This window comes from Yersinia sp. 2540 StPb PI (assembly GCF_052217165.1).
Taxonomy (GTDB): domain Bacteria; phylum Pseudomonadota; class Gammaproteobacteria; order Enterobacterales; family Enterobacteriaceae; genus Yersinia; species Yersinia enterocolitica_E.
Window position 1 is genome coordinate 4958680 of record NZ_JAZGQC010000001.1, and the last position, 57671, is coordinate 5016350.

Consider the following 57671-nt stretch of genomic DNA (forward strand, 5'->3'; position numbering starts at 1 on the left):
ATCAAAGGCTTCACCTGCCGCATCATCGACAGATTCCCCTAATAGCAGATACTCACCAATACCGGTCACGCTGATTAACTGAGTGTGACCGCCAGAGACCAGCAGAGCGACAAACGGGAACTCTGGTGCGTTCTCTTCCAACATCGGTGCCAGTAGGTGGCCTTCCATATGGTGGACCGGCACCGCCGGAACCCCCCACGCAAATGCCAATGCGCGGCCGACTGTCGCCCCGACCAGCAATGCGCCAACCAAACCTGGGCCTGCGGTATACGCCACACCATCGATGTCTTTAGCGCTCAGATTGGCTTCTTTCAATGCTGCCTGAATCAGCGGCACAGTCTTGCGCACATGATCACGGGAAGCCAGCTCAGGCACTACACCGCCATAATCAGCATGCAATTTAACCTGACTGTACAGTTGGTTAGCTAACAGACCGGCTTCATCGTCATACACTGCAATACCGGTTTCATCGCAGGACGTTTCTATACCCAAAACTCGCATTACATTTCCCATCATTCACGTGCGGCCGATAGTTTAGCATAACAGCGCCGCCAGTCATGATCTCTGACGGTAAAGACGGCATTTTCACGCTTTGAGCACCTAAATGTTGTTGATAGTGGTCATATTTGAAAAGAGTGTTGATTAATTCGATCAACAGCCTTGTTTAGTATATAATCAGCGGCCGTCGCACTCTCGGCACCAACTTTCTTGTAAAGAACGAGGGCGACATCACAGGGGCGTGCCTGTTTCAATTTGCTGTGGTGCTTTACAAAGCAGCATCCATTGAAGTAAAATTCCGCACCATTTTGAGAAGGCTGGCGATTGGCCAGCAGCAAACCGATTTCTATTGAGGTGAGAGGCACATGCCGGTAATTAAAGTACGTGAAAACGAGCCATTCGACGTAGCTCTTCGTCGTTTCAAACGCTCTTGTGAAAAAGCGGGTGTTTTAGCTGAAGTTCGTCGTCGTGAGTTCTATGAAAAACCGACTACCGAACGTAAACGCGCTAAAGCTTCTGCTGTAAAACGTCACGCGAAGAAATTGGCTCGCGAAAACGCACGCCGCACTCGTCTGTATTAATTCTTCGGGGGTAACCCCACCGCGTAGTTTTTTATGTTCTAAGAACGCGCAGATCGAGTAGTTGCATACGAAGGCCGTGCTTTCCGAAAGGAATGCGCGGCTTGTTCTCGTTTATGGACTGACCGAATAGGGGCTTATGGCTGGACGAATTCCACGCGTATTTATCAATGACTTGCTAGCGCGCACCGACATCGTTGATCTTATCGACGCACGGGTAAAGCTGAAGAAGCAAGGCAAAAATTACCATGCGTGCTGTCCGTTCCATCATGAGAAAACACCCTCATTCACTGTTAACGGCGAAAAACAGTTTTATCACTGTTTCGGCTGTGGCGCACATGGTAACGCTGTTGATTTCCTGATGAATTACGACAGACTCGAATTTGTCGAAAGTATTGAGGAATTAGCCACCATGCATGGGCTGGAAGTGCCTTACGAGGCAGGAACCGGCACCACCCAGATCGAACGTCATCAACGACAAAGTCTCTATCAACTGATGGAAAGCCTTAGCGGATTCTATCAACAGTCACTCAAAGGCTCGAATGCCAATCAGGCACGCGAATATCTTAAGCATCGCGGTTTGAGTGAAGAAATCATCCAACATTTTGCTATTGGTTTTGCCCCCCCAGGTTGGGACAATGCCTTAAAACGTTTTGGCCGTGATGGTGAGAGCCGTACTGCGCTGAACGATGCCGGAATGCTGGTGACTAATGATACAGGACGGACTTACGATCGTTTTCGTGAGCGCGTCATGTTCCCTATCCGCGATAAACGTGGGCGGGTTATCGCTTTTGGCGGGCGAATTCTGGGTGATGGAGTGCCAAAGTATCTAAACTCCCCAGAAACAGAAATTTTTCATAAGGGCCGCCAGCTTTACGGCTTGTATGAAGCGCAAGTGAATCATCCCAATCCAACGCGTTTACTCGTGGTGGAAGGTTATATGGATGTGGTAGCACTCGCGCAATTTGGTATTGACTATGCCGTTGCCTCGCTGGGGACCGCGACCACTGCGGAGCATATTCAATTATTATTCCGTGCCACCGATAACGTAATTTGTTGTTACGACGGTGATCGGGCGGGCAGAGATGCGGCATGGCGAGCATTAGAAACGGCGCTGCCCTATCTAAATGATGGCCGTCAGCTACGCTTTATGTTTTTGCCCGATGGCGAAGACCCAGACACTCTGGTACGTAAAGAAGGGAAAGACGCATTTGAACAGCGGATGGAAGGGGCACAGCCACTCTCAACCTTTTTGTTTGAAACGTTGATGCCACAGGTGGATTTGAGCAGCCCCGACGGGCGCGCCAAGTTAAGCACTCTGGCACTACCTTTAATCAGTCAGGTACCCGGTGAGACATTACGTCTTTATCTGCGCCAGCAGCTCGGTAATAAATTGGGCCTGCTCGATGATAGCCAGCTCGATAAGCTGATGCCAAAACAGGCTGAAAACACGAATACCTACCAACCGCCCCAGCTAAAACGCACAACCATGCGTATACTTATAGGGCTACTGGTACAAAACCCACAACTAGCTACACTTATTCCCTCACTACAGGGCGTCGAGCAAGCCAAGTTAGCCGGTTTACCGTTATTTATTGAGTTGGTTGAGACTTGTCTGGCTCAGCCAGGGCTGACAACCGGGCAGTTATTGGAACTGTATCGGGATAATAAATTCAGCCAACAGCTTGAAACTCTCGCAACATGGAACCACATGATTGTTGAGGACATGGTCGAACCGACTTTTGTCGACACGCTAACGAGCCTGTATGACTCCATCTTGGAGCAACGTCAGGAAACCCTGATAGCGCGTGACCGGACACATGGATTAAACGCCGAAGAACGTAAAGAGCTTTGGTCTTTGAATCTGGCATTAGCCAGAAAAAAATGAAACACCCAACGGCTTAATTGCCGATAAATGTGGGGGCGACTCCCCACAATATGCCGCCATAGCGGGCAGCGGCGACAAAAAAAGGCCCCAAATGCTATTGTTGGCGGTTTCGCCGACCGACACCAACCCAAATACTCTGAAGTGTGGATACCGTCTTATGGAGCAAAACCCGCAGTCACAGCTGAAGCTACTTGTCACCCGTGGTAAGGAGCAAGGCTATCTGACCTATGCTGAGGTCAATGACCATCTGCCGGAAGATATCGTCGATTCCGATCAGATCGAAGACATCATCCAGATGATTAATGACATGGGCATACAGGTGCTGGAAGAAGCTCCTGATGCCGATGATTTGATGCTGGCCGAGAACACCACTGATACCGACGATGACGCGGCTGAAGCTGCTGCACAGGTATTATCCAGTGTTGAATCCGAAATCGGGCGTACTACCGACCCGGTGCGTATGTACATGCGCGAAATGGGTACCGTTGAGCTGTTGACACGTGAAGGTGAGATTGATATCGCCAAACGTATTGAAGACGGTATCAATCAGGTTCAGTGTTCAGTTGCTGAATACCCTGAAGCGATTACTTATCTGTTGGAACAATATGATCGCGTTGAAGCGGGTGAAGCCCGTTTATCTGACCTGATCACCGGCTTTGTTGATCCAAACGCCGAAGAAGATATTGCGCCGACGGCGACTCACGTTGGTTCTGAATTATCCACCGCAGAAATGGATGATGACGACGACGAAGATGAAGACGAAGACGAAGAAGAAGACGACAACAGCATCGATCCAGAGCTGGCACGCCAGAAATTCAGCGATTTGCGTGAGCAGTATGAAAACGCACGCATGGAAATCAAGAAAAATGGTCGTAGCCACGCCAATGCTGCTGCTGAAATTCTGAAGTTGTCTGATGTATTCAAGCAGTTCCGCCTGGTACCGAAGCAGTTCGACTATCTGGTCAACAACATGCGTACCATGATGGATCGCGTTCGTACTCAAGAACGTATCATCATGAAACTGTGTGTTGAGCAGTGCAAAATGCCGAAGAAAAACTTCGTTACTCTGTTTGCCAGCAATGAAACCAGTGATACCTGGTTTGCCGCAGCAATTGCGATGGGTAAACCCTGGTCTGAAAAACTGAAAGATGTCTCGGACGATGTTCAACGTAGCTTGCAGAAACTGCGCCAGATCGAAGAAGAAACCGGTCTGACAATTGAGCAAGTGAAAGACATCAACCGCCGTATGTCTATCGGTGAAGCGAAAGCACGTCGTGCCAAGAAAGAAATGGTTGAGGCTAACCTGCGTTTGGTTATCTCTATTGCGAAAAAATACACCAACCGTGGTCTGCAATTCCTTGATTTGATTCAGGAAGGCAATATCGGTCTGATGAAAGCAGTAGATAAGTTCGAATACCGCCGTGGTTATAAGTTCTCAACTTACGCCACGTGGTGGATTCGTCAGGCCATTACCCGCTCTATCGCGGATCAGGCGCGTACCATCCGTATCCCGGTACATATGATTGAGACCATTAACAAACTCAACCGTATCTCACGCCAGATGCTGCAAGAGATGGGCCGTGAGCCAACACCGGAAGAACTGGCTGAACGCATGCTGATGCCGGAAGACAAGATCCGTAAAGTGCTGAAGATTGCCAAAGAGCCAATCTCAATGGAAACCCCGATCGGTGATGATGAAGATTCACATCTGGGCGATTTCATTGAAGATACCACTCTGGAACTGCCGCTGGACTCTGCAACATCAGAGAGCCTGCGCTCTGCCACCCACGATGTGTTAGCTGGCCTGACCGCTCGTGAAGCGAAAGTTCTGCGTATGCGTTTCGGTATCGATATGAACACTGACCACACCCTGGAAGAAGTGGGCAAACAGTTCGACGTAACCCGTGAACGTATTCGTCAGATTGAAGCCAAGGCATTGCGTAAATTGCGTCATCCAAGCCGCTCTGAAGTGTTGCGCAGCTTCCTGGACGATTAATCGTTAGCGACAGCAGCAAACACACAAAAAACCCCGGCGTGCCGGGGTTTTTCTTTTTGGCCCCAAACCACCGATTCTCAAGCCTGCATCCGCACGTAATTACCTGCTATGTGCGTAAAAAACCTTAATTTTGTGCATAAAACAGCCATATGATTTATCAGCTCTAGACCGCAGGATAAAAACTACCGTATAATCAGCGCCCAAGTCTGGCCCCTTAGCTCAGTTGGTTAGAGCACGCGACTCATAATCGCTTGGTCACTGGTTCAAGTCCAGTAGGGGCCACCAAATTTTAGCTTTAAAATCAGTATATTAAGCCAACTTTCGAGTTGGCTTTTTTGTATCTGGTAACCTGTGTCGCAAAAGTGTCGCTGCGCTATATTTGCTCAACTCAATGAAGCCATAACTGCACAATCTTGAATAGAGACTGTTGAATGGAATCTCACGGATATAATTACACTTTATCTGATTTTTTCTGTCTCAGTGGTTAGCCAATTTGAACGAAAATTGTTCAATGCGGATTGGCTGGATATTCTAGTAGAAGAATAGAAAAGCACCTTGAGATGGCGATAACGTCATCGATTCAGGTTATAACAATTTACTCATCCCCAAGCCTCTCGCTTTGCCTAATTATCTCAAGATATATAGGTCATTGCTATTTGCTTGCCGAATATTCAATAGACAGTCCCTTCGTTGATGAAATGTTTTAGTCGGCTAAAATTCAACGCTACTTAACGACCTACAATAATTCTCGTACTATAAAATAGCCATCTAACTCTCCGCTGAGATCTGAAAATGTCTGTGCTTACTCACTTTGATATGCTTTTTCAATACAAGGCCTGGGCTGATAAAGAGATCCTCTCCGCTATCGCCAATGTTGATACCGCGGCTTATAAAGATAAACGTCATCTTATGATTCGCCTGATGAATCATATTTATGTGGTTGATCAAATATTTATCGCCAATATTCAGGGAGTTCCCCACCGTTATACTGCGCTGAATACGGTTGAAACACCGCCTCTAGAGGTGCTGAATGACGCCTTTGCTATCAGTGATAATCGCTATCTCGAGTACCTTCACTCTCTGGTTGAACAACAATTGGATGAAATAATTAACTTCAAATTTGTCGATGGGGGAAAAGGGGCAATGAGTAGAAAAGAGATGTTTTCCCATGTTGAGCATCATGGTGCTTATCACCGAGGCGCTGTGGGGTGGCTGCTGTCTGAGTGTGAGGTGACACCGCCAAAAGATGTGCTAACCCTTTTCTTACGCGACACTTATCAGGCAGAGCAATAATAAATCCCAGAGGCGATTAAATACGTTATCAGTTGATAACGTATTCAGTATAAGAATGCTATGAATTGACCGATTAGGTTCTTAAAGCATCAATGGCGGCAGTTGGCATCGATATTACGGATTTGAGACTATTTTCAATACGTTCAACAATTGCCACCCGCGGGCCAGCAAGCCAGCCGTCACTGCTGTAAAAACGTGCCTCAGCATTCACTAATGCCTCTTGACTGTCAAAGGCACGCATCAGGTAATAAGCGTCTGGGTCGTGCAGCGATTGACCATAAGCGACGACGTCCATCCCCTCCCTGGCGTGCAAGGGAATGCTGATCTCTTGCATAATTCGGTGGAATTCCACACCACTACCCGGTTTCAATGTGTATTGCAGTATTTCCAGTATCCGAGAATCCATTTTGCATATCCTGTCATTAATATCCATTGAGATTTTATTTCCCGCCGCAGATACCTTCCTTACCGCTTAATCACTTTTTTCCGATGGCATTCGCTGGCATCCAATACCTTACCTTGCTGTGAAGATACTGTCAGCTTACTGATCGGATGCCCACTCTGATTATCAACTAAAATAGAGTGCTTTTCGCCAACAGCAAACAAGTGATCTTCGCCCCATTGGCGTAGGCTGACCACAATAGGGAATAATTGGCGGCCTTTATCCGTCAACACATATTCATGGTAAGCACTGCCATCAGAGGCCGGGACTATCATCAGAATGCCGTGTTCAACCAACTCACGCAGGCGACCCGCCAAGATATTTTTCGCCAAGCCAAGGTTATTCCGAAATTCGCCAAAACGGCTGATCCCATCAAAAGCATCACGAATTATCATGAGTGACCAGCGATCCCCCAAGACCTCGAGCGTTCTGGCAACCGGGCATTCTTCTGCCCCTATCTGGCCTTCACTCGTTTTAGTCATTCTTTTACTCCGATCATTTGCTGGATAAACTGGTTGCATATTAAAACCACCTTGGTTAAAAATCAATTACGTGGTTTCAAATAAAAACCAGAAAGGTATCAGGTATTTTTATGTCCATCAGAAAAGAATCAGCAAAGAGTCGCACTCGGCGATTACCACAAACTGCTCTGGCACCACACCTCACATCAATAGTGGTGCCACTCTTGGCGATGGTATCCGCCATGGCGGTCGCCAATGTCTATTTTGCTCAGCCCCTACTCGATACGATGGCAACGGATGTTAACGTTAGTCCGTCGGCGATCGGTCTGGTGGCTGGTTATCGGTGTCGTGATATTAGATTTTGCCGTTCAGACGGTGCATGTAACTAATCAGACCATCATATTGGCGCTACACCCTGATGCCCAAAGCCGCCTGGTTGCTGGCTATATGTTGTTCTATTCCATCGGTAGCGCCCTCGGAGCTATCAGTGCAACGATCGTATATGCGAATGCGGGATGGTCAGGTGTTTGTATTCTTGGGGGGATGATAAGTGCCACTGCAATGCTATTTGCACATCTGGCGTACAGGAAATATTCCACAGTATAATTAGTTGAATATCATTAATTTTATTTATACATCTATTGTTCGACCTATACTCATGATAGTTATCGATAACCTAGTTCAGACTATACAGGAGTCATCGTCATGCTGAATATAGATCGGAAATACCTTATGAGCCTTGATGAAAGTACCTTAAAAAAACAACGGATTATCATGCGGGTCATCGCAATCCTGCTATTACTGGGCGGGATCTTTTGCCTTATTAACCCACTGGCCTCCAGCGTTGTTCTCAGCAAAATTATTGGTGTCCTACTGCTACTCAGTGGGATTGCAATGATCGTGGGTATGGTAACCAACCGTTCCCATAATCTTTGGCCAATGGTGACCGGTATTTTACTCGGCATCGCATATATTGTGATGGGTTATGTATTTATTACCAATCCAGCAATAGGGATGATAAGTCTGGCTGTGGTGCTGGCGGTGCTGTTTGCCTTTGGTGGGGTGATGCGGTTGATAACCGGTGTTAGAACATGGGGAATGCCGGGGGCATGGCTACAAATCTTGCTCGGCGTCTTGGATCTGATTATTACCTATCTATTGGTGAGTGCTGGCCCACTGATGTCGATCACCATGGTTACGACTCTGGTCGGGATTGAGATGCTATTTAGTTCATTTAGCTGCTTTATGGTCGCTGGTTTATATAAACAGAATTAATAACACATTATTCGCAGCGGTATCCTGAATTGCGATACCGCTGTCCTGGAAATATTCTCATGTTCGCTACTGATTATCACTACTCAGTTTGTGAACTGCCACTGTGAAATAACAATAACCGATTAATTCACTCACCCTAGGTAGGCTGCGTGAAACTAACTGATCTTTTAATTGCTCTATGCATTACCGCAATTTTGGGGGCTAATTTTTCGGTAATAAAACTTGGCCTGATTGCCGCAGACCCGCTTATTTTAGCCGGGATTCGCTTTACACTCGGCGCCCTGCCCGCAGTCCTTTTATCAAAAAACCTGACACTTCATGGCGATACATAATAGGTTACGGCCTACTGTTTGGTATCGGTTTATGGGGTATCGTCAATCTGGGTATTAAAGCGGGTGTCTCAGCAGGAATCGCTTCGTTAGTGCTGCAATTCGGCGCGTTCTTCACCATGATCCTTGGCGCGTTGCTGTTGCGCGAAAAGCTCTCAAGATATCAATGTATCGGGATTGGCATCGCGCTCAGTATTATTTTCATCAGTGATGGTTCTGTCACGCCTACTGGCCTGATATTGGTATTGTGTGGTGCAGTGGTATGGGGGCTGATTATCGGTCTCTACGGTAGGCGGCTTATCGGCTTGCTACAGAGGAAATTCTCAATGGTTCCCTAGTTTTGCTGCCACCAAGTAAAATGGCCTGACTGAAGGTGCTATAGTCAGCTTTTATACTCCGACGAGAGCTATTATGTCCCGCAGCCAGCGTCTGCTTGACCTGATTCAAGTGCTACGCCGCCATCGCTATCCCGTAACAGGGGCTGCGCTGGCGGAGGAACTGGCTATCAGTGTGCGAACACTTTATCGCGATATTGCCACCCTACAACAGCAAGGCGCTGATATTGCAGGCGAACCCGGTCTGGGCTATGTGCTGCGCCCGGGTTTTATGCTGCCGCCCTTGATGTTCTCCGAAGAAGAGATAGAAGCGCTGGTATTAGGATCACGCTGGGTCAGCCATCGTGGAGATGCCCATCTGAGTGCCGCTGCCCGTAATGCTTTGGCGAAAATCGCGGCGGTTTTACCTGCAGATTTACGTGACGAATTAGATGCCTCGACACTGCTCATCGGCCCTGTCGGCCATATGCCTGACTGTGAACTGGCGCTACCGGTCTTGCGCCGCGCAATCCGTGCCGAGCGCAAAGTGGATATTACCTATCAAGACCTGAAAGGGGCTAACTCATGTCGCCGCATCTGGCCTTTTGCTATCGGTTTTTTTGAACAGGTGCGCGTGGTGGTTGCCTGGTGTGAACTGCGCCAAACCATCCGTAACTTTCGCGCGGATCGAATAAGCGCAATTTCTCTTACGGATCAACGCTATCCTCAGCGCCGACAGCTATTGCTAAAACAGTGGCGGGAAGCGGAAGGCATCGATGATCAGTCGCTGCTGTCGACACCACCAAAACCGTAGTTTTTTATTGTCGCTACAAATCAATAATCACTACTGACAGAAACTGTCAGTATGCCCCGCTAGGATAGAACCCAGTTAAGCGACATTCGGTTAACAAAAAAACTATCCATTTGATTAGATACCTAAAGTATTTGGAATTTCAGGTAGACGGTCGAGCACCAACTTGAGCGCTACAATTTCAAGTACCAAAGGGATAAGGGGAAAACCATGGCAGATCCGAATTTCATTATTCTTTATGTTGATAGCCCGGCCACCAGCGCTACGTTTTATGGTGACTTGCTGGCAAAGGCACCGGTAGAACTTCACCCAACCTTTGCCATGTTTGCACTGGATTCAGGGGTGATGCTGGGCTTATGGTCAAAACATACGGTTGAACCGGCGGCGACAGCCACGGGTGGCGGTGGTGAAGTGGCTTTTGCTCTGGCCGATAAAGCTGAGGTGCAATCGTTATATAATGACTGGCAACAGCGCGGCTTACCTATTTTGCAACAACCATTACAGATGGATTTCGGCTATACCTTTGTGGCTTTAGATCCTGATGGTCACCGCTTGCGGGTCTTTGGTGGCTGATTAATAGCCGAGTTATAAATAGCCATCGCGAGAAACGAAGGGAATATACTTTATAGGTATAATTCCTTCGTTTAATACTTCATGTTACTGCCCCTTCCCTGATGTCATATTCATGACGGCTATCACAATCAGCACACTGCGATTTCCCAAGTTGCACAGCACCGTCTAAATTTGAATAAAAAATCTCATCCGACCACTTGCTGCATTCGGCCAGAGCGGCAGAGACATAACAATAACGGTTTGGTGATATTGCGCAGCTTTACGTTGCTGCAATATAGCCAGAGTGCACCCGATGGAGACTGCAATGTTAGCTTACCCTCACCTGCTCGCGCCCCTTGATCTTGGCTTTACTACCCTGAAAAATCGCGTATTAATGGGTTCGATGCATACCGGGCTAGAGGAATTACCCGATGGACCTCAACGTTTGGCCGCATTCTATGCTGAACGGGCCGCCGGTGGTGTCGCCCTGATTGTCACCGGGGGTATCGCTCCCAATAAGCAAGGCGTGGTGTATCAGGGGGCCTCAGTATTAAATGATGCGGCGCAAGTCCCCCATCATCAAATCGTGACGGATGCAGTACATCAGGCGGGCGGTAAGATCGCGCTGCAAATCCTACATGCCGGCCGTTACAGCTATCAGAAACACCCCGTGGCTCCCTCCGCATTGCAAGCGCCGATTAACCCCTATACCCCACAGGCATTGAGTAGTGATGAAGTACGGCAAACTATTGCCGACTTTGCCAACTGTGCACAGCTTGCCAAACAAGCGGGTTACGATGGTGTCGAGGTGATGGGATCTGAGGGCTATTTGATTAACCAGTTCCTCGCCGCCAGAACTAATCAGCGCGATGATGACTGGGGCGGGGACTTTACCCGCAGAATGCGCTTTGCCGTAGAAATTGTGCGGGCAGTCCGTGAGGCGACTGGAACTGATTTTATACTGATTTACCGCCTTTCGATGCTTGACCTGGTGGAAGAAGGTTCCAGTTGGCAAGAGATTGAACAATTGGCGCAGGCGGTTGAACAGGCCGGTGCCACCCTGATTAATACTGGCATTGGTTGGCATGAAGCACGTATTCCCACTATCGCTACCATGGTGCCACGGGCCGGATTCAGTTGGGTGACGCGCAAATTGATGGGGGCGGTGGCTATTCCGCTGATCACCACTAACCGCATTAATGACCCTGCGGTTGCTGAGCAGGTACTGGTTGATGGTTGCGCGGATATGGTGTCAATGGCGCGCCCGTTCCTCGCTGATGCGGCGTTTGTCCAAAAAGCAGCACAACATCGGGCCGACGAAATTAACACCTGTATCGGCTGCAATCAGGCCTGTCTGGACCAGATTTTCGAAGGCAAACTCACTTCATGCTTAGTCAACCCTCGCGCGTGCCGTGAAAGCGAAATGCCCATACTCCCCACAGAAACACCAAAACGCTTAGCCGTCGTCGGTTCCGGGCCGGCCGGACTGGCTTTCGCCGTTACCGCCGCCAGTCGTGGTCATCAAGTGACGCTATTTGATGCGGCAACAGATATCGGTGGCCAATTCAACATTGCCAAGCAGATCCCAGGTAAGGAAGAATTTTATGAAACGCTGCGCTATTTCCACCGTCAGTTGGTGCTCCATGGTGTTATTCAGCAGCTAAATACCTCGGTACAGCCACAGCAGTTGGCTGATTTTGATGAAATTATCCTCGCCTGTGGTATCCAGCCACGCCTGCCAGCTATCAAGGGGATTGAGCATCCGAAAGTCCTTACTTATCTGGATGTATTGCGCGATAAAAAACCGGTCGGTGAGCGCGTGGCCATTATTGGTGCGGGGGGAATTGGTTTTGATACCGCCGAATACCTCAGCCAATCCGGTGATTCCAGCAGTCTGGACAGCGCTGCATTCAGTCGTGAATGGGGCATCGATCAACATTTGGCATATCGTGGCGGATTATCCCCGGCGGGGGCCAAAGTGCATCCGTCACCAAGGCAGATTTTCTTGTTACAACGGAAAACCAGTAAAGTGGGTGAAGGCTTGGGTAAAACCACCGGTTGGATCCACCGTACCAGTCTGGCGATGCGTGGGGTGAAAATGCTTAACAGTGTGAGTTACGACAGCATTGATGATGAAGGTTTGCATATCACCCGTGCAGAACAGGCGAGCTGTTTACCCGTCGATACCATCATTATCTGTGCGGGCCAGGAACCGCGTAGGGAATTACATCAACCCTTACTGGATATGGGGAAAACCGTGCATTTGATTGGTGGCGCGGATATCGCCGCTGAGCTGGATGCACGCCGGGCAATTGATCAAGGGACGCGTCTGGCGCTGGCTATATAAGCAATAATAAGCAAAACAGGGGGTGGCATGCCCCCCTGCGGCTTCAAGCAGGGAATACCCAAAGTAATTGGAGTCGCAGGTAGGCAGCAAGTGAACAAATCCCGATGAGCTTACATAAGTAAGTGATTCGGGTGAGTGAACATAGCTAACACCCCTGCGGCTTCAAGTACGAAGGGTATTTAGAAATCGCTATACGACATATCAAGACTACCGCTACCCCCCCCCTCGGAACGGGATGATGCCGTTTTCACTGCTTTCAGCACCATAAATTTCTGGTTTGAATCCAATGTTTCGCAGTTACCGAACAAACGTTTAAGTTTGTGGAAATAGTCCAGATGGCGATTACCCACAATCATCAGTTCCCCCCCCACCTTCAGACAACGTTTAGCATCACAGAACATCTGCCAGGCCACATGGTCACTGACCGCATGCTGTTGGTGGAACGGAGGGTTACATAGCACCAGTTGCAGGCTCTCACGCTCAACACCGGCCAAACCATGGCTTACCATGAATTCACAGCGTGGTAAGTCTTGTGGGCGGTTATAGGTGATATTCAGCTCACTGGATGCAACGGCCATATAGGACTCATCGACAAACAGCATTTCTGCCAATGGATTTTGTTCCAATGCAATTAAACCGACGACACCATTACCACAACCCAGATCCGCGATTTTGCCCGCCACATCATACGGCAGAATCTCCATAAAGAAGCGCGCACCGATATCCAAATTATTGCGAGAGAAAACGTTAGCATGGTTATGGATGACATATTCGGTATTCGCCAGCGGCCAATCGGTAGTTTCCGGCGCATCTGCCAGTGGCATATCTGCCACTTCGCAGTGAATCAGGCGGGATTTCTTCCACGCCAGTGTGGTTTTGGTCGGACCAAGAATTTTTTCGAACAATTGCAAAGTTGAATTATGCACATCGCGGGATTTCGCCCCGGCAATAATCACCGTATCTGGGGCTACGACCAGGCGCAATGCGCGTAATTGCTGCTCCAACAGCGCCAAAGCTTTAGGGATCTTAATCACCACCAGCTTAGGAGCGGCGGGTAGCGCATCAATACTGCTTAATAGGGTAACGGCATTTTCATCTAACTGATTTAACTGCACGTTATGCGTCGTCGCCAACTGGCTCATATAAGAGTCACTGACACTGAATGGACGATAAGCATGTAAAGCACAGGCCAGCGTTCCAAACTGATCATTAAATACCAGCACCGGGCGGCCATCAATTTGGCTTAAGTCAATGTTTTGTAGCAGATATTCATCTGCTGCTTCCCACGCCTGTAGGGTATTGGAATTTTCTTGTGGTGGAAAACGCTCAAGCTCAAGGCTTTGCGTTCCCAGTAAGAGTTGGCTCATCACCGCTCCTGAATAATAAATTTGGGCTGTTTATCCCCTAAAACGGGCGATCAGTAAAATGTTTTTTTGCTTAAATGACGTTTTATCGAGACTAAGGCTAGCAAAGCCAGAAAATCCCCTAGGGTATAACAGAGACATCAGCATAACGAACGGCTTAAGATAGCGTAATGAAACACCGCTCCCACCGCGTCAAACCCTTATTAAATATTATTTTCATGTTAAGTCATTACCAATGCACTCAATTCCTCTTCACTCAACATAAAATACCAGCGCCCCTATAAAGCCACAGATTTAATTAGCATTTTATTATCACGTATTCATCGAGGTAATTAAATAAGAAATTATTTATTATTTAAGAATTTAAACTTTATTAGTTTTATTTTAAAGGGTTATAGCGCCTAAGCCTATATTTTCATATCAAAAATAATTTTATGAATGGAAATCATACCATCCGTAATAACAGGGCTTGAATATCAATTACCAGGAAGGTAAACCAATAATGTCTTCATCAAATTTTATTAATCTGGATCATAATAATAGTACGCAGCTAACTATTACGCCCCACCTATCATCACAGCACGAATCATATCGCGTATCCAACTGTGCCAAAGCTATCAGTGCTCTGTTGTTGGCATTGAGTGGCACTGCCGCTTGGGCAGATGACGATAGAAGAAAACATTCTATACAGCAAGGGGCTGAACATAACATAAACACCAACTCTGCCCAGTTGCAGAATATGTTCCAAAACCTTAAGTATTTGGCACAAAACATGGAAGAAGTTGGCCAGCAAAAGTTGGCACAGCATATGAAGCAAGAAGAGCAGCGTATACAAATTAGCCATCTGCCGATGGATCAGCAGATGGATAGGCGCATCGCGCTGAAGCTCAATTCGCCCGACTCAGAGCTAAAGAGGTTGGAGGATGACAGTGAGCGTCTGCAGTCGCAATTCAACCAGTTGGAGAAACAGTTGCAGAATAGGTACCCGCTGGAGTACCTGCAACTGCAATTACAGGAGTACCAGCAACTACCAGAGGAAGAGCAGCAGCATCACCCATTGGTAGCGCACCAGGAACACCAGCAAAGCAAGGTGAAAGATCATATTGGCAATAATGATACGTTGCCGGCAGCAACAACGATAACAACCAAGCCTAAAAAAGCAACACCACCCGCCCCAAAACCCAAAAGGCTACCGGTACCTGAACCAATTCTTAAATCCCCCCCTATCATTAACCATAACCCGCAAGCCGGTAGCTATCTTGCCAACCAAATGGCCGCACAACAGATGTTTATTACTGACGACCTACAGCATCGCCAAGGAGAAACTCCCTACACTGACCCAATGACGGGCGAGCAAAAAGTTACCGGCATGTGGTTAAACACCAATGGGGCGATAACCCGTTTTAGCTCCGGTCAGGACCAACTCCACACCAAAGGCACCCGCTATTCAACTCAGTTAGGGGGCAAAATAAGCCAATGGAGCAGCGGTGAACATGATCTAGGAATTCTGGGAATAACTGCCGGTATCGGTAAAGCCAGCAGTCGTAGCAATTCCGCCACATCTCAGCATCAAGCTAATGGGTCTGTAGTTGGCTATAACTTAGGGTTATATAGCGTCTGGAATGCCGACAACATCAGTCAGCTTGGGCCTTATATTGGCTTACTTGCGCAATACGGAATGTTTAATAATCAGGTTAAGGCACCAGAAGTCGTCACCGGTGCGAATTATAAGTCTTATATATTCACCACAGCGTTAGAAACAGGTTACAAAATTCAATTGATCGAAAAAGAGAAGGCTAAGTTATTTGTACAACCGAAGGCGAAAGTATTGTGGCAACGTAGCAGTGGGCTGCAACATAAAGAACTCACCGGGCCACAGATAAAGATGGAAGAGAACAATACGGTTACGACCAAATTAGGATTACTTACAACACTAGAATTTGGCGCTGATACTTTATCTACTACTAACACCTTAAAAATCAACCCGTTCATTGAAGCTAATTGGATAAATAGCAACGGGAATAAAGGGCTATTACTGGATGATGCCCATATTACACCGCAAGGAATGAACAACATTGCTGAGTTGAAACTAGGTGTTGAGGGCAAGTTCAATAACAACTTTAAGCTATGGAGCCATCTTGGTCAGCAGTTAGGTAAGCACAATTACTCAGATACCCAAGCGACTTTGGGTATCAATTACCAATTTTAAATTAGTTAGATACTAATTTCTTAACTAAAAACCAGTACCAGCAAAGTGTAACGTGATGCTGGTATTGGTACTTTTTATTTAAGTCATTAGATTTGGCCCAACTGCACAATAGGATTTTGTCTAAACGATGGGAAAACGTTATTATCGGCCCATATCCGCTATCAATTGATTGACTAACTTAGCCAGAGCAAATACATATGCAGGAACTAACTTATCTGCAAGGTTATCCCGAAAACTTACAGTCTCAGGTACGCCAACTCATCACCGAACAGCGTCTGGGGAATGTATTACGTCAGCGCTATCCACAATCCCATGATTACAATACGGATAAGATGTTGTATCAATACACGGTTGATTTAAAAAACCAGTATCTACGCAACGCTCAGCCGTTAAGTAAAGTGGCCTACGACAGTAAAATTCAGGTGATGAAGCATGCTCTCGGCCTGCATACCGCAATTTCCAGGGTGCAAGGTGGCAAATTGAAAGCAAAAGCAGAGATTCGGGTCGCCACTGTGTTTAAAAACGCGCCAGAAGCCTTCCTAAAAATGATAGTGGTTCATGAATTGGCGCATTTGAAAGAGAAAGATCACAACAAAGCATTCTATAGTTTGTGCTGCCATATGGAGCCGCAATATCATCAGTTAGAGTTTGACACTCGCCTCTATCTGACTCATTTGGATCTGTTTGGTGCGATTTATTAGTATTTGATTTACAAAGCCATACCGAATAGATTTCAAGGGGCAGACAGGCGGCAAGCAAGTGAACATAGCGCCCCCTGTAACGTCAAGTACGAAGGGAATTCGCCAAGAAAATCCCCTGTGGGTGTAACCATCTGGCGGTTCAACGTGTTTTTCTTCTGTAGTAACGGAGTTCACTATGATTCGCTTCGCTGTTATTGGCACTAATTGGATCACCGCACGCTTTGTTGATGCCGCCCACGAAAGTGGCAAGATGAAACTGGTTGCCGTTTACTCCCGTAAGCTGGAACAGGCCCAAGAGTTTGGCGATGATTACAACGTTACTGACTGCTTTGATAATCTGGAAGCCTTGGCGACGAGTGACCAGATTGATGCGGTGTATATTGCCAGCCCGAACTCCCTACATTATCCCCAGGCAAGATTGTTCCTCAGCCATAAAAAACACGTTATTTGCGAGAAATCGCTGGCATCAAATCTGGCTGAAGTCGAAGCGCTGGTTGCCTGTGCCCGCGAACATCAGGTCGTGCTATTTGAAGCTTTTAAAACTGCCTATCTGCCTAACTTTATTCAGTTAAAGCAGGCACTGCCCAAGGTGGGAAAATTACGTAAAGTCACCATTAACTTCTGCCAATATTCATCACGTTACCAGCGCTATCTGAACGGCGAAAATCCCAACACCTTTAACCCAGCCTTTTCTAATGGCTCGATCATGGATATTGGTTACTACTGTTTGGCTAGCGCACTGGCATTATGGGGCGAGCCGAAGTCAGTACTGGCCAGCGCCAGTTTGCTCCCCAGTGGGGTCGATGCCCACGGCACCGTCTGTATGAATTATGGCGATTTTGATGTGGTTCTCATCCATTCAAAAGTCAGCCAATCGGATATCCCCAGTGAAATTCAGGGGGAGGATGGTTCGCTGATTATTGAAAGTATCTCTGAATGTCTGTCTATCGCCTTTACCCCAAGAGGGGGCCATTCGGTGGATCTGACGCTGCCACAGCATATTAATACTATGCTGTATGAAGCTGAGGTTTTTGCCAATTTGGTGGAAAATGCACAGGTGGAACACGCTGGTTTGCAGTTGTCGTTGCTCACCTCGCGTATTCAAACAGATATTCGCCGCCAGACTGGGGTTATTTCCCCAGCAGATACCCAGCCACCGGCTGTAAGTTAATTTACTTTCAATGATTGACCAGCAGCCCGTTTTCCATTATTTTTGCGCGGCAAAGGGGAGTAACTTCATTGCCGGTCAGCCGTCATTACGGTGCGAAAGCACCCGGTTACCGGGCAACCTCATTATGTACTAGCACCTATGGGTGTTGTTACATTATCGGTGTTGTAAGTGAGACCTTGCCGGAAGGCGAGGTTTGCTTGCAGCTCAGACATAGCGGCTAGCGTCTTCCGACGTTGGCCGTTTTTGTTTTTAAGAGGTTTATGAATGATGAATACCGTGGGTACTCCCTTATTGTGGGGTGGTTTTGCTGTTATCGTGACGATTATGCTTGCCATCGATTTACTCCTACAGGGGCGTCGTGGCGCGCAAACCATGACACTGCGTCAGGCTGCCTGCTGGTCGCTGGTGTGGATTAGTTTGTCTTTACTGTTTAATGCTGGTTTTTGGTGGTATCTGGCCGAAACAGTGGGGCGTGATATCGCCGACAAGCAAGCACTTGCCTTCCTGACCGGCTATCTGATCGAGAAAGCACTCGCCGTAGATAACGTCTTCGTTTGGTTAATGCTGTTTAGCTATTTTGCTGTTCCTGCCAATTTGCAGCGCCGGGTACTGATTTACGGTGTGCTGGGTGCGATTGTACTGCGCACTATTATGATCTTCGCCGGCAGTTGGCTGGTGTCACAATTCAGTTGGATCCTGTATCTGTTTGGTGCCTTCCTGCTGTTTACCGGTATCAAAATGGCATTGGCAAAAGAAGACGATACTCCCATCGGTGAGAAACCACTGGTTCGCTGGATTCGTAATCACTTACGCATGACGGATGAGTTACATGGCGACCGCTTCACTGTGCGTAAAAATGGCCTGCTCTATGCAACGCCACTGGTGCTGGTATTAATTCTGGTTGAGCTAAGTGATGTGATTTTTGCCGTTGACAGCATCCCAGCTATCTTCGCGGTGACCACCGATCCCTTTATTGTGTTGACCTCTAACCTGTTCGCTATTTTAGGTCTGCGTGCCATGTATTTCTTACTCGCAAATGTGGCCGAACGCTTCTCAATGTTGAAGTATGGTTTATCCGTCATTCTGGTGTTTATCGGTATCAAAATGATGATTATTGACCTGTTCCATATCCCTATTGGCATTTCATTAGGTGTGGTAGCCGGTATTCTGGCACTGACATTGTTAATTAATGTCTGGGTAAATCATCGCGCAGACCGCCGTTTAGCAGCAGATAAAACCCTCCACAAGTAAGCTGCCTGACGCTACAATCTATTATGCGGGGGAGTAATAACCCCGCATTTATCCCGTATATTTCGCCACTCACCAAATGTTATTGCGATCACATAAATGTAAACAAAATGTTATGCAATATTGATCCGTATTGGATTTTGCTGATTGTCTTTTTCCTCGCCAATAGATTCCCTTATACTGTCAAAGCAAACACACCCAGTTACAAATAATATTAAGTTACAGGTGTGAACATAAGTGCTCAGCCCCGTTCCGGTTCGAGTGCTAAATGGGTAAAAAAATAAGACAAGTTTAACTTGGGAAGAGGCATCACTGGAAACTATGGAAAAGACACCATCTGGATTTATCGGGTTTATCGCCCGTGGCAGTTTAGTTAAACAGATATTGGTCGGTTTAGTGGCGGGTATCATTTTGGCCGTGGTCTCTACCCCTGCCGCTACAGCCGTTGGTCTGCTCGGTACATTATTCGTTGGCGCATTGAAAGCTGTTGCACCGATATTGGTTTTGATGCTGGTCATGGCCTCCATTGCCAACCATAAACAGGGGCAAAAAACCAGTATCCGCCCTATTCTGTTTTTGTATCTATTGGGTACCTTTTCAGCCGCATTGATTGCTGTGGTGGTTAGCTTTATGTTCCCATCCACCCTGATTCTGGCGACCAATACTGCTGAAATCACCCCTCCCGGTGGGATTGTCGAAGTACTGAAAGGCTTGCTGAGCAGCATAATTGCTAACCCGATTCATGCGCTGCTCAATGCCAACTATATCGGCATTCTGGCCTGGGCCGTGGGCTTGGGTATTGCCTTGCGTCATGCTGCGGATACCACTAAAGCCTTAATTAATGATATGTCTGATGCTGTGACCAAAGTGGTACGAGTGGTTATCCGTTTTGCGCCGCTGGGTATTTTTGGCTTGGTTGCCTCCACCATGGCAGAAACGGGTTTTGGCGTGTTACTGGGTTACGCACAGCTACTCATCGTATTAATTGGCTGTATGTTACTGGTGGCATTAGTAATAAACCCACTGATTGTGTATTGGAAAATTCGCCGTAACCCATATCCACTGGTCTTTGCCTGCTTGCGTGAAAGTGGTGTAACCGCCTTCTTTACCCGCAGTTCAGCGGCTAACATTCCAGTAAATATGGAAATGTGTAAGAAGATGAACCTGAATGAAGACACTTACTCAGTCTCCATTCCATTGGGTGCCACCATTAACATGGCCGGCGCGGCAATTACTATCACCGTGCTGACACTGGCGGCGGTACATACGCTGGGTATTCCGGTTGATTTGCCCACTGCCCTGCTGTTGAGTGTGGTGGCGGCAATTTGTGCCTGTGGCGCATCCGGGGTTGCCGGTGGCTCACTGTTGCTGATCCCATTGGCTTGCAGCATGTTTGGCATTCCGAATGAGATAGCAATGCAAGTGGTCGCGGTTGGTTTCATTATCGGTGTGTTACAGGATTCAGCCGAAACCGCCCTGAACTCCTCCACCGATGTGCTGTTCACTGCCGCGGCCTGCCAGGCAGACGATGCCAGACTGGCTAATCCAGATCCACTGGCGAACCGTAAAAGCATCTGAATCAGGATAGTGTCATAACCCGTGGGGGCGATTACAGCCCCCAGTTTTATTAAGCGGCGTCTTCTTTTACCGCTTTCTTCTCAACCCGGAAAGGGTCTATTCCTTTAAGTTGCAGGCGGCGGAAACGGATAATATTAAAACCGTTTAGCAGTAAGAAACTGCCTTCAATTAATGAGCCACCAATAGAACCCAACCATACGTTATGGATAACCCAGCAGACGGTGGAGACCCACATCACACAACGGGTGGTCAGCCCATGGGTGCGAAACAGTGCCCAAGTGCTGATTACCGTGCCAAAAATGGGCAATATTTCCACCGCATGTTGCATACGCCAAATACCAAAAGTCAGCGTCAGGATGATAAAAACCATCATCGCAATATTACTGCGCGTTTTAGCGGCTACCAGATTACGTAATGCGTTAAGCATGGCACTACTGCCGGCAGCACTGGCTCCCATCAGGAAGAAGTGACAACCAATAATGGCACTGTATGCGGAAAGTTGAAGTTTGAAACGCCGCTCATCACGGTTGAAAAACATGGTGATACCGACAAAAAATGCCAGTACACCAATGGATTGAGCAAACCAATAGAAGGTCATGGTGGGGAGTCCTGAAGTGCAGTTACCCGCACTGAGTCTGACTGTTAATAATGAACCCCCTTCGTGCTTGAAGCCACAGGATTGTTAGCTGCCCTTTACTCAGCAGATTTGTCACCCGAATCACTTACCTGAGTAAGCTCATCGGGGTTTATTCGCGGGCGGCCTACCTGTAACTCCAATTACTTTGGGTATCGGAGCTTATTTATAAAAAATAAAACACCGTTTCATATTATTCGAAAGACATACTATTTACAAGGTTACACCACTTTTAAAGATCGCCAGTTCGCGGAAATCATTCACTTCATTGCGCGCCGGTTTACCATTGGCAATGTCGACAATCAACTCGACAAACTCAGTCAACAAGGTGTCCATTGAGGTGCCGTGAATCAACTTACCAGCATCAAAATCAATCCAATGTGGCTTTTTCGCTGCCAATTCACTGTTGGTTGCCAGTTTCACCGTCGGTACAAAACCACCGTAAGGTGTGCCACGACCGGTACTGAACAGCACCATATGGCAGCCAGCACCCGCCAACGCACTGGTTGCCACCGCATCATTGCCCGGTGCGCTGAGCAGGTTCAAGCCAGGACGTTGCAAGCGCTCGCCATATTTCAGTACATCGACCACTTTGCTCTGACCCGCTTTCTGGGTGCAACCAAGGGATTTCTCTTCCAATGTGGTGATACCGCCCGCTTTATTACCCGGTGATGGGTTTTCATAAATCGGTTGGTTGTGAGCGATAAAGTACTGTTTGAAATCATTGACCATACTGACCGTCTTTTCAAAAGTTGCTTCATCGCGGCAACGGCTCATCAGAATACGTTCCGCACCGAACATCTCCGGTACTTCGGTCAGTACAGAGGTTCCGCCATTCGCAATGACATAGTCAGAGAAGCGCCCTAGCAGAGGGTTAGCCGTAATACCGGACAAACCATCAGAGCCGCCACATTCCAGACCAAATTTCAGTTCACTCAGTTTGCCCGGCACCCGTTGGTCATTACGCATCACCTGATAGAGCGCATGTAAATGCTCTAAACCAGCTTCAACTTCATCATCCTGCTGTTGGCAGACCATAAAGTGCACGCGATCTTCATCAACCTTGCCCAGCGTAGTTTGGAAAACATCTACCTGATTGTTTTCACAACCCAGGCCAATCACCAGCACCGCACCCGCGTTAGGGTGACGTACCATGTTTTGCAGCATGGTACGGGTATTTTCATGATCCTGACCCAGTTGTGAACAACCGAATGGGTGGCTGAACAGATAAACACCATCAATACCTTCTGCATCCTGAGTCTCTTTCAGGAAACGCTGCTGGATTTGGCGGGCGATGCCATTCACGCAACCAACAGTCGGCACTATCCACAATTCGTTGCGAATCCCCACATTACCGTTAGCACGACGGTAGATTTGCACCTCACGATCCGCCATTTGTGGTGGCAGGTCACTGAATTCCGGCTGATATTGATACTCATCCAGATCACTGAGGTTAGTCTTGGCATTTTGCGAATGAATATGTTCGCCCGGTTGGATGAGAATTAATGCATGGCCAATCGGCAAACCATACTTAACGATCATCTGACCCGGTTCGATCGCTGTTAAAGCAAACTTATGGCCACGGGCCACCGGCTGAGCCAGCTTAACGCTGAGCTCACCGGTTTCAATGACTTCATCTGCGGCCAGGTCTTGCAGTGCGACAGCAACATTATCCAGCGGGTGAATTTTTATAATACTTTGCATAGTTAAACCTTTAGCTATAGGCCGCTACCGCAGCTCTCATGCCACGATCAATGATTGTTTGCAGTTGCTCTGTCACCTGGTTGGCCAGTTGTGGAACGGCGGTCAAATCCTGCCCCCAATGGGTCGCATCAGACAGTACGCTGTTAACTAACTCAGCCAGAGTGATATCACTGTGTTTTACACCACTCCACAAGGTTGAATAGCGTTCCAACCAGTGAGCATCATCCTGCAACGGGTAAGTTTGACCCTCACGCTCACCACGGTAAAAGGCGATAAGGGCTGCCAGAGCAAAGGTCAGACGCGGTGGTAACTTGCCTTGCTGCTGCTGGTAGGTTAGCAACTGTGGCAAAATACGCGTACGGAATTTAGTCATACCATTCAAGGCGATAGACAGCAGCTGATGCTGAATGAACGGATTGCGGAACCGGCTTAATACCGCTTGCGAGAACGACAATAATTCGTCTTCTGGTAAATCCAATACCGGTACAATCTCTTCGGTAATGGTTTTCTCTACAAAGCTGCTGATTTGTGCGTCATCCATCGTCTGGCCGACGGTGTCCAGCCCAGAGAGGTATGCCACGGGTACCAGCGCGGTGTGTGCGCCGTTCAGAATGGCAACTTTGCGTTCTTTATAGGGTTTGATGTCATCAACGATACGCACGTTCAGCTCAAGCTGGTCGAGGCGCAGTTCCTGAGCCAGTTCTTTTGGCCCTTGAATAACAAACAGATAGAAGTATTCTGCGGTATCCAGGAAGCTGTCCTGATAACCCAGTTCGGTCTGTAAGGCAGCCACTTCATCACGCGGATAGCCTGTAACGATGCGGTCAACCAGCGTTGAACAGAAAGTATTGTTTTCAGTTAACCACTGGGTGAAAGCGGCAGGTAACTGCCAGTGACTGGCATAACGCAACACCAGTTCGCGCAGTGCTTCACCATTGTAATCAATCAGTTCACAAGGCAGTAACACCCAACCTTTATCTGCGGCACCGGCAAAATGCTCGAAACGTTCAAACAGTAAACGGGTCAATTTAGCCGGGAAAGAGCTTGGTGGTGCGTCACTGAATTGGTCGGCTTCATTCCAGGCAATACCCGCTTCGGTGGTATTTGAGAACATAAAGCGGATATTGGCATCGCGGGCCAGCGCCAAATATTCATCGAACTGACGATAAATATTGATCTCACGGTTAACCGAGCGGATCAGGCGGGATTCACGCACCGCTTCGCCCTGCTCATTCAAACCACGGATCACCGCAGTGTACAGACCATCCTGAGTACTGAGTGACGGTGGAAAATCAGTATCGATCGGGCGGATCACCACGATCCCGGCATTCAGATCGGTGTGTTCATTGAGTAAATCAATCTGCCAGTCAACAAAAGCACGCAGGAAGTTACCTTCGCCAAATTGAATAATCTTGTCAGGGTGGCTACGGCCGGGAAAGTCACGACGGTTTAGAGTTTGCATCAGGGTTCACCTCATAACGCATACAGCCATGGACCGGCATTACTGACAGTCCGTGCTTTGCAGGCAATCCTTTCTTTGTAGAGAAGGTCTTTACCGCAGTGCAGCCGGGCGTTAAATAAATAATGAGTTAGAGTTATACAGAGCCGCTAACCGGCCCTGTTATTTGTTATTCAAAGCGATTACAGCTCGATGGCAAAATATTGCTTCGCGTTATCGAAACAGATGTTTTTCACCATTGAACCCAGCAGTTCAATATCTGCCGGAGCTTCGCCATCTTCCACCCAACGACCAATCATCTGGCACAGGATGCGACGGAAGTATTCATGGCGCGTATAAGACAAGAAGCTGCGGCTATCCGTCAGCATGCCAACGAAGCGGCTTAGCAAACCAAGTTGTGCCAGTTGGGTCATTTGGCGTTGCATGCCATCTTTCTGGTCGTTAAACCACCAGCCGGAACCGAACTGCATTTTCCCCGCAGCACCTTCGCCCTGGAAGTTGCCAACCATCGTGCCGATAACTTCGTTATCACGTGGGTTCAGGCAGTAAAGGATGGTTTTTGGTAATGCATTACGCAGGCCCTGAGCATCCAACAGACGGGACAGTGGCTGCGCCAGTGGTTGGTCATTGATGGAGTCAAAACCGATATCCGGCCCCACCAGGTTAAACATGCGGCTGTTATTGTTACGCAGAGCGCCGATGTGGTACTGCTGCACCCATTCACGGCGGTGATATTCGCCAGACAGGAATAGCAACACTGCGGTTTTAAACTGGGCGATCTCTTCAGTAGTGGGCTGATTACCGGCCAGACGGCGCGCCAGAATCGCATCCAACGTGGCTTCATCTGCTTCACCGTAGACCACGACGTCCAAGGCATGATCCGATACTTTACAGCCGTGCGCGGCAAAGTGGTCCATCCGTTTGTTCAGTGCCGTGCACAGATCGGCAAAGCGGCTGATAGAGGTATCAGCGGCAGCTTCCAAGCGCTGCATGTAGTCGTTAAAACCAGCGGCTTCAATGTTGAAGGCTTTATCTGGACGCCAGCTTGGCAACACTTTGATGTTGAAACTGCCATCAGCAGCAATAGCTTTATGGTGGCGCAGGTCATCAATCGGGTCATCAGTGGTACCGACCATTTTTACATTCATCTGCTGCATAATGCCGCGCGCAGAGAAACTGTCCTGAGCCAGTAATTCGTTACCGCGTTGCCAGATCTCTTCTGACGTCGCAGGAGATAATAACTTACCTGTAATACCAAATGGACGGCGCAATTCAAGATGAGTCCAGTGATACAGTGGGTTACCAATAGTATGCGGAACCGTTGCAGCCCAAGCTTCGAACTTCTCACGATCACTGGCATCGCCGGTACACAAACGTTCTGCTACACCATTTGTCCGCATAGCACGCCATTTATAGTGGTCACCTTTCAACCAGATGTCATACAGATTCTTAAAGCGGTAGTTTTCTGCGATCTGTTCAGGGGGTAAATGGCAATGATAATCAAAGATCGGCTGATCTTTTGCGTAGTCATGATACAGACGACGGGCGAATTCGGTGTCCAGCAAAAAGTCTTCGGTCAAAAACTGCGACATATTAGGTTCCTCACTTGAGTACATCTTAGAGCACTGCTCTCTGTTATCGCGAAGTTATCACACCAATTTCATCTATCGTCCAGCATTTTTTTATCGATAGAGATCGCAAAAACCTAACAAAAAGAACAAATACTCAACATTTATAATCTATTTAGCCCCTTGCGGCACTAAGTCTGTCGGGTTCTATTATTCCCTAATTGAAAAGTGGTTTTTGTGATATCACTCAACTTTTAAATCTGTATGACAAGTTATTGTTGCGTCGCCCTCAGTCATCTCATCCGCATTGCTCTATCAAATGCGCTGATTTGACCCAAGCGGGAAGACACAAGCAAGAATGAGAGCAGCTACAGCACAGTTGCTCTCAATAGGAAGGGATACCCAAAGCAGTTGAAGCTCGTGACAGCACGTAGCCTCAACGCCAATAAGAAGGTATGACCCAACGTAATTGGTGTTACAGGTCGGCGGCAAACGAGTGAATCCGGCAAAACTGATTCCAGTCAGTGATGCGGGGGAATGAGAGCAGCTAACACCGCTGTAACGTCAATTAAGCAGGGTCGGGTACCACCACATGCACAGCGATGTAGGTTGGACCAAATTGCGCCATGAAACGCCGCTACAGGTCGCGCTTCATAGCAGTAATCTTAGACTGGGAGAAAGTTATAAATGATGCGTAAAATTAAAGGCTTACGCTGGTACATGATCGCTTTGGTCACCGTCGGCACCATATTGGGTTACTTAACACGTAATGCTATTGCGGTTGCCGCACCGACGTTGCAAGAGCAGTTACATATCACGACACAGCAATACTCTTACATCATTGCCGCTTATTCTGCTGCTTACACCCTGATGCAACCGGTAGCCGGTTATGTTCTGGATGTGATGGGCACCAAAGTGGGCTATGCCATGTTTGCCATTATGTGGGCCATCTTCTGTATGAGTACCGCGTTGGCCAGCAGTTGGGGCGGTTTAGCTATCGCTCGTGGTGCGGTAGGTATGGCAGAGGCTGCTATGATCCCAGCTGGCCTGAAGGCCAGTAGCGAATGGTTCCCGGCAAAAGAACGCTCCATTGCTGTAGGTTATTTTAACGTCGGTTCCTCTATCGGCGGCATGATTGCACCACCACTAGTGGTGTGGGCTATCGTGATGCACAGTTGGCAGATGGCATTTATCATCACCGGTGTGCTCAGTCTGATTTGGGCTATTGCCTGGCTAATCCTCTACAAACACCCGAAAGACCAGAAAAAACTGACTGATGAAGAACGTGAATACATCCTCAGTGGTCAGGAAGCACAGCACTCCACTGCTAACGCTAAAAAAATGTCTGCATTGCAGATTATCCGTAACCGTCAGTTCTGGGGCATTGCGATCCCGCGTTTCTTGGCAGAACCAGCCTGGGGGACATTTAACGCTTGGATCCCGCTATTTATGTTTAAAGCCTATGGCTTTAACCTGAAAGAAATCGCCATGTTCGCCTGGATGCCAATGCTGTTTGCCGACCTGGGCTGTATTTTGGGTGGCTACCTGCCGCCGTTGTTCCAGAAACACTTCAAAGTTAACCTGATTGTTTCCCGTAAGTTGGTGGTAACAATGGGTGGCCTGTTAATGATTGCACCGGGGACTATCGGCCTGTTCACTAGCCCTTATGCTGCTATCGCACTGCTGTGTGTTGGGGGCTTTGCTCACCAATCCCTGTCCGGCGCACTGATTACGCTATCTTCCGACGTATTTGGTCGTAACGAAGTGGCCACAGCCAACGGGTTAACCGGTATGGCGGCCTGGACTGCCAGTACCATGTTCGCTCTGGTGGTGGGTGCGTTGGCAGACACCATGGGCTTCAGCCCTCTGTTTGCTGCACTGGCGGTATTTGATGTGTTAGCAGTAGTGGTTATCTGGACGGTACTGCAAAACCGCCCGGCGGTTGAACCTGCAATCGATCCGATACAACAGGCACCTGCCGGACAGAACTAATCTGACTAGTCATTATTAGCCATTGGTTCGACTCCAGCCCGGTAATCATTTACCGGGCTTTTTACTTCTTCTTTGCCCTGGGTTTAGGGCGTATTTTCCATCACAACTGTGATAGCAATGACTAGAACCCAATAGGGATAAGTGGTATAACAAGTCCAATTGTATCTCCTTCGGGATATCATGCCTTCCAGACAAAATGAGCCGCAAAATTTGCTGCCTCAATTGATCCCAAGAGCCTTAATCATGGAATTCACAGAAACCAGACGGTTGTACCAGCAGTTAGCCGCAGAGTTAAAGCAGCGCATCGAAGCGGGTGTTTATCCGGTGGGGGATAAATTGCCGGCAGAACGCTACATTTCAGAAGAGATGAATGTCAGCCGCACCGTGGTCCGTGAAGCGATTATCATGCTGGAAGTAGAGGGTTACGTCGAAGTGCGTAAAGGCTCCGGCATCCACGTGATGTCGAATCAGCAAAAGCACCTCGTGATGCCCAACCACAGCATTGAATTCGCCACCGCAGGCCCCTTTGAGCTATTACAGGCCCGCCAGTTGATCGAAAGTAATATTGCTGAATTTGCCGCCACTCAGGTTACGCGGCAAGATATCGTGCAATTAATCGAGATCCAAAAGCATGCGCGCCAGGAAGACCGCTTCCGTGATTCACAATGGGATCTGAAATTCCACGTGCAGGTTGCTCTGGCCACCCAAAATACCGCCATGGCAACGATTGTCGAAAAAATGTGGAGCCAGCGGGTACATAACCCTTACTGGATCAAATTGCATGAGCATATCGATGATAAATCGATCGAGAGCTGGTGCGAAGATCACGACAGGATCCTTGAGGCACTGATGCGTAAAGATCCTTACGCCAGTAAACTTGCTATGTGGCAACATCTGGAAAATACCAAGCAGATGCTGTTTCGTGCTACTACCGATGATTTTGAATTTAATGTGGATCGTTATTTATTCACAGAAAACCCCGTTGTTCATCTCGATAATCTGATGATGAATAACAATATGGTCGCGAATAGTAAAAGCTGACCCTTGCCCGGATTGTTGCAGGCCATGGGAAGAGAAACTGATTCTATTCTTTCTCTTCCCGGTCTGATTATGCTGCTTTGTAGTCAGTAAATGTCGACTTCTGTCAACAAACGTCAGTATCAAGCCTATTTTTAAACCATTGCTTAATAAACACCCAGTAGGTCTCTATATTTCCCTGTTTCATATCCCGCTATTTTGCTAAAGTGGCAGCACTTTTTTACTTGGGTGCTTTGGGAGCGAAACGCAAATACATGCGCTGGTTGTTTGCTCTATTTATTGCAGTGTCTGGCTGGGCCGGTTCGGTCTCCGGCAACCTGCTATCGCCCACTCATTTTATCCCATCCGGCATGGCGCTCTCAGCGCTGAGTTCTGTTTATCATGACCGCCACGATGTTAGCGACACGCCATCATCTGTAAGTGCATTTTCACCTTACCTGCACTTGCAAAATAAGGTCATCTCCTCCCAATTGCGTCTGATGGGTTTGCCGGTCAAAAAAACGGCCATAAAGAATCGGCTGGGTGCCACCAAGTTTACTGGCTCAGCCAATCCGTCGTTGGCCAATAATTCATGGTCTGGGGCATATCTGCCGATGTCTCGCAGCAGTCGGGCGGATGAAATATACAAACAGCCGAGGCAATCACTGCCACTGCTTAACTACTCCAATTGGATGTTCCATGTATCGACACAGCAAAATCGTGTGGGTGGCTGGAAAGAGAGTAATATTCAATATAGCGGGATGCTTACCTACCACCATGATGCTCAGTTGTCGTAGCTGTCCAGGCAGTGACAGCGAGAAGTATATTTACCTATTGATATCAGCGAATTGGTTTGTTTTTAACACATTTATCAAAACCATCGCTTAAACACGAAAAGCCATCCGCTATTTTTGCGAGTCGTGTTTATAAACTAACGAATATACCCAAAGTAATTGGTATTGCAGTCAGGCAAAACGAACGAATCCCGCCCATTGATTAGCATCTCAGTGATTCGGGTAAGAAAGCGCCGCTGCAACGTCAGGTAAGAAGGGTATACAACAATGACGTTTTAGGAATACCAGATGGATATCATTAAAGAACTCTTACATGCTCTATGGGCACAAGACTATGAGACACTCGCGAACCCGTCTCTGGTATGGGCCATTTATATCCTGCTGTTTGTCATACTTTTCCTGGAGAATGGCTTGCTGCCAGCAGCCTTTTTACCGGGCGATAGTCTGCTGATTCTGGTTGGTGTACTGATTGCAAAAGGTGCAATGAGTTTCCCTGTGACCCTCGTGGTATTGACTACTGCCGCCAGCCTTGGATGCTGGGTCAGTTATATTCAGGGTCGATGGCTGGGGAATACGAAAGTAGTACAGGGTTGGTTGTCTCATCTACCCGCTCATTACCACCAGCGCGCCCATAATTTGTTCCATCGCCATGGTTTATCAGCCCTACTGGTAGGCCGTTTCTTGGCATTTGTGCGTACCTTGTTGCCAACTATTGCCGGGCTTTCAGGCCTGAACAACGCCCGTTTTCAGTTCTTCAACTGGATGAGCGGTTTCCTGTGGGTATTGATCCTGACAACCATGGGCTTTGCCTTTGGTAAAACCCCCGTATTCCTAAAATATGAAGACGAAGTGATGTTCGTCCTGATGTTATTGCCACTGGCACTATTGGTGATTGGCTTGTTTGGTTCTTTATATGTGCTTTGGCGCAAAAAAAATACGCCGCCAGTTGCAGATAGCAATGACAATAATAAAGGTAAGCCAGAGTGATCAACCTCAGGGGCCGTTTCGGCCGCCCGGTCTGGCACTATCTTATCCTGCCAGTTACAGCGTTGTTGCTGGCAGCCCTGTTGTTTACGCCGATCATTTTGCGCACAGAAAGTGCGTTGAAAATTCGACCTAACCAACAGGGGTTATCCTTGCCTGATGGGTTTTATCTGTATCAACATCTCGATCAACGTGGGATTCGGATAAAAAGCATCACTCCAGAGGATGATAGCCTAGTGGTGAGCCTGGAATCCCCAGAACAGCAGAAAGAAGCCATTGCCGTTTTACAGGATATCTTGCCGAGTGGTTATGTGATTGTCTCGAGCGAGTCCAAGAAACGTCAGCGTCTGTTGCCTGCATTCAGAAATACCCCACAGAAAGTGGGATAATTATTGCTGCGGGGAGCGAAATCCCCGTAGTCATCTCTTGTTTTTCGTCCATTTATTCCGCTGATATCTGATTAATCTATAAAAAATCCCGTGGTAAACTTGGGTATCACATAATTCAGCGCTATGCTTAGACATTCACGGCAACCTGTTTCGTCCCTGACTCTTGCTGTAAAAGGAAGCAATACTATGTTGTTACGTCACTCTCTCCTGTTGGTTTTACCCATTGTCGTGTTTTGTAATGTTGCTCAGGCAGCGGTAGACAATGAATGCGATATAAAAGCCAAAGAAATCCAACAACAGATAGATTATGCCAAACAACATGGCAATACCCGCCGCGCTGCTGGTCTGGAAACAGCCTTAAAAGAAGTAAAGAGCAATTGCACGGCGGAGAGCCTAAAGGCCGAACGACAACAAAAAATCAGACAAAAGCAGCACAAAGTCACTGAGCGTCAGCAAGAGTTAAAAGAGGCTCAGCAAAAAGGTGATGCTAGCAAAATTACCAAGCAGCAGAAGAAGTTAGTGGAAGCACAAGCTGAGTTAAAGCAAGCTCAGGCACAAAAGTAGCAACTCCGGTTTTAAATACGAGAATGGCGACTCATCAGGGTTATTTAAGATTATTAACCTTTTAACCTTGTAAAATATTCGCTACGTTATGTATTCACCTCAGTTATGTTAAGGAGCTATTACATGTCACAAGATAAAACCTCTGAACATTTACGCGCTGAACTTAAGTCACTGGCAGATACTTTGGAAGAAGTGCTGCAAACTTCGACCGATAAGCCGAAAGCTGAGTTAGAAAAGCTGCGAGCCAAAGCGGAAAACGCGTTGAAAGATACTCGCGAGCGTCTGAGCGAAACCGGCGATAAAATCGCAGCCCAAACTAAAGAAATTGCTGATAAAGCAGATACCTATGTTCACGACAATCCTTGGACTGGCGTAGGCATCGGTGCTGCTGTCGGCGTGGTGTTAGGCGTTCTGTTGTCTCGCCGCTGATTATGGCTGAGCTTCCTCACACTCAGGGCCCCGGTAAAGGGGTCCTCGATACTGTTCATCGTATCGCCACCATTGTGGTAGGCATGGTTGAAACCCGTGTACGGCTGGCTGCTATTGAGCTGGAAGAGGAAAAAGCAACACTGGTTCAGTTGCTGATGATGGCAGGGATTACCTTGCTGTTTACCGCTTTCGGGTTGATGAGTCTGCTGGTATTAGTCATATGGGGTATTGATCCTGCCTATCGTTTAATGGCGCTTGGCACTACCACTGCCGTGCTATTAGCACTAGCGATAATCGGTATTATCTGGACTCTCACCAAGGCGCGCCGCTCCACACTGCTGGGTTCTACCCGTAAGCAACTGGAAACGGATCGCGAGTTATTGGAGAAAGAGCGTTGAGCCGCCGTAAATTAGCACAGGAAAAGGCCGCATTGTTACATGAGATCCAGCAACAACGTCTGGATCTCGCCAACAGCGCCGCACATTGGCTTGAGGTCACTGCACCTTATGATCGCGGTTGGGCACAAATCGTCGGTATGCGAAAATATTTGATGATTGGCTCCAGTCTGGTCGCGCTATACGGTATCCGCCACCCGAGTAAATTTATCCGCTGGTCGCGTCGAGCGGTTGGGTTATGGGGAACCATCCGATTGTTTCGTAACACTTTTCTCTTACGTTAACCTGCCGTTACTTCACTTGGTGGCATATCGATATCTCATGCGGGCTACTGACAGCCCTTCCCCCTTTCTTATGCCTAAACAGACCGTTTTTCGGCTTTAATCTGCTTACACTTCAGTTTTTTTGATAAAAACAGACAGTTTTACTTGCTAACAACTTCTCTACTTCTCAACTAACATTCTCTCATCAACTCAGGGAGTTTGCGGGATAACACCGGCAAGCGACCACACACAAGCACCTTTGATTAACCATTAACGCCCGCAGATGCCAGGCATTAATAGAACAACTTTTTGGAGAAGTCGTCGATGAACAAATTACAAGATACTGGCCTGTTGGTAGCACGCATTCTGATGCCGATTCTGTTTATTGTAGCCGGTTACGGCAAAATGGGTGATGCCTATGCTGGCACACAACAATATATGCAAGCGATGGGTGTCCCAGGCTTCTTCCTGCCATTGACCATTTTGTTGGAATTTGGTGGCGGTCTGGCAATTCTGTTTGGTTTCCTGACCCGTACCACTGCACTGTTCACTGCGGGTTTCACTATTCTGACGGCACTTATCTTCCACACTAACTTTGCGGAAGGCGTTAACCAGTTGATGTTCATGAAAAACCTAACCATCGCTGGCGGTTTCATTGTGTTGGCGGTTGCCGGCCCGGGTGGTTTCAGTATTGACCGTCTGCTGGGTAAGAAATGGTAAGGCTATACTATAAAATGCAATCCCCAAAGTAATTGGAGTTGCAGCCTGGCTGCAAGCGAATGACAAATTGGGAACCAATTTGAACAGCATTTATGCTAGCCCGTAGGGTGAGCCTCAAGGATGAGGCTCATTAACCCCGATGAACTTACTCAAGTAAGTGATTCGGATGAATAAGAGCAGCTAACAACGCTACAATTTCAAGAACGCGGGGGGATTGGATGGGACAGCTCGTAGACGGCATGTGGAAAGGCATCTGGTACGACACAAAATCTACCGGTGGTCATTTCAAACGCAGTACCTCACAGTTCCGCAATTGGGTGACTGCTGACGGGCAAGCTGGCCCACAAGGTAAAGCTGGCTTTAAAGCCGAAGCACACCGTTACCATCTGTATGTTTCTCTTGCCTGCCCATGGGCACACCGCACTTTACTCATGCGCACATTGAAAGGCTTAGAGTCACTGATTTCAGTTTCTGTGGTACATCCACTGATGCTGGAGAATGGCTGGACCTTCGCTAATGATTTTCCTGCCGCCACCGGCGACGAACTCTATCATCTTGACTATCTCTATCAGCTTTATCTGCGCGCCGATGCAAATTATAGCGGGCGGGTGACCGTTCCGGTGTTATGGGATAAGCAGCAACAGACCGTCGTTAGCAATGAATCTGCCGATATCATTCGTATGTTCAATACTGCTTTTGATGGAGTCGGCGCCAAAGCGGGGGATTATTACCCTACAGCGTTACGCAGTAATATTGATGATATTAACGGGTGGGTTTACGATCAGGTCAATAATGGGGTGTATAAGGCGGGATTCGCCACTACACAGGAAGCCTATGACGAGGCAGTTAATACCTTATTTGATGCATTGGCCAAGCTGGAACAGATTCTGGCGAAACAGCGATATCTGACTGGCGGCCAACTGACGGAAGCGGATTTGCGTTTATGGACCACATTGGTGCGTTTTGATCCGGTATATGTCACTCATTTCAAATGTGATAAGCGCCGTATCAGCGATTATCTCAGCTTATATGGCTTTTTACGCGATATTTATCAAATTCAAGGCGTCGCTGAAACAGTAGATTTTGCCCATATCCGCAATCACTACTATCGCAGCCACGGCACTATAAACCCTTACGGGATTATCTCCATCGGCCCACAGCAAGACCTGCTGGAGCCACATGGACGAGATACACGTTTCACTTTATTAACAGATTAACGCGCAGTAGCCGTTTACTTATTAGCGAATAATCTAGGGATTTCTCGCAGGAACCACGACTTAGCTTCCCCCATGCTGTCACGCCGCCATGCCATAATAATATCGGCCTCACGGCTGAACTCTGGCCCGACGACCCGTAAACGGCCCGCTTCAATGTCTTTTTCTACCATTTCATAAGGCATGGTCGCCACACCCAAACCGGCTAATAATGCCCGCCGCTTATCTTCGATAGTGCTGACCGTCAAACGTTGCTGTTTATCCAGCAATTGCACCGTGATAACTGGCCGCTCACGAGCGGTATCCGCGACGGCGACACCACGGTATTTCACTCGGGTCAGTTCTGACAGAGGCTCTGGTTCCAAATGAATGGGGTGGTCTGGGCTGGCAACATAGACACTGGTCACTTTGTACAGTTTACGGCTGTTAATCTCTGAAGATGCACGGAAATGCATATCGGGCGCAATGACGATATCAGCCCGCCCTTGCTCCAACCGTTCCCATGCCCCGGCCAATACTTCGGTAAAAATGGAGACCTGAGTATTAGCTTTGAGCGCCAGTTTGTCGATCAACGGGAACAGTTTCCATGCCGGAGACAATGCCTCACTGACAATCGTGATATGTGTTTCCCAGCCGCGCGCCAATGCCTCAGCATCGGTGGTCAGTTTGTCTGCGGCCTCCAGTAACACCCGCCCGCGATCCAGTAGCATCCGCCCAACATTGGTAAATTTGGTGCGATGCCCGGAGCGGTCGAACAACACCACATCAAGCTCATCTTCAAGTTTCTGCATGGTATAGCTCAGCGCAGAAGGTACCCGCCCCAATTCATCAGCCGCCGCGGCAAAACTACCACGGCGGTCAATAGCATCCATTACTCTCAATGCTTCTAACGTTAGCGCCCGATCTTTGGCCATCATTTTCTCAATCAGGAAATTTGAATATAGCGACCAGATTAACTGGCTAACAATCCGTCGTCCAGACGCTTACCATCTCTTTATCAATTAATATCAGGATAGGGCAATCATTGTCATGATCACATGCAGAACAGCAAAACAGTGCGGGCAAGCTGACTATGGTTGGCTCCAAGCCCGTTATACTTTCTCATTCGGCCACTATTTTGACCCGAAGCTATTGGGCTATGCCTCACTGCGCGTTTTGAATCAGGAAGTGTTAGCACCGGGATCCTCATTTCAACCACGAACTTATCCGCAGGTTGATATTTTAAACCTGATTTTACAAGGTGAGGCTGAGTATCGAAATAGTCTGGGTAACTATGTGCGCGGTAAAACTGGCGATGTGTTGCTCTTTTCTGCTCAATCAGGTGTCAGCTATAGCGAGCATAATTTGAGTACTGATAAGCCATTAACTCGCATTCAGTTATGGCTCAATGCCTGCCCTGAGCAGGAAAGCAATCCCGCCCAGCACCTGTCATTATGCACGCAGCCACTAAGGCTACTAGCGTCTCCTGACGGTGAGCAGGGCAGCCTGAAACTGCGTCAGCAAGTATGGATTCATCATCTGGATTTAGCCGCGGGCGAACAGTACACCATTGACCTACACGGCCCCAGGGCTTATCTGCAATCCATTCACGGAACAGTAACGGTGGATGGGCCGCAAGCCAGTGAAACTCAGCGCCTGACCTGCGGTGATGGTGCTTTTGTACAAGAAGAACGGCATCTGGTGATTAAAGCTGAAACGCCGCTGCGTGCCCTGCTCATCGATTTGCCTGCGTGAATATGGACGAGCACGCCAGCTAAAATTTAATGGGAAAAATGCGAGGTTCCCCCCGCGTGACTCCCAGTATAATTACGGTTTTAACGACGCCATATCGATCACGAAACGGTATTTCACATCGCTTTTCAGCATCCGCTCATAGGCGTCGTTGATATCCTGAATCTTGATCATCTCTATATCTGAAGCAATGCCGTGTTCAGCACAGAAATCGAGCATTTCCTGTGTTTCAGCAATGCCGCCAATACATGAACCGGCCACCGAACGCCGTGCCAGAATCAATGGCATGGTGTTTATCATTGGGCTAAGATCACCAAGAAAACCAACAAATACCAGGGTGCCATCCACATTCAGTGTCGGCATGTACGGGTTGATATCATGGACATAAGGCACGGTATCGATAATCAGATCGAATTGCCCTTTGGTCGCGTCCATTTGTGCATCATCGGTGGATAACACAATATGATGTGCACCTAAACGACGAGCATCAGCCTCTTTACTCGGTGAACGGGTAAAGAGCGTCACTTCAGCCCCTAATGCATTCGCCAGCTTTAATGCCATATGACCCAAGCCACCCAAGCCAACTACCGCGACTTTACTGCCTTTACCCACTTTCCAATGGCGCAGCGGCGACCAGGTGGTAATACCGGCGCACAGTAGTGGCGCGGCAGCTTGCAAATCCAAACCAGCAGGCATTTTCAGCACAAAATCTTCAGAAGCTACAATGGATTGTGAGTAGCCACCATAGGTTGGTGTATGGTCGTGGCGATCAACACCATTGTAAGTTTGCACATTGCCCTCTGCACAATACTGCTCCAGGCCCTGTTGACAGGGTTGGCACACTCGGCAAGAGTCCACCATGCAGCCAATTCCGGCAAAATCACCCACCTTGAATTTCGTGACACTGTTACCCACGGCGGTGACTTGCCCCACCACTTCATGCCCGGGTACCAGCGGATAGCTGCTGAACCCCCAGTCGTTACGCGCCTGATGCAGGTCTGAGTGACAGACACCGCAATAGAGCACATCCATCACCACATCATCAGGACGCGGATCGCGACGGGTAAACTCGAGTGGGGCAAGGGGAACTTGTGCGGATTTGGCTGCATAACCGAGAACTTTTATCGTCATGATGTATCTCCGGTATCATAAACACTGTGATTTGAAGCTAGATAAACCGTAAAGAACGTCGAGAGTAAACAGTTTGAGTATAGAAAAAGTTGGTTTCAAGGAAATTGCTACCTAGAGAGTATAGGCCTGTAAAGTAGCAATCCCGCCTCTATTTCTGCTCTGATATTAAGCGAACAAATTACAATCCAGTAAGCTTCTCCAATGTTTCGGGGTAGCGATCACCCATTATCGTTACTTGTGCAGCCGCGTTATTAATCTGTTGCAGATCAGCAGTGGTCAACTCTACATTCACCGTACCAATATTCTCTTCTAACCGATTCAGTCTGCGCGTACCGGGGATCGGTACAATCCAGGGTTTCTGCGCCAGCAACCAGGCAAGAGCGATTTGCGCGGGCGAGCTACCCTTTTGGTCAGCGACCTGCTGAATCAAGGTGATTAACGCCTGATTAGCGGCCAAGGCTTCGGGAGTAAATCGTGGTAACGTGCTACGAAAATCATCACTGGCAAACTGGGTTGATTGATTCATGTTACCCGTCAGATAACCTTTACCCAGTGGGCTATAAGGCACCAAACCAATGCCAAGTTCTTCCAGCGTTGGTATGATTTCTTGCTCCGGCTTACGCCACCATAATGAGTATTCACTTTGCAGGGCGGTTACCGGCTGAACAGCGTGAGCTCGGCGAATGGTCGCCGCCCCAGCTTCAGATAAACCAAAGTGTTTTACTTTACCCTCTTTGATTAAATCCTGTACTGCACCGGCCACATCTTCAATGGGTACATTGGGATCGACGCGATGTTGATAAAACAGGTCAATAACATCCGTTTTCAGCCGTTTGAGTGAGGCTTCCGCCACTTTTTTAATATGCTCTGGTCGACTGTTTAAACCGATCCATTTTGGCCCGCCGTTCGGATCAGCCTGAAAACCAAATTTGGTCGCAATCACCACTTTATCGCGCAGAGGTGCCAGCGCCTCACCCAATAATGCTTCATTGGTGTAAGGCCCATAGACCTCTGCGGTATCGAAGAATGTCACGCCAAGGTCCACCGCTTTGTGCAACAAAGAGATCATCTCCTGTTTATCGGCAGCCGGACCATAACTGAAACTCATCCCCATACAGCCTAAGCCCATGGCGGACACGTCGAGATTACTGCGACCCAATGTGCGCTTTTGCATTTCTTTTACTCCTACCTGTAATTTATTTGTCATTACGAGGCATTCATTAAATGAATGTCGGTAGCAAAAAAGGTAGCAAATGTCCGAGCAGAGGATTAGATGGATAAATGTGCATGGGTATATGAATTTAACTCATAAATTTAACTATACTGGAACACACAGGCAGCTAAACAGGTATAGAGACTGATGTTAAAAGAGAATTTTAACGATTTAATTTCCTTTCTTATGGTTGCCAGGGAGCGAAGCTTCACCAAAGCGGCGGCAAAACTGGGGGTTTCACAATCGGCCTTAAGTCATTCCATTCGTGGGTTGGAAGAACGACTTGAGCTTCGCTTATTGACCCGCACCACCCGCAGCGTTGCCCCGACAGAAGCGGGCGAAAGACTGGCAAACAGTCTGGGACCACGTTTTGCAGAAATTGAGAGTGAACTGGATGCCTTAAGCGAAATGCGCGAGCGGCCTGCGGGGAATATTCGTGTCACTGCTGGCGAACACGCCGTGGACTCGACTCTCTGGCCGGTATTGAAATCATTTCTCGCCGATTACCCGGACATTAATGTGGAAATCACGGTCGATAACACCTTAACCGACATTGTCAGTGGACGATTTGATGCCGGCATCCGCCTTGGAGAACAGGTAGCAAAAGATATGATTGCGGTACGGATTGGGCCGGATATGAGTATGGCTGTCGTTGGCTCACCTTCATATTTGGCTAAATATGGCATACCCACCACTCCGGCAGATCTGCAAAATCATCGTTGCATCAATATGCGCCTGCCGACAATGGGTGGCCTTTATGCGTGGGAATTCGAAAAAGAGGGGCATGAATTAAGAGTTCGTGTTGATGGGCAACTGACCTTTAACAGTTTGCGACAACGCATTGATGCCGCCGCCATGGGTTTTGGTCTGGCATTCGTACCAGAAGATGCGGTAAAAGCTGAAATTACCAGTGGCAATCTAATCAGGGTGCTGAAAGAGTGGTGTGAGCCTTTCCCCGGTTATTACCTCTACTATCCGAGCCGCAGGCAGCATACCACCGCATTTTCGTTGTTCGTGGATGCCTTACGCTATCAACGTTAAGACCAAACAAAAACCCCGCCGAAGCGGGGTCTTATGGAATGAGTGGAGTTGACCGGTAAGCCGGGTTCTGTCGTGGACAGTCATTCCTCTAGGCCAGCAATCGCTCACTGGCTCAAGCAGCCTACCCGGGTTCAGTACGGGCCGTACCATGTGAACCCCTATTTGGCCTTGCTCCGGGTGGAGTTTACCCTGCCACGAACTGTTGCCAGCCGTGCGGTGCGCTCTTACCGCACCCTTTCACCCTTACCTGATCCCACTTACGCGGGCCATCGGCGGTTTGCTCTCTGTTGCACTTGTCGTAGGCTTGCGCCTCCCAGGCGTTACCTGGCACCCTGCCCTATGGAGCCCGGACTTTCCTCCCCTTCACCTGTCTCCCCCGAAAGGGACGGCAGCGAAGCGGCGACTGTCTGGTCAACTCCGCGGCGGATTATAATCACATTACTGTTGAATGTCATCTTCCGCTTGCTCTTGAGCACCATCTTGCAGCTCAAGTGCGTACTTATAGAGCGCATTCTTTTTCACGCCATGAATCTCTGCCGCCAACGCTGCGGCTTTTTTCAGCGGCAACTCTTTTTGCAATAATGCCAGAGTACGTAATGCAACGGCCGGTAAAGCATCATCGGCTTGTACTTTATGTCCTTCGACAATCAAGACCATTTCGCCTTTGCGGCGGTTTTCATCTTCCTGAACCCAAGCCAACAACTCGCCAACCGGTGCGCCGTGGATAGACTCCCAAGTTTTGGTTAATTCTCTGGCGAGTACCACATAGCGTTGTGGGCCAAGTACGGTTACCATGTCCTGTAAACTTTCCAACAAGCGATGCGTTGATTCGTAGAAGATCAGTGTTCGAGGTTCCTCAATCAGCGCTTGCAGAGTATCCTTACGTCCTTTGGTTTTCGCAGGCAGGAAGCCTTCGTAGCAAAAACGATCCGAGGCAATACCGGCGGCAGAAAGTGCTGTAATCGCCGCACAAGCGCCCGGGAGTGGCACCACCCTGATGCCCGCTTCACGACAACGGCGCACTAAGTGGTAGCCCGGATCGTTGATAAGTGGCGTACCTGCATCTGAAACCAGTGCAATACTCTGGCCTGCTTGCAGTTTCGCCAGCAAATGATCGGCTTTTTGTTGTTCGTTATGGTCATGAAGTGCAAACAGGCGGGCGTTGATCGCAAAATGCTGTAATAACAACCCTGTATGGCGTGTATCTTCTGCCGCAATCAAATCAACGCCTTTCAGTACCTCTAACGCCCGGTGGGTAATATCCCCTAAATTACCAATTGGGGTGGGTACCACATAAAGCGTAGATGCAGAAATCACTGCTCGATCGTGTTGATTCATTGTTTCATCCGAATTACCGATTTAATATTGAGCATCTTGAAAAAAACATCACTGGATACAGTATGCTTTCCTCAACATTCGTTCGTTCCAAAGCAGGGCTGGTCCCTGTAGTTCTGGCCGCACTGATTCTGGCAGCCTGTTCAGGCAGAGCGCCACAGACGCCGCCACCCGCAAATATACAGGACGAAGCAAGCGCGAACTCTGATTATTATCTGCAACAGTTGCAACAGAGTGGTGATGATAACAAGGCTGACTGGCAATTACTCGCCATTCGTGCCCTGTTACGTGAAGGGAAAATCCCTCCGGCGGCAGAACAGCTCGGTACGCTACCGGCTAATCTGAGCGATACGCAACGTCAGGAACAGCAATTACTGACCGCAGAACTGCTGATTGCGCAGAAAAATAACCCTGCTGCTGCTGATATTCTTGGTAAGTTGGATGCGACCCAACTCTCAGCTAACCAGCAAGTTCGTTTCTATCAGGCGCAAATTGCCGCCAATCAAGGTAAAGCCACTCTGCCACTGATTCGTGCGTTTATCGCTCAGGAACCCTTACTGAAAGATAAAGCCCATCAGGATAATATTGATGGCACCTGGCAATCGCTGGCACAACTGACACCACAAGAATTGAACAATATTGTGATTAATGCAGATGAAAACGTGCTGCAAGGTTGGCTGGATTTACTGCGTGTGTATCAGGATAACAAACAAGATCCCGAGCTACTGAAAGCCGCTATTAAAGACTGGCAGAACCGTTATCCTCAAAACCCGGCAGCGAAAACCCTGCCAACGGGATTAACGCAGATCAGTAACTTCAGCCAGGCCTCAACGGCGAAAATTGCACTGTTGCTGCCACTCAGTGGCCCGGCACAGGTATTTGCCGATGCTATCCAGCAAGGTTTCACTGCCGCTCAAAATGGGTTACCGGTAGCCGCGCCTGCTGCTGCGACACCCGATACAGCAGCAACCACGCCAACCGATACCGCCGCTGCAACACCTACTGAAGTAGCACCGATTACCACACCGGCACCGGTAGCTGCTCCTGTTGCTGCCAACAATGCACAAGTAAAGGTCTACGACACAACAACGCAGCCTATTGCGGCATTACTGGCTCAGGCCCAGCAGGATGGCGCGACTTTGGTTGTCGGCCCACTGCTTAAACCTGAAGTTGAACAACTGAAGGCCACAACAAGTACATTGAATATCTTGGCGTTAAATCAGCCGGAAGCCAGTACTAACAGTCCCAACATCTGTTACTTCGCCTTATCGCCAGAAGATGAAGCTCGCGATGCCGCGCATCATTTATGGGGGCAGGAAAAGAGAATGCCATTGTTGCTAACCCCGCGCGGTGCCTTTGGTGATCGCATCGCCAAAGCCTTCGCTGAAGAGTGGCAAAAACAGGGCGGTCAAACAGTATTGCAGCAAAACTTCGGTTCAACTGCTGAACTGAAACAAGCTATCAACAGTGGTGCAGGTATCCGGCTAACTGGCCAGCCAGTTGCCGTTTCAGGCACGCCTGCTGCGGCACCGGCATCTGTCACCATTGCAGGCCTGACTATCCCGGCCCCACCAGTAGATGCGCCCGTAGTTTCCACCTCCACTGGTGGTAACATTGATGCAGTTTATATCATTGCGACTCCGGCTGAACTGACACTGATTAAACCGATGATTGATATGGCCACCAGCTCACGTAGCAAACCGGCGCTGTTTGCCAGTTCACGTAGCTATCAGGCAGGTGCTGGCCCGGATTACCGTTTGGAGATGGAAGGTATTCAATTTAGTGATATTCCATTGATGGCCGGCGCTAATCCAGCACTAATGCAGCAGGCGTCGGCTAAATATGCCAACGACTATTCGCTGGTGCGTCTGTACGCCATGGGGATCGATGCGTGGACATTATCGAATCATTTTGCGCAAATGCGCCAAATTCCTGGTTTCCAGGTCAGCGGTACAACCGGTGATTTAACAGCATCAGCCGATTGTGTTATCACCCGTAAATTACCTTGGCTGCAATACCGTCAAGGCATGGTAGTACCGGCGGCGTAAAGTGATTCGGGTGACAAATCTGTCTGAAACAGATTTGAACGCTGCTTGCAGCGGCCTCGCAGAGGCGAGGCCCATGGACGGGCCAAGTAACGAATGTAGCTAACACCCCTGCAACTTCAAGGACGAAGGGAATATGAGCCAACGGAACACTGGTACCCATTACGAAAATCAGGCCCGCAGCTATCTGGAGCGGGTTGGTTTAATTTTTCAGGCGGCTAATGTCACCTACCAATGTGGTGAGATTGACCTTATTATGCGCGACGGGGAAACCTGGGTGTTTGTTGAGGTTCGCTTTAGGCGTAATGCCCTATTTGGTGGTGCTGCTGCCAGCGTCACTCACAGCAAACAACAGCGGTTACTCCGTGCTGCCACCATTTGGCTGGCACAGCGAGGTGCCAGTTTTGCCACAACATCGTGCCGTTTTGATGTTTTTGCCATCACGGGTAGCCAAGTAGAGTGGTTGCCTAACGCTTTCAATACGGATTAACAATTTTTCCGGTTTACTACCGGGCTATGCCCTAAGACGTTGGAGTTGCTGGTTGCCGGCAAGAAAATGACAAATTGGTTGTAAACCATTTTTAACGGCATTTGCACTGCCCCACTGGCTGAGTCGAGTAACGAACGTAGCCAACACCCCTGCGGCTTCAAGTACCAAGGGCATATTAATTTTACTGAGTGGATTAAATCAACGTGCTGGATAGAATCAAAGGCTGCTTTACAGAAAGTATTCAAACCCAGATTGCCGCGGCTGAGGCTTTGCCTGATGCCATATCCCGTGCAGCAATGACGTTGGTTCAGTCACTGCTCAACGGCAATAAAATTCTCTGCTGCGGCAATGGGACTTCTGCGGCTAACGCGCAGCACTTTGCCGCCAGCATGATAAACCGTTTTGAAACAGAACGACCAAGTCTGCCTGCAATTGCGTTAAATGCTGATAATGTTGTTCTGACCGCTATTGCCAACGACCGTTTACATGATGAGGTCTATGCCAAGCAGGTACGAGCACTCGGCCATGCTGGTGATGTTTTGCTCGCTATTTCCACTCGTGGCAATAGCCGTGATATTGTGAAAGCGGTCGAAGCAGCTGTAACCCGTGATATGACCATCGTTGCCCTTACCGGTTACGATGGCGGTGAGCTGGCTGGCCTGTTGGGTCAGCAGGATGTTGAAATCCGTATACCTTCGCACCGCAGTGCACGCGTTCAAGAATTACACATGCTCACAGTGAATTGCTTGTGTGACTTAATTGATAACACTCTATTTCCTCATCAGGACGATTAAAGGAGCACGAATGAAGGTTGGTTATATTTTTGCCATGCTATTCAGCGCCCTGCTATTGCAAGGCTGTGTCGGTGCCGTGGTTGTCGGCAGCGCAGCCGTTGCGACTAAATCTGCCACAGACCCACGCTCTGTCGGCACTCAGGTAGACGATGGCACACTTGAGGCCAGAGTCGTCAATGCGCTGAGCAAAGATCAGCAGATAAAAAGCCAAACACGCTTTGTGGTGACCGCTTATCAAGGGAAAGTTTTGCTGACCGGGCAGTCGCCAACCGCAGAGCTGTCTAACCGCGCCAAACAAATTGCCGCAGGTGTCGATGGCGCAACGGAAGTGTATAACGAGATGCGCTTAGGCAAGCCGGTTGATCTGACTACCGCCTCAATGGATACCTGGATCACCACCAAAGTTCGTTCACAGTTACTGACAGCAGATTCAGTTAAATCTTCAAATGTGAAAGTCACCACCGAGAACGGCGAAGTGTTCTTGTTGGGTCTGGTGACTCAGCAGGAAGGGCAATCAGCGGCACAGATTGCCAGCCAGGTTAGTGGCGTTAAGCACGTCACCACTGCGTTTACCATCGTGAAATAACTCGATTTATTTGCATATAATCAAATATCTACGGGCTTAGCGCAATCTAAGCCCGTTGTCTTTACTGTAATTGCAGTACCGATAGCCAAAGTCATTGGAGTTGCAAGTAGGCAGCCAGCGAATGACAAATCGGTCGGGAACTGATTTGAACAGCATTTATGCTAGCCCGTAGGGTGAGCCTCAAGGATGAGGCTCATTAATCCCGATGAGCTTACGCAGTCAAGTGATTCGGGTTAGTGAGCACAGCTAACACCCCTGCGGCTTCAAGGACGAAGGCTATTATAGGGAATTTTCCTGCAAAAATTCCTTCCCACCCAACTGCCGCATCTGGCGTAAAATCCACTGCTGGCGGGAAATAACATACCCTGATGGCGCATTAACCTTAAAACGCAGCGGATTAGGCAGGACCGCTGCCAGCAGGGCGGCTTCTGAAGCACTCAATTTACTGGCGGGTTTATTAAAGAAATGGCGGGCAGCGGCTTCCACACCAAAAATGCCCTCACCAAACTCGGCAATATTGAGATACACCGTCAGAATACGGCGCTTGGTCCATATCAGTTCGATACCGGCGGTCAATCCCACTTCCAACCCTTTTCGCACCCAGCTACGCCCGTCCCAAAGAAACAGATTTTTCGCTGTTTGCTGTGACAAAGTCGACGCACCTCGGATACGATTTTGATTGCGCTGATTATGGGAGAGTGCCGATTCGATAGCACCCACATCAAATCCCCAATGCTCGGGGAATTTTTGATCCTCAGCCGCCATCACGGCTAGCGCCATGTAAGGCGAAATTTCATCCATCGGCACCCAGTCAGAGTGCGCTACATAGGAAAAATCACCGGTCAACCAGGCGCCCAGTTGCCTTTCGATCATCACCATGGAAAAAGGGACCGGCAAAAAAGCAAAAATCAAAATGCCCGCCAACCACAGTGCGACGATGCCGATCACGCCCCGTTTTCCCCAATACCATAGCTGGTTTAATCTGCGTCTGGCTAACGTCATTCGGTTAAATCCAGCACCTTAGTTACCAACTTATCAATCCCTTTAGCCGCTTCAGAAATTGATGCTGCCAACATATAGGCAGGTGTGGTGACCACTTTATTCTCAGCATCGACCACCACGTCATCGGCAGGGCAAATAACATGCTCTCCACCCATAACTTCAATTGCATCAATAGTATCGGGATCGTTACCAATTGTCAGACGGATCGGTTTACCCAATAGTTTTGGCAACATCACTGGCGCAATACACATAAAACCAATTGGTTTACCTGACTTATGCATTGATTGAATAAGTTTATATAAATCGGAGTCAATAACACATTCAGAACCTTGAGTTGCAAAATCGCAGAGGTTCTTTGCGGCACCAAAACCACCAGGCACAATCAGGGCATCCAATTGCTCTGAATTGGCTAAAGAAAGAGGCTTAATCTGGCCGCGAGTAATGCGCGCCGACTCCACTAACACATTCCGTTTCTCGACCATTTCTTCGCCGGTAACATGATTAATAACATGCAGTTGTGGTTTATCGGGGGCGAAGAACAAAACACTTGCGCCTGCACGATCTAATGCCAGGATTGTTAAGACAGACTCATGTATCTCAGCACCGTCAAATACCCCACATCCACTAAGCACTACACCGACCGTTTTCATCACACCTCTCCTTTTCTTACTCTGTCAATCGCTTAACCCGTTCTAGTGACAAAGACGAATCTCTATCACAAATTTTAATGAATCTTGTAACAAGAGCGCTTACATTTGCTATGTTGTTGCTTGTATGATGTATGGAAGAATCCTTACAACCTGCGAATCCACTCGAAATCGAAATAATATACCCTAAATATTTCGAATTACTGGCAGGCGGTAACTGAGCGAATCCCCAGCGGCTTACATAAGTAAGTGACTGGGGTGAATGAAATCAGCCAACGCACATGTAACTTGAAGTATGACGAGTATCGCAGGTTGACGATTTCCCTGGTGTTGGCGCAGTATTCGCGCACCCCGGCCTCGGTCGGGGTTATTTTTTTTCAGCAACCGCCACCCACTCACGTAACACCTGCACATCATTGCGCCATTCTAATTTTAATTCATCGACCCAATCTTGCACGTTATCCCACCATGCTGGCAGTGTCGGGGTTTGGATCTGCTGTGCAAGCTGCTGGATATGACGCAAACCGACAGAACCGGCAGCGCCTTTAATCTTATGCGCCTCTTCGGTAATGCCCTTTTGGTCCCGTGCCGTCATGTTTGAGTCCAACACCGACAAATAGCTGGGCATCATCTGTTCAAACATTTCCAGGCTTTGATGAATTAATTGTGGGCCAACCAAATCGATGTATTGCTCCAGCATTGCAGTATCAAGTAACGATTCATGGGTTTGCATCACTTTATGTTCCTGTTTTTTCGCCGAGGTTGAGGGCTTATGATCCCAAAATTGCTTAATCATCGCCGTGAGCGCCGGAACTGACAACGGCTTGCTCAGCACGTCATCCATCCCAGCATCTAAATACTCTTTTTTGTCTTTAAGTACGTTGGCGGTCAATGCCACCAGTGGCGGTAATGACTCTGCCCCATATTCCGCCCGAATTTGGCGCGCAATGTCCAACCCGCTCATATCCGGCAACTGGATATCTAACAGCACTAAATCAAAATCATCAGGTTTAAACATCGCCAGTGCATCATGGCCATTCATTGCCACCTCAACGCTGTTGCCTAATTTCTCCAATACCGAGCGCGCGACAATGACGTTCAGCTCGATATCTTCCACCAGCAATACATGCAACGCAGGCAGAGGTATGTCATCACCTGATGGCACACTCGCGGCTTGCTGCACCGCAGGTGCTTTAATGGTCAAGGTAAAGCATGAACCGGCCCCTTGGGTGCTTTTCACCGTAATATCGCCCCCCATGCTTTGTGCCAAGCGTTTAGATACCGCCAGACCAATGCCAGTACCGGTTGCCGGGCGGCCACCATTGCGATCTTTCACCTGATAATACATGGCGAAAATCTTATCCTGTTCATCTTCGGGGATGCCCATACCTGAATCTTCCACTTCAAAGATCAAACGGTCACTCCCCTCACGCCGTACCCGCACCACAATTTTACCTTGCTGAGTAAATTTCACGGCATTGCCGATTAAGTTCCACAGAATCTGGCGCAAGCGGGTGCCATCGGTAATCACTTTCTCCGGCAGCGGCAATTGCGGATCCATAATGAACTTCAGCCCTTTTGGCTGAACCAACAGGCCCGAAAGGTTCTCAAGATCTGCCATAAAACCTGTAAAATCAATTGGCTGATTATCAAGCTGGACTTTACGCCTTTCCAATTTATCCATCTCAATAATATCGTTGAAGATATTCCCAAGAGTGATAGCACTGACATGAATGGTTTTCAGATACTTTAGCTGTTCGCTGTCTAATTCGGTATCAAGCAGGATGCGGCTTAGGCCAACAATGCCATTAAGCGGCGTACGCAGCTCGTGGCTGATTGTTGAGATGAAGGTAGTCTTATCCCTACTGGCGTTCTCCAGCGCATCCTGATAGCGCTTACGCTCGGTTATATCGCGCCCAAACCCCATCAATCCGTGCCGTTTACCCACACGATCATAAAATGGCACTTTACGCAGTTCAAAGCAGGCTTTGCGGCCATCGGGATAAACCAGCCACTGCTCATAGGTAAGAGAGACGTTATGGCGGAAGACTTTCTCGTCGGTTTCCATCACTTTTTCGGCGATATCCGGCGCATAGACATCTTTGGGCGTCAGCCCAACCAGCTGTTTCTCACTCTTGCCCGTCAACAGCTCCATCGCCCGGTTGCAGCCAGAGAACTCATTATCTTCATTGCGGTAATAAACCAGATCTGGCGACGCATCCAAAAAGGATCGCAATAGCGCTGACTGCTGCCCCAACTCAACCTGCGCCTGCTCACGGTGCCCCATCTCTTCTTTTAGTTTATCAACCACTTGTAGGTGCGCTTTTTCCGCTTTTTCACGCTCAACAATTTCCTGATTGAGTTGAGCAATATTTTCGGTCAGTTGTTTATTCAGCTCTAAATCGCGATAACGCATCACTTCAAGCTTTTCAACCAGACGCGACAAGCGCTGGCGCGACTCTTCCAATTGCTCAACCACTACCGACAAGAAATAGACTGCCCAAGGCGTAATCAACAAACCAAAGAAAATGGAACGTACCAGATCGAGGGTTTCAACAGAGCCACTCAGCACCAACGTCACCGCCATCTGCACCACCATGGCCAGTAACACCAACACAGAGGCCAGTAGCAGTGAGAAGCGAACCAGTCCTAACTTAACCATTAAATCAACGTAGTACTGGGCTAATACCCTGATTTGCTTCATAGCAACCCCTGTCAGTGTTTCTGAATATGCCTCGGAATCTATACCCAAAGTCATTGGAGTTGCAGGTGGACAGCCAACAAGCGAATCCCGATGAGCTTACTCAAGTAAGTGATTCGGGTAAGCGAGCGCAGCTAACAACGCTGTAGCTTCAAGGACGAAGGGTATAAATCATACCGTAAAACCGCCAAGAGATAAGATGGCTTGCTTAGAAGTGTGGAAAAGATTGCAAATCACGGTGAGAGATAGGGAAATAAGCCGATTATCTGCCAATAAACGGTAGGCATAGCCAAAATAAGGTGGGGGTCAAAACTTACGGCGTAGCGAGCTAAGCAGACTGAGTGCGTACAGCGCGGAAAAACCGGAGCGTACACGCAGCACGTGAGGATTTTATTCGCTACGCTCCCCTGCGGGCCGCCCTAAAGGGCGTTCAAAATACCTGCATTTTGTGAGCACTACACAATCTCAGTATGGCGACGCGCAGTAGCCGGTCATAAAGCAGAGGCCTGCCCGCCATGGGCCAGCATATAATTATTCAGCTCATTCATACCGGTCCAGCGATTCTCGCACCACAACGGGGCCAACAACGTGGGTCTGCGCGCACTGGCAGAGATCCGATGATAGACAATCTGCACTGGAGTATGGCGGATCATTTCACCCGCAGTCACAACATATTGTTCCAACGCCAGTTCCGCCAACCGCCCTGCCCGCCATGCTTTTCCCATCGTGCTACCTTCCACGATATGGAGTGGATGCAGTTTTAACCCATCAACACCGGTTGCCACCACTTGTTCTAGCGTTGCCATATTCTGTGGCTTATCTTCGCCGGGTAAGCCGACAATCAAATGACAGCATACTTTCAGCCCACGGGCACGGGCGCGGCGGGCTGTTTGCTGATAACAGGCGAAATCATGCCCACGGTTAATACGTTTGAGCGTTTTATCATTAGCGGTCTGTAGCCCCAACTCAAGCCAGACTTCATAACCTTGCTGGTGATAACCACTCAATAAATCCAATACCGCATCCGGGACACAATCGGGCCGGGTTCCCACACACAAACCGACAATGTCAGCTTCGGCTAAAGCCTGTTCATACATCACAGCTAAAGCATTAACCTCTGCATAAGTACTGGTATAGGCCTGAAAGTAAGCCAGGTAACGTTTTGCCCGATTAGTTTTTTTTGCCTGCGCCGCTAGCTGCTGCGCAATACTCTGTTGCTGCATGTTCTCATCGGCAAATGAAGCCACCTGACAAAAGGTACAGCCCCCCCGACCGAGTGTTCCATCACGATTAGGGCAGCTAAACCCGCCGTGCAGCGTGAGTTTATGCACTTTTTCACCGTAACGGCGCTGTAAATCCGCACCAAACATATTGACTAATTTCTGCAACTGCATAATCTTGGCACTGCCTGTCAAAAAAGAGCTTAAGGCTACCCGCTAGCGATGCAATTCGCGATGACAGAGATCAACTCCCACGCCCTTGGGTGCAACCTCGCATAACCATTCATTATAAATGCAAATAAAATCACTTGACCAATGATTAAATTTTCTTATTTCCACCAACCTGTTAGCGCTTCTATTACAATTCAGTGAAAAATAGTTTTATAAACCAATAAATATTTAAATTGCAGAATTTAATTCTGACATCCCCGCCAGCACTAGCATGGTGCAGAGATTTGTCGATTGCACTATAGTGAGACAGCTCACAATTTCACGCCTATCTTATTGAGTATAAGATGGGTTAAAAGTACCAATAAATATATATTTTTCATTGTGATAACCCCATTTATTACCTTAAAGATATATCTTAAGCCTATATTTGACCTGAGTATTCTTTCTCGCTAAGTTGGAGGTCCGCTGGAAGCTTTCTAGACGGGCAAACGTCTAGTCATAATTATGCAGTAATTTAAGACTCCCTCTTAAAACAAGTCTTATACCACTTGTGAGAACCGTCACAAGAGGCCATTGGCGGAGGGCGGAAAAGCAGATTTGTCGCGAAATACGCGGCTCTCAGCCCACCCTGCCTGATGTAACCATGTCCTTCTGGAGTCGGTTTGTGAGAGTCTCGCAGAGCCTGGGGAGGTTCACTGATATGTTGTACGATAAATCCCTTGAGAGGGACAACTGTGGTTTCGGCCTAATCGCCCACATAGAAGGCGAACCTAGCCATAAGGTAGTGCGTACCGCTATACACGCACTGGCCCGCATGCAACACCGTGGCGCGATACTTGCTGATGGCAAGACCGGCGACGGTTGTGGCTTGTTGTTACAAAAACCGGATCGTTTTTTCCGGATGGTCGCTGAAGAACGCGGATGGCGTTTGGCCAAAAACTATGCCGTAGGCATGATGTTTCTCAGTCAGGACGAAGAACTCGCCAAGGCAAGCCGCCGCATTGTAGAAGAAGAATTGCAAAACGAAACGCTGTCGATTATCGGCTGGCGTGAAGTGCCGACCAACCCGGATGTTCTCGGTGAAATTGCCCTCTCCTCCCTGCCTCGGATTGAACAAATTTTTGTGAACGCCCCTGCTGGCTGGCGTCCACGTGATATGGAACGCCGCCTGTTTGTGGCGCGTCGCCGTATCGAAAAGCGTATTTCAGAAGATAAAGATTTCTACGTATGTAGTTTCTCTAATCTGGTGACGATCTATAAAGGCTTATGTATGCCTGCGGATCTGCCGCGCTTCTATCTTGATTTGGCTGATTTGCGCATGGAGTCGGCAATCTGCCTATTCCACCAGCGCTTCTCAACCAATACCGTGCCACGCTGGCCACTGGCTCAGCCGTTCCGTTATCTGGCCCACAACGGCGAAATCAATACCATCGCCGGTAACCGCCAATGGGCGCGCGCACGTGCTTATAAATTCAAAACGCCATTAATCCCGGATTTGCAGGATGCGGCTCCTTTCGTCAATGAGACCGGCTCTGACTCCAGTTCACTGGATAACATGTTGGAACTGTTCCTCAGTGGCGGTATGGACTTGATTCGTGCCATGCGTCTGCTAGTGCCACCGGCCTGGCAGAACAACCCAGATATGGATACCGACCTGCGCGCCTTCTTTGACTTCAACTCCATGCATATGGAGCCGTGGGATGGCCCGGCCGGGATTGTGATGTCAGATGGCCGTTATGCCGCTTGTAACCTTGACCGTAATGGCTTGCGCCCTGCGCGCTACGTTATCACCAAAGATAAGCTGATCACCTGTGCTTCTGAAGTGGGCATCTGGGATTATCAGCCCGATGAAGTGATTGAAAAAGGTCGCGTCGGCCCTGGTGAACTGATGGTGATCGATACCCGCAGCGGTAAGATCCTCCATTCAGCCGAAACGGATAACGATCTGAAAAGCCGCCACCCGTATAAAGAGTGGATGGAGAAGAACGTTAAGCGTCTGGTGCCGTTCGAAGATCTGCCAGAAGATCAGGTGGGCAGCCGTCAGTTAGATGATTCGACACTGGAAACCTACCAGAAGCAATTTGGTTACAGCAGTGAAGAGCTGGACCAAGTCATCCGTGTGCTGGGTGAAATTGGTCAGGAAGCCACCGGCTCAATGGGTGATGACACCCCATTTGCGGTACTATCCAGCGGCCCACGTATTATTTACGATTACTTCCGCCAGCAATTTGCGCAGGTCACCAACCCGCCCATCGATCCGCTGCGTGAAGCACACGTTATGTCACTGGCGACCAGTATCGGTCGTGAAATGAACGTGTTCTGCGAAGCAGAAGGTCAGGCGCACCGACTGAGCTTTAAATCGCCGATCCTGTTGTTCTCTGATTTCCAACAGTTAACCACGTTGGAAGGGGAGCATTATCGTGCTGATCGTGTGGATTTGACCTTTGATCCTGCCGAAACTGACCTGGAACAAGCGGTTCTGAGATTATGTGAAGAAGCGGAGCGCAAAGTCCGTGACGGTGCCGTAATGCTGGTACTGTCTGATCGTGCCATCGCCCCTAACCGCCTGCCGGTACCCGCACCAATGGCTGTCGGCGCTATCCAGACCCGCCTGGTTGAGAAAAATCTACGCTGCGACGCCAACATTATTGTTGAAACTGCCAGTGCCCGCGACCCGCATCACTTCGCCGTGCTGCTCGGTTTTGGTGCGACTGCGATTTACCCTTATTTAGCTTATGAATCATTGGCTAAATTGGTTGATAGCCAAGCGATTGATAAGAAGTATCGCGATGTGATGCTTAACTATCGTAATGGGATCAACAAGGGCCTATACAAAATCATGTCCAAAATGGGCATTTCAACTGTGGCCTCTTACCGCTGTGCCAAGCTGTTTGAAGCGGTTGGCCTGCATCGTGATTTGTCTAATCTCTGTTTCCAGGGCGTGGTCAGTCGTATCGGTGGAGCCAGCTTCAGTGATTTCCAACAAGATCTGCAAAATCTGTCTAAACGTGCCTGGCTGAAACGCAAGCCGTTGGATCAGGGCGGTTTATTGAAGTTTGTTCACAACGGCGAATACCATGCGTATAACCCGGATGTGGTCAGCACCTTACAAAAAGCGGTTCACAGTGGTGAATACAGCGATTATCAGGTTTATGCCAAGCTGGTTAATGAGCGCCCGATTGCCACACTGCGTGATCTGTTAGCCATTAAACCGCAAGGCACCCCGATCCCGGTGGATCAAGTGGAACCGGCTGAATCACTGTTTACTCGCTTTGATACGGCGGCAATGTCTATCGGCGCACTTAGCCCGGAGGCCCATGAATCATTGGCTATCGCCATGAACAGTCTGGGTGGCTTCTCTAACTCCGGTGAAGGTGGCGAAGATCCGGCCCGTTACGGTACGAATAAAGTTTCTCGTATCAAGCAGGTGGCCTCTGGTCGTTTCGGTGTGACACCGGCGTATCTGGTAAACGCCGATGTTATCCAGATCAAAGTAGCACAAGGTGCAAAACCAGGTGAAGGCGGCCAGTTACCCGGTGATAAAGTCACACCTTATATCGCCAAACTGCGCTATTCCGTACCGGGAGTGACATTGATCTCCCCACCACCGCACCATGATATTTACTCAATCGAAGACCTGGCACAGCTCATTTTCGACTTGAAACAGGTCAATCCGAAAGCGTTGATTTCGGTGAAACTGGTATCTGAGCCGGGCGTGGGTACCATTGCTACCGGCGTAGCGAAAGCTTATGCCGACCTGATTACCATTGCTGGGTACGACGGTGGTACCGGTGCCAGCCCGCTCTCTTCAGTGAAATATGCCGGTTGCCCGTGGGAGCTAGGATTAGTTGAAACGCAACAAGCGCTGGTTGCTAACGGCCTGCGCCATAAAATCCGTCTACAAGTGGATGGTGGCTTGAAAACCGGCGTCGATATTGTTAAAGCCGCGATTCTGGGTGCAGAAAGCTTCGGCTTCGGTACCGGGCCTATGGTGGCACTCGGTTGTAAATACTTACGTATTTGCCACCTGAATAACTGCGCCACCGGTGTAGCAACTCAGGATGAAAAACTGCGTCGTGACCATTATCACGGCTTGCCTGAACGGGTGGTTAATTACTTCCAGTTTATCGCACGGGAAACTCGTGAAATCATGGCTGAGTTGGGTGTAAGCCAACTGGTTGATTTAATTGGTCGTACTGACATGCTGCTGGAACTGGATGGCATCTCAGCCAAACAGAATAAACTGGATCTGTCGCCGATGCTGAAAACCGCTACGCCACATCCGGGTAAGGCACTGTATTGTACCGAAAGTAACCCTCCGTTCGATAAAGGCATATTGAACAAAGAGTTACTGTCGCAAGCTGAACCGCACATTGAAGCGAAACACAGTAAGACGTTCTACTTCGATATCCGTAATACTGACCGTTCCGTAGGTGCCGCGCTGTCGGGCGCGATTGCCACTAAACATGGTGATCAAGGTCTGGCAACCGACCCAATCAAAGCTTATTTCTCCGGTACTGCCGGTCAAAGCTTTGGTGTCTGGAATGCCGGTGGTGTTGAGTTAACCCTGACCGGTGATGCCAACGACTATGTCGGTAAAGGGATGGCCGGTGGCCGTATTGCAGTGCGCCCTCCTGTCGGCTCCAACTTCCGCAGCCATGAGGCCAGCATTGTCGGCAACACCTGTCTGTATGGCGCGACTGGCGGCAAATTATTCGCCGCAGGCCGTGCAGGTGAGCGTTTCGCCGTGCGTAACTCTGGGGCTATCACCGTTGTTGAAGGTATCGGTGATAACGGTTGTGAATACATGACTGGTGGTATTGTCTGCGTACTGGGTCGCACTGGGATTAACTTCGGTGCTGGTATGACCGGCGGTTTTGCTTATGTTCTTGATGAAGATGGTGAATTCCGTAAACGTGTTAACCCTGAGCTGGTGGAAGTCCTGGATGTCGATCAATTGGCAATCCATGAAGAGCATCTGCGTGGGCTGATCACTGAGCATGTTCAGTTGACCGGTTCCAGCCGTGGCGAAGAAATTCTGGCTAACTGGCCAGAGTGGGTGACCAAATTTGCTTTGGTTAAACCGAAATCCAGCGACGTGAAAGCACTGTTGGGCCACCGTAGCCGTTCCGCAGCCGAGCTGCGGGTTCAAGCGCAGTAAGGGGTTGAAATGAGTCAGAATGTTTATCAGTTTATCGACCTACAGCGCGTAGATCCGCCGAAAAAGCCGCTGAAGATCCGTAAAATTGAATTTGTTGAGATTTACGAGCCGTTTTCGGAAACCCAGGCCAAAGCTCAGGCAGACCGCTGCCTGTCTTGTGGTAACCCTTATTGCGAATGGAAGTGCCCGGTTCATAACTACATTCCTAATTGGCTGAAACTGGCCAACGAAGGGCGCATCATGGAAGCGGCGGATCTGGCCCACCAGACCAACAGCTTACCGGAAGTGTGTGGCCGTGTATGCCCACAGGACCGTCTGTGCGAAGGGTCTTGTACCCTGAACGATGAATTCGGTGCGGTGACTATCGGCAACATCGAGCGCTACATCAGCGATAAAGCCATTGAGATGGGCTGGAAGCCTGATATGTCGCATGTTCACCCGACCGGTAAACGTGTCGCGGTGATCGGTGCTGGCCCTGCCGGGCTGGCCTGTGCCGACGTATTAGCACGCAACGGCGTACAAGCCGTGGTATTTGACCGCCATCCAGAGATTGGCGGCTTGCTGACCTTCGGTATTCCAGCCTTTAAGCTGGAAAAAGAAGTGATGATTAAGCGCCGTAAAATCTTCTCCGAGATGGGTATCGAATTCCAACTCAATACTGAAATCGGTAAAGATATCACCATGGATGCGCTGCTGAAGGAGTATGACGCGGTGTTCCTCGGTGTCGGGACATACCAATCGATGCGCGGTGGTCTGGCAAATGAAGATGCCTCGGGTGTCTATGATGCGCTGCCATACCTGATTGCCAATACCAAGCAGTTGATGGGCTTTGATGCGACCGTCCACGAGCCATATATCAATATGGAAGGTAAGCGTGTCGTAGTGCTGGGCGGCGGTGATACCGCAATGGACTGTGTGCGTTCATCGATTCGCCAAGGGGCAACAGATGTGGTGTGCGCCTATCGTCGTGATGAGGTCAACATGCCAGGTTCCAAGCGGGAAGTGAAAAACGCCCGTGAGGAAGGAGTTGAGTTTAAATTCAACTTGCAACCATTAAGCATCGAAGTTAACAGCAACGGCAACGTCTGTGGTGTGAAGATGGTTCGTACCCAACTGGGCGCACCTGATGCACAAGGCCGCAGCGTGGCTGAGCAGATCCCAGGGTCTGAACATGTGCTACCAGCAGATGCAGTGATAATGGCATTTGGCTTCCGTCCACACA

Annotated in this window: 49 protein-coding genes, 1 tRNA gene, 1 other RNA gene and 1 pseudogene (2 of these 52 only partly in view); 35 read left to right on the plus strand and 17 right to left on the minus strand. The window is 48.7% G+C overall.

Annotation, left to right across the window (positions count from 1 at the left end; genetic code table 11):
* A protein-coding gene (tsaD, locus tag V1956_RS23105; protein WP_372560475.1) for a tRNA (adenosine(37)-N6)-threonylcarbamoyltransferase complex transferase subunit TsaD crosses the window boundary here: on the minus strand, positions 1–501 show its 5' portion. The gene continues 513 nt to the left of window position 1, outside the view; 501 of the gene's 1014 nt are visible here — the first part of the coding sequence; it begins with the start codon at positions 499–501; its stop codon lies beyond the left edge, outside the window.
* A 362-nt stretch (positions 502–863) separates the two neighbouring features.
* Between tsaD and rpsU the strand changes: the two genes are divergently transcribed.
* The 5 genes from rpsU (at position 864) to V1956_RS23130 (ending at position 6253) form a co-directional block, all read left to right on the plus strand.
* Complete coding sequence (gene rpsU, locus V1956_RS23110) at positions 864–1079, plus strand: 30S ribosomal protein S21 (protein WP_001144069.1); 216 nt, start codon at positions 864–866, stop codon at positions 1077–1079.
* A gap of 136 nt (positions 1080–1215) precedes the next feature.
* A complete protein-coding gene (gene dnaG, locus V1956_RS23115) occupies positions 1216–2964 on the plus strand; it encodes a DNA primase (RefSeq protein ID WP_420070748.1) in 1749 nt (582 codons plus the stop codon).
* Between the two features lie 157 nt (positions 2965–3121).
* Positions 3122–4960 carry an RNA polymerase sigma factor RpoD gene (gene rpoD / locus V1956_RS23120; protein WP_372560473.1) on the plus strand — a complete coding sequence of 613 codons (1839 nt, stop codon included), beginning with the start codon at positions 3122–3124 and terminating at the stop codon, positions 4958–4960.
* Positions 4961–5168: 208 nt separating this feature from the next.
* A tRNA-Ile gene (locus tag V1956_RS23125) sits at positions 5169–5245 on the plus strand.
* 507 nt (positions 5246–5752) lie between these two features.
* A complete protein-coding gene (locus V1956_RS23130) occupies positions 5753–6253 on the plus strand; it encodes a DinB family protein (protein WP_372560472.1) in 501 nt (166 codons plus the stop codon).
* Between the two features lie 73 nt (positions 6254–6326).
* Here the strand turns inward: V1956_RS23130 and V1956_RS23135 are convergent, their stop codons facing one another.
* Both V1956_RS23135 and V1956_RS23140 read right to left on the minus strand, forming a co-directional pair.
* Complete coding sequence (locus V1956_RS23135; protein WP_083162354.1) at positions 6327–6659, minus strand: NIPSNAP family protein; 333 nt, start codon at positions 6657–6659, stop codon at positions 6327–6329.
* 59 nt (positions 6660–6718) lie between these two features.
* Positions 6719–7177 (minus strand): winged helix-turn-helix transcriptional regulator, encoded by a 459-nt coding sequence (locus V1956_RS23140; protein WP_420070749.1) that lies wholly within the window; start codon positions 7175–7177, stop codon positions 6719–6721.
* Between the two features lie 234 nt (positions 7178–7411).
* Here V1956_RS23140 and V1956_RS23145 point away from each other — a divergent pair, with 234 nt between their 5' ends.
* The 6 genes and pseudogenes from V1956_RS23145 (at position 7412) to V1956_RS23170 (ending at position 12784) form a co-directional block, all read left to right on the plus strand.
* Entirely contained in the window at positions 7412–7762 is a 351-nt protein-coding gene (locus V1956_RS23145) for an MFS transporter (protein ID WP_420070750.1), read from the plus strand.
* 99 nt (positions 7763–7861) lie between these two features.
* On the plus strand, positions 7862–8431 hold the full coding sequence (locus V1956_RS23150; RefSeq protein ID WP_372560469.1) for an HdeD family acid-resistance protein: 570 nt from the start codon (positions 7862–7864) through the stop codon (positions 8429–8431).
* Positions 8432–8580: 149 nt separating this feature from the next.
* Positions 8581–9035 (plus strand): annotated as a pseudogene (locus V1956_RS23155) (EamA family transporter); the annotation flags it as partial.
* A gap of 136 nt (positions 9036–9171) precedes the next feature.
* Entirely contained in the window at positions 9172–9888 is a 717-nt protein-coding gene (locus V1956_RS23160) for a helix-turn-helix transcriptional regulator (RefSeq protein ID WP_420070751.1), read from the plus strand.
* 207 nt (positions 9889–10095) lie between these two features.
* A complete protein-coding gene (locus tag V1956_RS23165; RefSeq protein WP_372560466.1) occupies positions 10096–10458 on the plus strand; it encodes a VOC family protein in 363 nt (120 codons plus the stop codon).
* A gap of 304 nt (positions 10459–10762) precedes the next feature.
* A complete protein-coding gene (locus tag V1956_RS23170; protein ID WP_420070752.1) occupies positions 10763–12784 on the plus strand; it encodes an oxidoreductase in 2022 nt (673 codons plus the stop codon).
* A 179-nt stretch (positions 12785–12963) separates the two neighbouring features.
* On the opposite strand, the gene rlmG is transcribed toward V1956_RS23170, so the two are convergent.
* Complete coding sequence (gene rlmG, locus V1956_RS23175; RefSeq protein ID WP_372560464.1) at positions 12964–14151, minus strand: 23S rRNA (guanine(1835)-N(2))-methyltransferase RlmG; 1188 nt, start codon at positions 14149–14151, stop codon at positions 12964–12966.
* Positions 14152–14650: 499 nt separating this feature from the next.
* Between rlmG and V1956_RS23180 the strand changes: the two genes are divergently transcribed.
* The 5 genes from V1956_RS23180 to sstT all read left to right on the plus strand — a co-directional run bounded on the left by V1956_RS23180 (position 14651) and on the right by sstT (position 21055).
* Complete coding sequence (locus V1956_RS23180) at positions 14651–16357, plus strand: autotransporter outer membrane beta-barrel domain-containing protein (protein WP_442825743.1); 1707 nt, start codon at positions 14651–14653, stop codon at positions 16355–16357.
* A 197-nt stretch (positions 16358–16554) separates the two neighbouring features.
* On the plus strand, positions 16555–17058 hold the full coding sequence (locus tag V1956_RS23185; RefSeq protein WP_005192896.1) for a M48 metallopeptidase family protein: 504 nt from the start codon (positions 16555–16557) through the stop codon (positions 17056–17058).
* Between the two features lie 175 nt (positions 17059–17233).
* Entirely contained in the window at positions 17234–18229 is a 996-nt protein-coding gene (locus V1956_RS23190; protein WP_442825744.1) for a Gfo/Idh/MocA family protein, read from the plus strand.
* Between the two features lie 264 nt (positions 18230–18493).
* On the plus strand, positions 18494–19480 hold the full coding sequence (locus V1956_RS23195; protein WP_372560462.1) for a TerC family protein: 987 nt from the start codon (positions 18494–18496) through the stop codon (positions 19478–19480).
* A 318-nt stretch (positions 19481–19798) separates the two neighbouring features.
* On the plus strand, positions 19799–21055 hold the full coding sequence (sstT, locus tag V1956_RS23200) for a serine/threonine transporter SstT (RefSeq protein ID WP_372560461.1): 1257 nt from the start codon (positions 19799–19801) through the stop codon (positions 21053–21055).
* 49 nt (positions 21056–21104) lie between these two features.
* On the opposite strand, the gene V1956_RS23205 is transcribed toward sstT, so the two are convergent.
* The 4 genes from V1956_RS23205 to uxaC form a co-directional block, all read right to left on the minus strand.
* Positions 21105–21653, minus strand: a complete 549-nt coding sequence (locus V1956_RS23205; RefSeq protein WP_442825745.1) for a YgjV family protein — start codon at positions 21651–21653, stop codon at positions 21105–21107.
* Between the two features lie 249 nt (positions 21654–21902).
* Positions 21903–23393, minus strand: a complete 1491-nt coding sequence (locus V1956_RS23210; protein ID WP_083162332.1) for a UxaA family hydrolase — start codon at positions 23391–23393, stop codon at positions 21903–21905.
* Between the two features lie 10 nt (positions 23394–23403).
* Positions 23404–24855, minus strand: a complete 1452-nt coding sequence (locus V1956_RS23215; RefSeq protein WP_372560460.1) for a tagaturonate reductase — start codon at positions 24853–24855, stop codon at positions 23404–23406.
* A 179-nt stretch (positions 24856–25034) separates the two neighbouring features.
* Complete coding sequence (gene uxaC, locus V1956_RS23220) at positions 25035–26444, minus strand: glucuronate isomerase (RefSeq protein WP_372560459.1); 1410 nt, start codon at positions 26442–26444, stop codon at positions 25035–25037.
* Between the two features lie 663 nt (positions 26445–27107).
* Here uxaC and V1956_RS23225 point away from each other — a divergent pair.
* The 11 genes from V1956_RS23225 to V1956_RS23275 all read left to right on the plus strand — a co-directional run bounded on the left by V1956_RS23225 (position 27108) and on the right by V1956_RS23275 (position 35184).
* A complete protein-coding gene (locus tag V1956_RS23225; protein WP_083162326.1) occupies positions 27108–28412 on the plus strand; it encodes an MFS transporter in 1305 nt (434 codons plus the stop codon).
* A gap of 243 nt (positions 28413–28655) precedes the next feature.
* A complete protein-coding gene (gene exuR / locus V1956_RS23230) occupies positions 28656–29453 on the plus strand; it encodes a transcriptional regulator ExuR (RefSeq protein ID WP_083162325.1) in 798 nt (265 codons plus the stop codon).
* A 251-nt stretch (positions 29454–29704) separates the two neighbouring features.
* On the plus strand, positions 29705–30226 hold the full coding sequence (locus V1956_RS23235) for a hypothetical protein (protein WP_442825746.1): 522 nt from the start codon (positions 29705–29707) through the stop codon (positions 30224–30226).
* A gap of 285 nt (positions 30227–30511) precedes the next feature.
* Positions 30512–31210, plus strand: a complete 699-nt coding sequence (locus tag V1956_RS23240; protein WP_083162324.1) for a DedA family protein — start codon at positions 30512–30514, stop codon at positions 31208–31210.
* Positions 31207–31596 (plus strand): EnvZ/OmpR regulon moderator MzrA, encoded by a 390-nt coding sequence (gene mzrA / locus V1956_RS23245; protein WP_372560457.1) that lies wholly within the window; start codon positions 31207–31209, stop codon positions 31594–31596. Before V1956_RS23240 ends, mzrA begins: the two co-directional genes overlap by 4 nt.
* Before the next feature lie 186 nt (positions 31597–31782).
* On the plus strand, positions 31783–32160 hold the full coding sequence (locus V1956_RS23250) for a DUF1090 domain-containing protein (RefSeq protein WP_372560456.1): 378 nt from the start codon (positions 31783–31785) through the stop codon (positions 32158–32160).
* A gap of 123 nt (positions 32161–32283) precedes the next feature.
* Entirely contained in the window at positions 32284–32589 is a 306-nt protein-coding gene (locus V1956_RS23255) for a DUF883 family protein (protein ID WP_372560455.1), read from the plus strand.
* 2 nt (positions 32590–32591) lie between these two features.
* Positions 32592–32987, plus strand: a complete 396-nt coding sequence (locus V1956_RS23260) for a phage holin family protein (RefSeq protein ID WP_083162321.1) — start codon at positions 32592–32594, stop codon at positions 32985–32987.
* Positions 32984–33268, plus strand: coding sequence for a YqjK-like family protein (locus V1956_RS23265; protein WP_372560454.1), 285 nt, complete (start codon positions 32984–32986; stop codon positions 33266–33268). Before V1956_RS23260 ends, V1956_RS23265 begins: the two co-directional genes overlap by 4 nt.
* Before the next feature lie 303 nt (positions 33269–33571).
* Positions 33572–33967, plus strand: a complete 396-nt coding sequence (locus V1956_RS23270) for a DoxX family protein (RefSeq protein WP_004714887.1) — start codon at positions 33572–33574, stop codon at positions 33965–33967.
* 218 nt (positions 33968–34185) lie between these two features.
* Positions 34186–35184 carry a glutathione S-transferase family protein gene (locus tag V1956_RS23275; RefSeq protein ID WP_442825747.1) on the plus strand — a complete coding sequence of 333 codons (999 nt, stop codon included), beginning with the start codon at positions 34186–34188 and terminating at the stop codon, positions 35182–35184.
* Positions 35185–35198: 14 nt separating this feature from the next.
* Here the strand turns inward: V1956_RS23275 and V1956_RS23280 are convergent, their stop codons facing one another.
* Positions 35199–36095: a LysR family transcriptional regulator gene (locus tag V1956_RS23280; RefSeq protein WP_083162318.1), complete on the minus strand. Its 897-nt coding sequence runs from the start codon at positions 36093–36095 to the stop codon at positions 35199–35201.
* Positions 36096–36210: 115 nt separating this feature from the next.
* Here V1956_RS23280 and V1956_RS23285 point away from each other — a divergent pair, with 115 nt between their 5' ends.
* The gene (locus tag V1956_RS23285) at positions 36211–36915 is read left to right on the plus strand and encodes a pirin family protein (RefSeq protein ID WP_083162317.1); all 705 of its coding nucleotides are present in this window, start codon (positions 36211–36213) and stop codon (positions 36913–36915) included.
* A 72-nt stretch (positions 36916–36987) separates the two neighbouring features.
* Here the strand turns inward: V1956_RS23285 and V1956_RS23290 are convergent, their stop codons facing one another.
* On the minus strand, positions 36988–38043 hold the full coding sequence (locus tag V1956_RS23290; RefSeq protein WP_372560453.1) for an NAD(P)-dependent alcohol dehydrogenase: 1056 nt from the start codon (positions 38041–38043) through the stop codon (positions 36988–36990).
* A gap of 178 nt (positions 38044–38221) precedes the next feature.
* Positions 38222–39217 carry an aldo/keto reductase gene (locus V1956_RS23295; RefSeq protein ID WP_442825748.1) on the minus strand — a complete coding sequence of 332 codons (996 nt, stop codon included), beginning with the start codon at positions 39215–39217 and terminating at the stop codon, positions 38222–38224.
* A gap of 186 nt (positions 39218–39403) precedes the next feature.
* Between V1956_RS23295 and V1956_RS23300 the strand changes: the two genes are divergently transcribed.
* The gene (locus tag V1956_RS23300) at positions 39404–40297 is read left to right on the plus strand and encodes a LysR family transcriptional regulator (RefSeq protein WP_442825749.1); all 894 of its coding nucleotides are present in this window, start codon (positions 39404–39406) and stop codon (positions 40295–40297) included.
* Between the two features lie 40 nt (positions 40298–40337).
* On the opposite strand, the gene rnpB is transcribed toward V1956_RS23300, so the two are convergent.
* Together rnpB and rsmI are read right to left on the minus strand one after the other, a co-directional pair.
* Positions 40338–40716: RNase P RNA component class A (gene rnpB, locus V1956_RS23305), an RNA gene on the minus strand.
* A gap of 19 nt (positions 40717–40735) precedes the next feature.
* Positions 40736–41635, minus strand: a complete 900-nt coding sequence (rsmI, locus tag V1956_RS23310) for a 16S rRNA (cytidine(1402)-2'-O)-methyltransferase (RefSeq protein ID WP_083162310.1) — start codon at positions 41633–41635, stop codon at positions 40736–40738.
* 62 nt (positions 41636–41697) lie between these two features.
* Between rsmI and V1956_RS23315 the strand changes: the two genes are divergently transcribed.
* The 4 genes from V1956_RS23315 to dolP all read left to right on the plus strand — a co-directional run bounded on the left by V1956_RS23315 (position 41698) and on the right by dolP (position 45547).
* Positions 41698–43680 (plus strand): penicillin-binding protein activator, encoded by a 1983-nt coding sequence (locus tag V1956_RS23315; protein ID WP_420074748.1) that lies wholly within the window; start codon positions 41698–41700, stop codon positions 43678–43680.
* Between the two features lie 133 nt (positions 43681–43813).
* Positions 43814–44167 carry a YraN family protein gene (locus V1956_RS23320; RefSeq protein ID WP_083162306.1) on the plus strand — a complete coding sequence of 118 codons (354 nt, stop codon included), beginning with the start codon at positions 43814–43816 and terminating at the stop codon, positions 44165–44167.
* 203 nt (positions 44168–44370) lie between these two features.
* The gene (diaA, locus tag V1956_RS23325) at positions 44371–44961 is read left to right on the plus strand and encodes a DnaA initiator-associating protein DiaA (RefSeq protein WP_004710884.1); all 591 of its coding nucleotides are present in this window, start codon (positions 44371–44373) and stop codon (positions 44959–44961) included.
* A 10-nt stretch (positions 44962–44971) separates the two neighbouring features.
* Entirely contained in the window at positions 44972–45547 is a 576-nt protein-coding gene (gene dolP, locus V1956_RS23330) for a division/outer membrane stress-associated lipid-binding lipoprotein (RefSeq protein WP_005166550.1), read from the plus strand.
* Positions 45548–45826: 279 nt separating this feature from the next.
* Here the strand turns inward: dolP and mtgA are convergent, their stop codons facing one another.
* The 4 genes from mtgA to V1956_RS23350 form a co-directional block, all read right to left on the minus strand.
* Entirely contained in the window at positions 45827–46549 is a 723-nt protein-coding gene (gene mtgA / locus V1956_RS23335; RefSeq protein WP_442825750.1) for a monofunctional biosynthetic peptidoglycan transglycosylase, read from the minus strand.
* On the minus strand, positions 46546–47199 hold the full coding sequence (gene elbB, locus V1956_RS23340; protein ID WP_372560447.1) for an isoprenoid biosynthesis glyoxalase ElbB: 654 nt from the start codon (positions 47197–47199) through the stop codon (positions 46546–46548). The genes mtgA and elbB overlap by 4 nt, the downstream gene beginning before the upstream one ends.
* 364 nt (positions 47200–47563) lie before the next feature.
* The gene (gene arcB, locus V1956_RS23345; RefSeq protein ID WP_372560446.1) at positions 47564–49900 is read right to left on the minus strand and encodes an aerobic respiration two-component sensor histidine kinase ArcB; all 2337 of its coding nucleotides are present in this window, start codon (positions 49898–49900) and stop codon (positions 47564–47566) included.
* A gap of 488 nt (positions 49901–50388) precedes the next feature.
* The gene (locus V1956_RS23350; RefSeq protein ID WP_372560445.1) at positions 50389–51291 is read right to left on the minus strand and encodes a TIGR01212 family radical SAM protein; all 903 of its coding nucleotides are present in this window, start codon (positions 51289–51291) and stop codon (positions 50389–50391) included.
* Positions 51292–51988: 697 nt separating this feature from the next.
* Here V1956_RS23350 and gltB point away from each other — a divergent pair.
* Together gltB and V1956_RS23360 are read left to right on the plus strand one after the other, a co-directional pair.
* On the plus strand, positions 51989–56449 hold the full coding sequence (gene gltB / locus V1956_RS23355) for a glutamate synthase large subunit (protein ID WP_083162296.1): 4461 nt from the start codon (positions 51989–51991) through the stop codon (positions 56447–56449).
* 9 nt (positions 56450–56458) lie between these two features.
* A protein-coding gene (locus V1956_RS23360; RefSeq protein ID WP_420071281.1) for a glutamate synthase small subunit crosses the window boundary here: on the plus strand, positions 56459–57671 show its 5' portion. The gene runs 206 nt beyond the window's last position; only the first 1213 of its 1419 coding nucleotides appear in the window; it begins with the start codon at positions 56459–56461; its stop codon lies beyond the right edge, outside the window.

What these genes read in the sequence shown, in the direction of transcription:
- rpsU (WP_001144069.1), top strand. Translation starts at nt 864, where the DNA reads ATGCCGGTAATTAAAGTACGTGAAAACGAGCCATTCGACGTAGCTCTT.
- dnaG (WP_420070748.1), top strand. Translation starts at nt 1,216, where the DNA reads ATGGCTGGACGAATTCCACGCGTATTTATCAATGACTTGCTAGCGCGC.
- rpoD (WP_372560473.1), top strand. Translation starts at nt 3,122, where the DNA reads ATGGAGCAAAACCCGCAGTCACAGCTGAAGCTACTTGTCACCCGTGGT.
- V1956_RS23130 (WP_372560472.1), top strand. Translation starts at nt 5,753, where the DNA reads ATGTCTGTGCTTACTCACTTTGATATGCTTTTTCAATACAAGGCCTGG.
- V1956_RS23135 (WP_083162354.1), bottom strand. Translation starts at nt 6,659, where the DNA reads ATGGATTCTCGGATACTGGAAATACTGCAATACACATTGAAACCGGGT.
- V1956_RS23140 (WP_420070749.1), bottom strand. Translation starts at nt 7,177, where the DNA reads ATGACTAAAACGAGTGAAGGCCAGATAGGGGCAGAAGAATGCCCGGTT.
- V1956_RS23145 (WP_420070750.1), top strand. Translation starts at nt 7,412, where the DNA reads ATGTCTATTTTGCTCAGCCCCTACTCGATACGATGGCAACGGATGTTA.
- V1956_RS23150 (WP_372560469.1), top strand. Translation starts at nt 7,862, where the DNA reads ATGCTGAATATAGATCGGAAATACCTTATGAGCCTTGATGAAAGTACC.
- V1956_RS23160 (WP_420070751.1), top strand. Translation starts at nt 9,172, where the DNA reads ATGTCCCGCAGCCAGCGTCTGCTTGACCTGATTCAAGTGCTACGCCGC.
- V1956_RS23165 (WP_372560466.1), top strand. Translation starts at nt 10,096, where the DNA reads ATGGCAGATCCGAATTTCATTATTCTTTATGTTGATAGCCCGGCCACC.
- V1956_RS23170 (WP_420070752.1), top strand. Translation starts at nt 10,763, where the DNA reads ATGTTAGCTTACCCTCACCTGCTCGCGCCCCTTGATCTTGGCTTTACT.
- rlmG (WP_372560464.1), bottom strand. Translation starts at nt 14,151, where the DNA reads ATGAGCCAACTCTTACTGGGAACGCAAAGCCTTGAGCTTGAGCGTTTT.
- V1956_RS23180 (WP_442825743.1), top strand. Translation starts at nt 14,651, where the DNA reads ATGTCTTCATCAAATTTTATTAATCTGGATCATAATAATAGTACGCAG.
- V1956_RS23185 (WP_005192896.1), top strand. Translation starts at nt 16,555, where the DNA reads ATGCAGGAACTAACTTATCTGCAAGGTTATCCCGAAAACTTACAGTCT.
- V1956_RS23190 (WP_442825744.1), top strand. Translation starts at nt 17,234, where the DNA reads ATGATTCGCTTCGCTGTTATTGGCACTAATTGGATCACCGCACGCTTT.
- V1956_RS23195 (WP_372560462.1), top strand. Translation starts at nt 18,494, where the DNA reads ATGATGAATACCGTGGGTACTCCCTTATTGTGGGGTGGTTTTGCTGTT.
- sstT (WP_372560461.1), top strand. Translation starts at nt 19,799, where the DNA reads ATGGAAAAGACACCATCTGGATTTATCGGGTTTATCGCCCGTGGCAGT.
- V1956_RS23205 (WP_442825745.1), bottom strand. Translation starts at nt 21,653, where the DNA reads ATGACCTTCTATTGGTTTGCTCAATCCATTGGTGTACTGGCATTTTTT.
- V1956_RS23210 (WP_083162332.1), bottom strand. Translation starts at nt 23,393, where the DNA reads ATGCAAAGTATTATAAAAATTCACCCGCTGGATAATGTTGCTGTCGCA.
- V1956_RS23215 (WP_372560460.1), bottom strand. Translation starts at nt 24,855, where the DNA reads ATGCAAACTCTAAACCGTCGTGACTTTCCCGGCCGTAGCCACCCTGAC.
- uxaC (WP_372560459.1), bottom strand. Translation starts at nt 26,444, where the DNA reads ATGTCGCAGTTTTTGACCGAAGACTTTTTGCTGGACACCGAATTCGCC.
- V1956_RS23225 (WP_083162326.1), top strand. Translation starts at nt 27,108, where the DNA reads ATGATGCGTAAAATTAAAGGCTTACGCTGGTACATGATCGCTTTGGTC.
- exuR (WP_083162325.1), top strand. Translation starts at nt 28,656, where the DNA reads ATGGAATTCACAGAAACCAGACGGTTGTACCAGCAGTTAGCCGCAGAG.
- V1956_RS23235 (WP_442825746.1), top strand. Translation starts at nt 29,705, where the DNA reads ATGCGCTGGTTGTTTGCTCTATTTATTGCAGTGTCTGGCTGGGCCGGT.
- V1956_RS23240 (WP_083162324.1), top strand. Translation starts at nt 30,512, where the DNA reads ATGGATATCATTAAAGAACTCTTACATGCTCTATGGGCACAAGACTAT.
- V1956_RS23250 (WP_372560456.1), top strand. Translation starts at nt 31,783, where the DNA reads ATGTTGTTACGTCACTCTCTCCTGTTGGTTTTACCCATTGTCGTGTTT.
- V1956_RS23255 (WP_372560455.1), top strand. Translation starts at nt 32,284, where the DNA reads ATGTCACAAGATAAAACCTCTGAACATTTACGCGCTGAACTTAAGTCA.
- V1956_RS23260 (WP_083162321.1), top strand. Translation starts at nt 32,592, where the DNA reads ATGGCTGAGCTTCCTCACACTCAGGGCCCCGGTAAAGGGGTCCTCGAT.
- V1956_RS23270 (WP_004714887.1), top strand. Translation starts at nt 33,572, where the DNA reads ATGAACAAATTACAAGATACTGGCCTGTTGGTAGCACGCATTCTGATG.
- V1956_RS23275 (WP_442825747.1), top strand. Translation starts at nt 34,186, where the DNA reads ATGGGACAGCTCGTAGACGGCATGTGGAAAGGCATCTGGTACGACACA.
- V1956_RS23280 (WP_083162318.1), bottom strand. Translation starts at nt 36,095, where the DNA reads ATGGCCAAAGATCGGGCGCTAACGTTAGAAGCATTGAGAGTAATGGAT.
- V1956_RS23285 (WP_083162317.1), top strand. Translation starts at nt 36,211, where the DNA reads ATGATCACATGCAGAACAGCAAAACAGTGCGGGCAAGCTGACTATGGT.
- V1956_RS23290 (WP_372560453.1), bottom strand. Translation starts at nt 38,043, where the DNA reads ATGACGATAAAAGTTCTCGGTTATGCAGCCAAATCCGCACAAGTTCCC.
- V1956_RS23295 (WP_442825748.1), bottom strand. Translation starts at nt 39,217, where the DNA reads ATGCAAAAGCGCACATTGGGTCGCAGTAATCTCGACGTGTCCGCCATG.
- V1956_RS23300 (WP_442825749.1), top strand. Translation starts at nt 39,404, where the DNA reads ATGTTAAAAGAGAATTTTAACGATTTAATTTCCTTTCTTATGGTTGCC.
- rsmI (WP_083162310.1), bottom strand. Translation starts at nt 41,635, where the DNA reads ATGAATCAACACGATCGAGCAGTGATTTCTGCATCTACGCTTTATGTG.
- V1956_RS23315 (WP_420074748.1), top strand. Translation starts at nt 41,698, where the DNA reads ATGCTTTCCTCAACATTCGTTCGTTCCAAAGCAGGGCTGGTCCCTGTA.
- V1956_RS23320 (WP_083162306.1), top strand. Translation starts at nt 43,814, where the DNA reads ATGAGCCAACGGAACACTGGTACCCATTACGAAAATCAGGCCCGCAGC.
- dolP (WP_005166550.1), top strand. Translation starts at nt 44,972, where the DNA reads ATGAAGGTTGGTTATATTTTTGCCATGCTATTCAGCGCCCTGCTATTG.
- mtgA (WP_442825750.1), bottom strand. Translation starts at nt 46,549, where the DNA reads ATGACGTTAGCCAGACGCAGATTAAACCAGCTATGGTATTGGGGAAAA.
- elbB (WP_372560447.1), bottom strand. Translation starts at nt 47,199, where the DNA reads ATGAAAACGGTCGGTGTAGTGCTTAGTGGATGTGGGGTATTTGACGGT.
- arcB (WP_372560446.1), bottom strand. Translation starts at nt 49,900, where the DNA reads ATGAAGCAAATCAGGGTATTAGCCCAGTACTACGTTGATTTAATGGTT.
- V1956_RS23350 (WP_372560445.1), bottom strand. Translation starts at nt 51,291, where the DNA reads ATGCAGTTGCAGAAATTAGTCAATATGTTTGGTGCGGATTTACAGCGC.
- gltB (WP_083162296.1), top strand. Translation starts at nt 51,989, where the DNA reads ATGTTGTACGATAAATCCCTTGAGAGGGACAACTGTGGTTTCGGCCTA.